At 27.1% G+C, this 57,671-nt stretch carries 39 protein-coding genes (1 of these 39 only partly in view); 32 read left to right on the top strand and 7 right to left on the bottom strand.

Annotated features, from left to right (window positions below):
* The 3 genes from BN8917_RS14660 to BN8917_RS11245 form a co-directional block, all read left to right on the top strand.
* On the top strand, positions 1-2,606 hold the end of the coding sequence (locus tag BN8917_RS14660) for an NPCBM/NEW2 domain-containing protein (protein WP_066874456.1). Its footprint begins 3,385 nt before the window's first position; 2,606 of the gene's 5,991 nt are visible here — the last part of the coding sequence; its start codon lies off the left edge, out of view; its stop codon occupies positions 2,604-2,606.
* 134 nt (positions 2,607-2,740) lie between these two features.
* Positions 2,741-3,703, top strand: a complete 963-nt coding sequence (locus BN8917_RS11250; RefSeq protein ID WP_066874454.1) for a tRNA dihydrouridine synthase — start codon at positions 2,741-2,743, stop codon at positions 3,701-3,703.
* A 415-nt stretch (positions 3,704-4,118) separates the two neighbouring features.
* Positions 4,119-6,611: an FAD-dependent oxidoreductase gene (locus tag BN8917_RS11245; RefSeq protein ID WP_066874452.1), complete on the top strand. Its 2,493-nt coding sequence runs from the start codon at positions 4,119-4,121 to the stop codon at positions 6,609-6,611.
* Between the two features lie 108 nt (positions 6,612-6,719).
* On the opposite strand, the gene BN8917_RS11240 is transcribed toward BN8917_RS11245, so the two are convergent.
* Positions 6,720-7,274, bottom strand: coding sequence for a TetR/AcrR family transcriptional regulator (locus BN8917_RS11240; protein ID WP_084748625.1), 555 nt, complete (start codon positions 7,272-7,274; stop codon positions 6,720-6,722).
* Positions 7,275-7,442: 168 nt separating this feature from the next.
* Between BN8917_RS11240 and BN8917_RS11235 the strand changes: the two genes are divergently transcribed.
* Positions 7,443-8,360, top strand: coding sequence for an alpha/beta hydrolase (locus tag BN8917_RS11235; protein WP_066874450.1), 918 nt, complete (start codon positions 7,443-7,445; stop codon positions 8,358-8,360).
* A 1,127-nt stretch (positions 8,361-9,487) separates the two neighbouring features.
* Here the strand turns inward: BN8917_RS11235 and BN8917_RS11220 are convergent.
* On the bottom strand, positions 9,488-9,904 hold the full coding sequence (locus BN8917_RS11220) for a hypothetical protein (protein ID WP_066874444.1): 417 nt from the start codon (positions 9,902-9,904) through the stop codon (positions 9,488-9,490).
* Between the two features lie 217 nt (positions 9,905-10,121).
* On the opposite strand from BN8917_RS11220, the gene BN8917_RS11215 reads away from it, so the two are divergent.
* The 14 genes from BN8917_RS11215 (at position 10,122) to BN8917_RS11150 (ending at position 28,233) form a co-directional block, all read left to right on the top strand.
* Positions 10,122-11,093, top strand: a complete 972-nt coding sequence (locus tag BN8917_RS11215) for a phosphotransferase family protein (RefSeq protein ID WP_066874443.1) — start codon at positions 10,122-10,124, stop codon at positions 11,091-11,093.
* 271 nt (positions 11,094-11,364) lie between these two features.
* A complete protein-coding gene (locus tag BN8917_RS11210; RefSeq protein WP_066874441.1) occupies positions 11,365-12,216 on the top strand; it encodes an HAD family hydrolase in 852 nt (283 codons plus the stop codon).
* Positions 12,217-12,255: 39 nt separating this feature from the next.
* Positions 12,256-13,281, top strand: coding sequence for a sugar kinase (locus tag BN8917_RS11205; RefSeq protein ID WP_066874439.1), 1,026 nt, complete (start codon positions 12,256-12,258; stop codon positions 13,279-13,281).
* 58 nt (positions 13,282-13,339) lie between these two features.
* Positions 13,340-15,094: a glycoside hydrolase family 3 protein gene (locus BN8917_RS11200; protein WP_066874437.1), complete on the top strand. Its 1,755-nt coding sequence runs from the start codon at positions 13,340-13,342 to the stop codon at positions 15,092-15,094.
* A 44-nt stretch (positions 15,095-15,138) separates the two neighbouring features.
* Positions 15,139-16,941: a beta-glucuronidase gene (gene uidA / locus BN8917_RS11195; protein WP_066874435.1), complete on the top strand. Its 1,803-nt coding sequence runs from the start codon at positions 15,139-15,141 to the stop codon at positions 16,939-16,941.
* 353 nt (positions 16,942-17,294) lie between these two features.
* The gene (locus tag BN8917_RS11190) at positions 17,295-17,987 is read left to right on the top strand and encodes a GntR family transcriptional regulator (RefSeq protein WP_066874433.1); all 693 of its coding nucleotides are present in this window, start codon (positions 17,295-17,297) and stop codon (positions 17,985-17,987) included.
* Between the two features lie 161 nt (positions 17,988-18,148).
* Complete coding sequence (locus tag BN8917_RS11185) at positions 18,149-19,000, top strand: SDR family oxidoreductase (RefSeq protein ID WP_066874431.1); 852 nt, start codon at positions 18,149-18,151, stop codon at positions 18,998-19,000.
* Positions 19,001-19,010: 10 nt separating this feature from the next.
* Positions 19,011-19,619 (top strand): bifunctional 4-hydroxy-2-oxoglutarate aldolase/2-dehydro-3-deoxy-phosphogluconate aldolase, encoded by a 609-nt coding sequence (gene eda / locus BN8917_RS11180; protein ID WP_066874429.1) that lies wholly within the window; start codon positions 19,011-19,013, stop codon positions 19,617-19,619.
* A gap of 14 nt (positions 19,620-19,633) precedes the next feature.
* Positions 19,634-20,683 (top strand): mannonate dehydratase, encoded by a 1,050-nt coding sequence (gene uxuA, locus BN8917_RS11175; protein ID WP_066874424.1) that lies wholly within the window; start codon positions 19,634-19,636, stop codon positions 20,681-20,683.
* Between the two features lie 26 nt (positions 20,684-20,709).
* On the top strand, positions 20,710-22,113 hold the full coding sequence (uxaC, locus tag BN8917_RS11170; RefSeq protein WP_066874422.1) for a glucuronate isomerase: 1,404 nt from the start codon (positions 20,710-20,712) through the stop codon (positions 22,111-22,113).
* A gap of 3 nt (positions 22,114-22,116) precedes the next feature.
* Positions 22,117-23,517 carry an MFS transporter gene (locus BN8917_RS11165; protein ID WP_066874421.1) on the top strand — a complete coding sequence of 467 codons (1,401 nt, stop codon included), beginning with the start codon at positions 22,117-22,119 and terminating at the stop codon, positions 23,515-23,517.
* Positions 23,518-23,774: 257 nt separating this feature from the next.
* Positions 23,775-25,859, top strand: a complete 2,085-nt coding sequence (locus tag BN8917_RS11160) for an ATP-binding protein (protein WP_066874418.1) — start codon at positions 23,775-23,777, stop codon at positions 25,857-25,859.
* 4 nt (positions 25,860-25,863) lie between these two features.
* Complete coding sequence (locus BN8917_RS11155; RefSeq protein WP_084748623.1) at positions 25,864-27,042, top strand: hypothetical protein; 1,179 nt, start codon at positions 25,864-25,866, stop codon at positions 27,040-27,042.
* 255 nt (positions 27,043-27,297) lie between these two features.
* Positions 27,298-28,233 (top strand): hypothetical protein, encoded by a 936-nt coding sequence (locus BN8917_RS11150; RefSeq protein ID WP_066874417.1) that lies wholly within the window; start codon positions 27,298-27,300, stop codon positions 28,231-28,233.
* 33 nt (positions 28,234-28,266) lie between these two features.
* Here BN8917_RS11150 and BN8917_RS11145 read toward each other — a convergent pair whose 3' ends face one another.
* Positions 28,267-28,848 carry a TetR/AcrR family transcriptional regulator gene (locus tag BN8917_RS11145; RefSeq protein ID WP_066874415.1) on the bottom strand — a complete coding sequence of 194 codons (582 nt, stop codon included), beginning with the start codon at positions 28,846-28,848 and terminating at the stop codon, positions 28,267-28,269.
* 151 nt (positions 28,849-28,999) lie between these two features.
* Here BN8917_RS11145 and BN8917_RS11140 point away from each other — a divergent pair, with 151 nt between their 5' ends.
* The 4 genes from BN8917_RS11140 to BN8917_RS11125 all read left to right on the top strand — a co-directional run bounded on the left by BN8917_RS11140 (position 29,000) and on the right by BN8917_RS11125 (position 36,326).
* Positions 29,000-31,078: an efflux RND transporter permease subunit gene (locus tag BN8917_RS11140; RefSeq protein ID WP_066874413.1), complete on the top strand. Its 2,079-nt coding sequence runs from the start codon at positions 29,000-29,002 to the stop codon at positions 31,076-31,078.
* Positions 31,071-32,945: a hypothetical protein gene (locus BN8917_RS11135; RefSeq protein WP_066874411.1), complete on the top strand. Its 1,875-nt coding sequence runs from the start codon at positions 31,071-31,073 to the stop codon at positions 32,943-32,945. Before BN8917_RS11140 ends, BN8917_RS11135 begins: the two co-directional genes overlap by 8 nt.
* A 109-nt stretch (positions 32,946-33,054) precedes the next feature.
* Positions 33,055-34,506, top strand: a complete 1,452-nt coding sequence (locus tag BN8917_RS11130) for a catalase (RefSeq protein WP_066874410.1) — start codon at positions 33,055-33,057, stop codon at positions 34,504-34,506.
* A 176-nt stretch (positions 34,507-34,682) separates the two neighbouring features.
* Positions 34,683-36,326, top strand: a complete 1,644-nt coding sequence (locus tag BN8917_RS11125; RefSeq protein WP_066874408.1) for a potassium/proton antiporter — start codon at positions 34,683-34,685, stop codon at positions 36,324-36,326.
* Between the two features lie 65 nt (positions 36,327-36,391).
* Here BN8917_RS11125 and BN8917_RS14520 read toward each other — a convergent pair whose 3' ends face one another.
* The 3 genes from BN8917_RS14520 to BN8917_RS11115 all read right to left on the bottom strand — a co-directional run bounded on the left by BN8917_RS14520 (position 36,392) and on the right by BN8917_RS11115 (position 37,948).
* On the bottom strand, positions 36,392-36,568 hold the full coding sequence (locus BN8917_RS14520; protein ID WP_187117194.1) for a glycine zipper domain-containing protein: 177 nt from the start codon (positions 36,566-36,568) through the stop codon (positions 36,392-36,394).
* A 198-nt stretch (positions 36,569-36,766) separates the two neighbouring features.
* Positions 36,767-37,333, bottom strand: a complete 567-nt coding sequence (locus BN8917_RS11120) for a hypothetical protein (protein ID WP_066874406.1) — start codon at positions 37,331-37,333, stop codon at positions 36,767-36,769.
* 210 nt (positions 37,334-37,543) lie between these two features.
* Entirely contained in the window at positions 37,544-37,948 is a 405-nt protein-coding gene (locus BN8917_RS11115) for a hypothetical protein (RefSeq protein WP_066874404.1), read from the bottom strand.
* A 164-nt stretch (positions 37,949-38,112) separates the two neighbouring features.
* On the opposite strand from BN8917_RS11115, the gene BN8917_RS14090 reads away from it, so the two are divergent.
* Positions 38,113-38,964, top strand: coding sequence for a L,D-transpeptidase family protein (locus BN8917_RS14090; RefSeq protein ID WP_084748621.1), 852 nt, complete (start codon positions 38,113-38,115; stop codon positions 38,962-38,964).
* A gap of 328 nt (positions 38,965-39,292) precedes the next feature.
* Here BN8917_RS14090 and BN8917_RS11105 read toward each other — a convergent pair whose 3' ends face one another.
* Positions 39,293-41,683, bottom strand: a complete 2,391-nt coding sequence (locus BN8917_RS11105; protein ID WP_066874402.1) for an ABC transporter ATP-binding protein/permease — start codon at positions 41,681-41,683, stop codon at positions 39,293-39,295.
* 153 nt (positions 41,684-41,836) lie between these two features.
* Between BN8917_RS11105 and BN8917_RS11100 the strand changes: the two genes are divergently transcribed.
* From BN8917_RS11100 to BN8917_RS11060, 9 genes are all read left to right on the top strand, one after another.
* On the top strand, positions 41,837-42,511 hold the full coding sequence (locus BN8917_RS11100) for a response regulator transcription factor (RefSeq protein WP_066874400.1): 675 nt from the start codon (positions 41,837-41,839) through the stop codon (positions 42,509-42,511).
* Positions 42,508-43,818 carry a sensor histidine kinase gene (locus BN8917_RS11095; protein WP_084748619.1) on the top strand — a complete coding sequence of 437 codons (1,311 nt, stop codon included), beginning with the start codon at positions 42,508-42,510 and terminating at the stop codon, positions 43,816-43,818. The genes BN8917_RS11100 and BN8917_RS11095 overlap by 4 nt, the downstream gene beginning before the upstream one ends.
* An 84-nt stretch (positions 43,819-43,902) precedes the next feature.
* Complete coding sequence (locus tag BN8917_RS11090; protein ID WP_066874398.1) at positions 43,903-44,106, top strand: heavy-metal-associated domain-containing protein; 204 nt, start codon at positions 43,903-43,905, stop codon at positions 44,104-44,106.
* A gap of 188 nt (positions 44,107-44,294) precedes the next feature.
* Complete coding sequence (locus tag BN8917_RS11085) at positions 44,295-45,341, top strand: putative 2-aminoethylphosphonate ABC transporter substrate-binding protein (protein ID WP_066874396.1); 1,047 nt, start codon at positions 44,295-44,297, stop codon at positions 45,339-45,341.
* A gap of 15 nt (positions 45,342-45,356) precedes the next feature.
* On the top strand, positions 45,357-46,352 hold the full coding sequence (locus BN8917_RS11080; RefSeq protein WP_066874394.1) for an ABC transporter ATP-binding protein: 996 nt from the start codon (positions 45,357-45,359) through the stop codon (positions 46,350-46,352).
* A 3-nt stretch (positions 46,353-46,355) separates the two neighbouring features.
* Positions 46,356-48,065: a putative 2-aminoethylphosphonate ABC transporter permease subunit gene (locus BN8917_RS11075; protein ID WP_084748617.1), complete on the top strand. Its 1,710-nt coding sequence runs from the start codon at positions 46,356-46,358 to the stop codon at positions 48,063-48,065.
* Positions 48,066-48,092: 27 nt separating this feature from the next.
* Positions 48,093-48,887, top strand: a complete 795-nt coding sequence (phnX, locus tag BN8917_RS14515; RefSeq protein WP_066874392.1) for a phosphonoacetaldehyde hydrolase — start codon at positions 48,093-48,095, stop codon at positions 48,885-48,887.
* 12 nt (positions 48,888-48,899) lie between these two features.
* Complete coding sequence (gene phnW, locus BN8917_RS14510; protein WP_200754469.1) at positions 48,900-50,027, top strand: 2-aminoethylphosphonate--pyruvate transaminase; 1,128 nt, start codon at positions 48,900-48,902, stop codon at positions 50,025-50,027.
* Positions 50,028-50,299: 272 nt separating this feature from the next.
* Entirely contained in the window at positions 50,300-57,643 is a 7,344-nt protein-coding gene (locus tag BN8917_RS11060) for a M60 family metallopeptidase (protein ID WP_066874390.1), read from the top strand.
* The last annotated feature ends 28 nt before the right edge of the window (positions 57,644-57,671 follow it).

Below are 57,671 nucleotides of genomic sequence, written 5' to 3'. Positions count from 1 at the left end.
AGATAGTATATTCTCTAGAAGGTAAAGAGTATGATAGATTCATAGCACAAGTTGGTGTAGATGCAGGAATACAAGCCCAGAATAATTCTAGTATAAAATTCAATATTATTGCTGATGGAGAAATTTTGACTACAACTTCAGTTTTAAAATATGCAGATGGCTTAGTACAAATAGATGTTCCAGTTTCAGGTGTTAAGGAATTAGTAATAGAAGTAGATAATGCTGAAAATGGAAATACTTCAGATCATGGAGTAATAGCTAACCCTAAATTAATTACAAGTAATGCAAAGCCTAGGATAATTACTAGTGATAAGGTTTATAAAATTGGTGAAGCTATAGACTTTAATGAAGGTATTGGTGCAATAGATGCAGAAGATGGAGATTTAACTCCTAATATTCAAATAATATCAAATTCATATGAAGAAGGTAAGCTTGGAAGATTTGAAGTTGTATATAAAGTAACTGATAGTGATAATAATAGCGTAGAAAAGAAATCTTATATTACAGTATATGAAGATTTAAATGTAATTAAATCAAAATATGGACAATTTGATAAGTTAAATGAATATAATGAGCAATTTAAGATACCAGTAGTCTCAGTAACTAATAATGGAGGAAACTATCCACATACAAAACTAGAATATACTATAGATAATAATCGCAATACTCACTGGGAAACAGGAAAACAAAATACTACTTCATTTAAAAATGAAGTTATATTTGATTTAGGAGAAATAACTGAAATAAGCAAAATGGCTTTTGCAGCTAGAAATGGTGGAAAAGGGTTTGCTAAAAAGTTTGAGATTTATACTTCAATAGAAGCTAAGGGCGATGATTTTATATTAGCTGGTATTGGTGAGTATAGTGGAAGTGTTAATGATGTTGTTGAATTTAACATAGCTAAAACAAGTGCAAAAAGAGTTAAGTTTAAATTTATAGAGGCTAATCAAGATTGGGCAAGTATAGGTGAAATGTCATTCTATAAAGAAGATGTTTTAGCAAATAAGATAAGTAAAGAATTATTTACTGATAATACTAAAACTGAAGTTAGTGAAAGATATAATACCTTAGAAAAAGTACAGGTTCTAAGAGAAGAAGTAAAAGAACATCCGGCAGCTAGTTTATTTGAGGAAGATTTAAAGATGGCTGAAAAAATTATAATGACTAAGTTCCCAACATTAAATATACCGAAGTCAGTATCAGTTAAAGTTGGAGAAGAAATAGATTTAAATGGTCAATATAGTGCAACAGATAATGAAGATGGAGATATAACTTCTAAAGTTGAAGTAAGTGGAAAAGTAAACTTTAATAAGACAGGAAAATATACTGTAACTTATAAAGTAACTGATAGTGATGGGAATGAAGTAGTTAAAACTAGAACTATATCAGTGGTTGATATGAATGACCATAAGTATTTAACAGATTATGATTGGAAATCTGCAAATTCAGGCTGGAAAACTGTAAATAAGGATAAATCAGTAAGTGATAATAAACTTGCATTAACAGATGAGAATAGGGAAGTTATTTATTATGATCGAGGAATAGGTACTCATGCCACTTCTACAATAATATATGACCTAACTGATAAAGACTATGCATATTTTAGTTCTTATGTAGGTGTGGATAGACAAATGTTTGGTTCAGTAGGAAGTATTAAATTTGAAGTATATGTAGATGGAGAAAAGAAATTTGATAGTGGGGTAATGAATTCTAGAGAGTCTCAAAAATATGTAGAAGTTGATATATCTGATGCTAAAGAATTAAAACTTGTAGTAACTGATGGTGGAAATGGAATTGGTTCAGATCATGCTACATGGGGAGATACTAAACTTTATTTTGTAAATGATATACAAGGAAATTATGAAGAACTAGAAGCATTAGTAGAAAAAGCTAAGGGTTATAAGGAAGATGTATATACTGAAGAAACATTTAATATATTTAAAGAAGCTTTAAATAAAGCTATAACTATGTTAGAAGATAAAATAAGTAGTCAAGATGATATAAATTCTATGGTTACAGAATTAAATCAAGCAATTTCTAATTTAGAAGAAAGTATAGACTTAAATCAAGTTATATCTATTAAAGATGAATATCTTAAAGATAGCATAAAGAAAGAGCTTAATTTATCAAGTGATGATATAACTATAGGTGATATGCATAAATTAATAAAGTTATCATCTCCAGATAAATGGATTTCAAGTTTAGAAGGTTTAGAATATGCTAAAAACTTAGAATCATTAGATGTTTCATATAATGAAATAAAAGATTTATCACCACTCAAGAATCTCAAAAAACTTGAGAGCTTAAATGCTAATCCTCAAATAATAACAGAGGGTATGCTTTATGCAAAAGATAATAAAATAACTTTAGATTATAAGGTATTAAATAGAAATGCTGAGAAGTTAAAAGTAAAAGATATAATTATAACAAAAAATGTAGGTAATGAATCTGTTGATTTAAGTTTAGATGAATTAATAGATGAAAATGGAGTTATTTCTTTTGATATTTCAAACCTAAATAAAGGTTTTTATAGTATATATTTAATATATGAAGACGAAAAAGATAATTTCCTAACTCAATCATTATATATGTTTGATGTAAGATAATAAATAAGAATCCCTCTTAAATTATATTATTTAATTTAAGGGGGATTTTATTTGTTTAGAATATTTAATAAAGTAGATAAGAAAAAAGAAGGCTGATATAATATTTTTTAGAATATTTATAAAGGAGTTATCAGATGAAATATTACTTAGCACCAATGGAAGGAATCACAGGATATATATATAGAAATGCTTATGAGAAGTTTTTCAATAATATTGATAAATACTTTACACCTTTTATTGTTCCAAATAACAGTAGAAGTCTTAAGACTAAAGAATTAAGAGATATTTTACCTGAAAATAATGAAGGTTTAAATATAGTACCTCAAATACTTACTAATGATTCAGAAGGATTTATTACTCTTACTAAGAAGTTACAACAATTAGGGTATAATGAGGTTAATTTAAATTTAGGTTGTCCTGCTGGAACTGTTGTTTCAAAGTTTAAAGGCTCAGGATTTTTAGCAAAAAGAGAAGAACTTGATAGGTTTTTAGATGAAATATATAAGATGGATGATATGAAAATTTCTATAAAAACTAGAATAGGAAAGGATAGTCCAGAAGAATTTTATGAATTAATAAAGATTTATAACAAATATCCTTTAGAAGAATTAATTATTCATCCTAGAACTAGACAAGATTTTTATGGGGGTAAACCTAATTTAGATGTGTTTAAAGATGCTTTATCATTAAGTACTAATCCAATATGTTATAATGGTGATATTTTTACAGTAGAGGACCATAATAAGTTAGTAGAAACTTTCCCAGAAGTAGATAAAATAATGATCGGAAGAGGTTTACTAGCTAATCCAGGATTAATGAATGAAATTAAAAATAATGTTTCTTTAGATAAAAAGGTATTAAAAGATTTTCATGATGAGATCTTAAATAATTATATAGAAGTATTTAATGAAGAAAGAAATGCAATGTTTAGAATGAAAGAGTTATGGGGATATATGATTTATATGTTCTCAGATAATAAACAATATGCTAAAAAAATAAAGAAAGCACAAAAGCTAATTGATTATAATGAAGCTGTTTCAAGCTTATTTAAAGAGCAGCAAATTATAGAAGGAGCTGGATTATTCCATAATAAATAGAGTAAAGCTATAGATGGAATAAGCTGTTATTAAATTATTTTATATAAATTATAGTAATTTTAAAAGATACAATTATATAGTGTTTCTAAGAAAAATCCACGATAAATATTGTGGATTTTTTATCTTTTTATATAGTAGTAGTCCAATAAAAAGATTAGTATTTTTAGATTATTTAATAAATAGTTTAGTGAAATATGTGTTTATGAAGAAGTTTCTAAGTAAATAGTACTTTTTTACAAAAATAGGTTGACAAATTACAAACTAAATCATATTATTTGAATATAGAGATTTATTGATAAATATAAAATATCAAAGTTAAAGATGTAATAAATGCTTTATTGAAAGATTAGAAAAACTTATAAATTAAAAAATAAAATTATTTAAATAGAGTAATAGTTAGTAGGAGGAAATTTTAATGAAAAAGGTGATTATTGTTGGAGGAGTTGCAGGAGGTGCTAGTACAGCTGCAAGACTTAGAAGATTAGATGAAAATATAGAAATAATACTTTTTGAAAAAGGTGAATATATATCATTTGCAAATTGTGGACTACCTTATTATATAGGGGAAACTATTAAAGATAGAAGTAAACTTTTAATCCAGACAAAAGAGGAAATGTCTAAAAAGTTTAATATGGATATAAGAAATTTATCAGAGGTTATTTCAATAGATAGAGAGGCTAAAGAAGTAACTGTAAAAGAAATTGAAACTGGAAAGGTATATAAAGAAACTTATGATGTATTAGTTTTATCTCCTGGAGCAAAACCAGTTATGTTCCCGATTAGTGGAATTGAAAATGCTAAGAATCTTTTTACATTAAGAAATATTCCTGATACAGATAAAATAAAAGCTCATGTTGATAATAATGATATTAAAAATGCTGTTGTTATTGGTGGAGGTTTTATTGGTATAGAAATGATTGAGAATCTTGTAGAGAGAGGAATTAATGTGACATTAGTTCAATTAGACAATCAAGTTATGCCACCAATAGATTTTGAAATGGCTACAATAGTTCATGATCATTTAAGAGAGAAAGGTGTTAATTTAATATTTGAAGATACAGTTGAGATGTTTGAAGATGAGGGTAAATTATTAACACTTAAGAGTGGTTTAAAATTAAATTCTGATTTAACTATATTTTCTATTGGTGTTAAACCAGAAAGTAAGATAGCCAAAGATGCTGGACTTGAGTTAAATCAAAGAGGAGCTATAATAGTTGATGAGTATATGAGAACGTCAGATTCTAATATCTATGCACTTGGAGATGCCGTTGAAGTTAGAGATTTTATAAATGGTGGAAAAACTATGATACCACTTGCTTGGCCAGCTAATAGACAAGGAAGACTTGTTGCAGATAATATTTGTGGAAGGGATGCAAGATATAATGGAACAATGGGAAGTAGTGTTGCAAAAGTATTTGATTTAACTGTTGCATCAACTGGAAATAGTGAAAAGTTATTAAAAAGATTAGGAATAGAGTATAAAGCTATTCATATACAGGCTAATTCACATGCTGGATATTACCCTGGTGCATTCCCAGTATATATAAAATTATTATTTAATAGTGAGGGAGATATTTTAGGGGCTCAGGGAGTAGGGCTTGATGGTGTTGAGAAAAGAATAGATGTAATTGCTACTGCAATTAAAGGTGGAATAAAAGCTTATGATTTAGCAGATTTAGAACTTTGTTATGCTCCACCATATTCTTCAGCCAAAGATCCAGTAAATATGGCAGGATATGTTGTATCAAATGTATTAGAGGGAGATGTTAAAGTAAGAGATATATTTGAGGTAGATTCACTTATAGAAAATGGAGAATTTATTCTTGATGTAAGAAATAAAATAGAATTATCAAGTGGAGTAATTAAAAGTTCTTATAATATACCATTAGGAGAACTTAGAGAAAGAATTTCAGAAATTCCTAAAGATAAAGTTATAAATATTCATTGTAAAAGTGGACTTCGTTCATATTTAGCTTATAGAATATTAGTTCAAAATGGATTTGAATGTAGAAATATTGATGGTGGATATGATTTATATAGTTTTATTAAGAGGGAACAAAAAGCTCAAAGAGATGATAGAGAAGATAGAAATGAAAATGGTATATTACAAGAGGTTGCTGTTACTAATAGAGCTAGTGAAACTTCTAGAGAAAAGATTCAAGTAGAAAATAAAGTGAGTAAAGTTATAAGTGTTGATGCTTGTGGATTACAATGTCCAGGCCCTATTAGAAGAGTATATGAAGAAATAGAAAAAATAGAAGATGGAGATATTTTAGAAGTAAAGGCTAGTGATTCAGCTTTTAAAAGAGATATAAAATCTTGGTGTGATTCAACAGGGAATGAACTTTTAGAGAGCTCATTTTCTAAAGAAGAAAAATGTTTTAATGTTAAAATAAAAAAATCTATTACTAAAGAGAAGGAAATTGCTACAGAAGAAAAAGATGGAGCAACATTAGTTGTATTTAGTGGAGAGTTGGATAAAGCAATAGCCTCATTTATAATAGCAACAGGTGCTGCTAGCATGGGGAAAAAGGTTACAATGTTCTTTACATTCTGGGGACTTAATATATTGAAAAAAGGAACAAAAGAAAATATTAAAAAAGAAGGTATGGAAAAAATGTTTGATATGATGCTCCCAAGTCATGCTGGGAAACTTCCACTTTCAAAAATGAATATGGGTGGAATGGGAGCTAAAATGATTAAGGGAATCATGGAAAAGAATAATGTTGATAGCCTTGAAACAATGATTGAAAATGCAATTAAACTTGGGGTTAAACTTGTAGCTTGTTCTATGTCTATGGACTTAATGGGAATAAAAAAGGAAGAGCTTATTGATGGAGTTGAAATAGCAGGGGTTGCAACTTATCTAGGCGATACTGAAAAAAGTGGACTTAATTTATTTATTTAATAGCCTTTGATATTCAGTAAAATATCTTGGAATTAAATAAATGTAGGGATAGAAATTGTTCTATCCCTATATCTATTTAAAGAGTAAATTTTTATTATAGTTTTATATTTAATTTGAAGAGGGAGATATATTATGTAAAAGTAGCTTACCAACTTCTTTTGCTATTTCTTCTGTACTAGAATCTAACTCATCTAATAAGAAGGATTCTATAATGCCTAAAACAGCCATAGCTAAAAATCTTATAAGTATTTCTGAATTTTTTTCAGGACTTATTTTATTTATTTTTTTACTTAATTCATTCATCATAAAATTTAGTAATTGTTTTCTAAATGATACAGTGCTTTGACTTGCAAATAATGCTGAAAAGAAATTTTTATGCTCATCAAAATACTCAAACCAAATTATTGTACCTTCTATAAAACCTTTATCTTTTTTTTGCTCACAAATTTCTTCTAGTTCTTTTAATTGATTTTTAACTATTGTATCTAGTAAATCATATTTATCTAAATAGTGTAGATAAAATGTTTTTCTACTTATATCAGCTTCTTCAGTAATTCTCTTTACTGTTATTTCATCAAAGCCATCTTTAATTAACATTGTTAGAAATGTAGATTGAATTAACTTTTGTGATTTTATAATTCTTCTATCTATTTTATTGTCCATATAAAAACTCCTTTTATTTAATATACATATTTTAAAAAGTGTGTATTAATACACAAAGATGTAGAAGTGGTAATTGAAGTAATACTATTTATATTTTAATATAAATATACACGAGAGTAATAAAACTCTCAAGTGTAAAATTAAAATTAATAAAAGGTGGTAATAAATATGAGGATTAATAAAAAGAATATAAAATTTAAAGCACGTGGATTAAATGTAGCAGCTATTTTAAATATACCTGAAGGTGCTGAAGAAAAGAAAAATGCTGCAATTGTTTGTGTTCACCCAGGAAGTAGCTGCAAGGAACAAACAGCTGGTATTTATGCTGAAAAACTTGCAGAGCTAGGATATGTAACAATTGTATTTGATGCATCATATCAAGGTGAAAGTGAAGGAGAACCAAGATATATTGAAGATCCAGCTGCAAGAGTTGAAGATATTAGATCAGCAGTAGATTATTTAACTACACTTGATTTTGTAGATGAAAATCGTATTGGTGTATTAGGAGTTTGTGCAGGTGGTGGATATGCTGCAAATGCTGCAATGACAGAAAAGAGAATTAAAGCAGTTGGTACAGTTGTTGGTGCTAATATTGGAAGAGTATATCGTGAAAGTGCTGATCCTATTCAAACATTAGAAGCAATTGGAGCTCAACGTACTGCTGAAGCTAGAGGAGCTGAAACTCTAATTACAAATTGGATTCCTAGAAATCAAGAAGAAAGAGAACAAGCTGGTATTAATGATATAGATATTATAGAAGCTGTTGATTATTACACAACTTCAAGAGGACAAAGTCCTAATTCTCCAAATAAATTAAACTTTGTTAGCTTAGGCTCAGTATTAGCTTTTGATGCTTTCAATTTAGCTGAAAGCTTATTAACTCAACCTTTACAAATTATTGTTGGTGATGTACAAGGAGCATTTGGCTCATATAGAGATGGTCATGAACTTTATAATAAGGCAGCTTCAAAGAAAAAAGATTTATTTATTATTGAAGGTGTAAGTCATTATGATTTATATGATAAAGAAGAACCAGTGAAAAAAGCTGTTGAAAAATTAGAAGCTTTCTATAAAGAAAATCTTTAAGATATATTAAAGAATTATATTTTAAAGATATATTAACTTGAAAATAATAGATAAATAAAAACATCTTATATTAATTTAAAAGTATATGATACTGTTTATTAATATAAGATATTTTTTATTTGAAAGAATATATAAAAGTATGTGAAAATGAGTAGAAATTATTTAGATTTAAGAAATCAAAAAATAAATAGTTGTATCATAGATTTTGTATTAAAACAAAAAGAATATATAAGCTAAAACTAATACCTACTAACTTAATATATATATTATAAGTATCTGACATATCATCTTCTGATATATTGTTTATTGAAAAAAAGTGATCAAACAAAAAAACGATATTAGTAAATTTTAAACATATTATACTAATTGCAGAGAACAGAATTAATTCAAAGATTAAACTAATATTAATAGAATCATTTTTAAAATTTAAATAAAGCATAAAAGCTAATAGTAGCAAATAAAGTACTAATATTATTGTTTTATAACTTATCTTTTTTATTTTATCTTTAATAAGTGTAGTAAATCTATTTTTATGTATTAGTGAATTATGAGTATATTTTTTATTTGATTTTTTGCTAATCTTCATATTTACCCCTTATATACCTTTTATTTTATATTAATATTATATATTTTTATCTAATTTATAACAATTAATATTTAGTTTAAAGATATTCTAATATATTTTATAGTTCTTTTAATTTATATTAAAAGAAATTAATTATAGAAAGTAATAAAAGAAGGATAAAAAAATTATCCTTCTTTTATTTTTTGTAGATTATTATAATCTCTTTAGATATTTTCTAAAGAGATTCATTTTATAGTTTCTTAATTTGGACATATCGTGATTATATGCATAAGCACCTATTAATGTAAAGGCAAGTGATATACCCATAAAGAAACATTCTAGGAAAGTAGGAAGTAGGTTGAAAGTAATTGAAAATAGATAAATTCCTAGAAATAATAAACCAATTAAATGATAATTATTTAATTTTCTCATTAAAATCACCTCCATAATAAGTTATTCAATTCTTTTATTTAAATTACCTTTTGATAAAGAGTAATATATGTATATTAGTATGAATAACTATTTTTTTATTAAGAAGTAAATTTAAGATTATGTTAAAATCTTATTTACTTTCTAATTTGTCTATTTTTTTAGAGAGTTTTTCAATTTGCTTTTTTAATTTTTTTATTTCTTCCTCACAATTACAATCATTTGATTCTTTAGAAGAAGTGGAACAATCATTATTATCTTTATTCTTATTTCTAATATCAAAAAAATCACCAGGACCATTTTGAAAATACTGTAGTTGAGAATTATAGGTTAGCATAGATTGACCTAGTAGTAAGAGCCAATTTCCAATTGCAGCTTGAACATTTGAAGGTAAATTTTGAGCTGATATAAGGCCAATTAATGAGCTTAGTGTTATAAATAAACTAGGATCTACATCTTGAAAGCCTCCTGGAATATCATTACATCCAAATCCATTTGTATTATTATTAAAATTTCCACAATAGGAATTAAAAAATTCTTCAAAATTCATATTACACCAATATAAATTGCTATATCTTATATTTATTCTAATAATAAAACTCTATAACCATAACTTAAAGCTCAATTAATAATTTATATAAAGATTTTATATGGACTTTTAATATATAAAGTGGAAAAAATATGATAATATATATATTACTAATTGATATCTAATTTATGCTTGCTATAATTTAAGATATTTATAGTAATAAAGGGGATATTGGTGTATGAATAAGAATTCAAAGATTTATAAAGAGTTAAGTTATAATGAGTTAAATAAGATTATAAAATCAAATTTTGGAGTAGATAAGTTTGAAGCTAGATTAATTTCTGGTGGTTTATTTAATACTACGTATCATATAAAGTTACTAGACTTGAAAAGTGAAATAATACTTAGAGTAGGGCCAAGTAATCAAGAATTACTTTTACCTTTTGAACATAATTTAATGCTTGCTGAAGAAAAGGTATATAGTATTTTGAAAAAAGAAGATATACCTTGTTCAACAATAATTAACTGTGATACAACAAGAGAAATAATTAATCGTAACTATATGATTTTAGAATATATAGTTAGTAAACCATTATCAGAAGTAGATTTATCAAATGAAATAAAATCTGATATTTATAAAAAGCTAGGTAATTATATAGCTAAAATTCATAATATAAATTCAAATAAGTTTGGAAGGGTATATGATGTTTCAAAAGGAAATGGATTTAATTTATGGAGTGAATATTTATATAATGAGATTATGGAGTCTAAACAAAATTATATAGATTATAATATTTTTTCAGAAGATGAAGTGAAATTATTTGGAGATGTTATTTTAAAGTATAAAGAGATATTAGATGCGGTTAAAACAGCACATTTAATACATGCTGATTTATGGGATGGTAATATTCTTATTCAATCAAATGAAGGAAAGCAAGAGATTGCAGCAATTATTGATGCAGATAGATCGGTATTTGGAGATATTGATTTTGAATTTGCAAATCCATGGATAGTGAATGAAGATTTTATTAAGGGTTATGGAGCAGATTTAAAAGATGATACTAATAGTGAAATACGTAGAAAAATTTACAGAATGATATATTCTATTATAGATAGTTATGTATGGAGTATAGAATATAATAATGATAAATGCGGATTAGAAAATAAAGATAATGCTATAAAACTAGCTTTAGAATTAATAGCTAAATAATAAATTGTGTTTATATAATACAGAAAGTTTTAATTGATTTTTAAGAAACTTTCTGTATTTTTTATACTTATTATTATTCTTTTTTTATTAGGTAAATATTAAAATTTATATATTTTATATTAAGAAAAAATTAAAATTGAAAAGGTATTCAAAAATAGTTGAAATATTATAACTAATATGCTAGTATACAAGTATAACGATAATAAAATTTTATATAAATTGAAATAAAAGTATATTTTTTATAAGAAAAAATATAAAAGTAGGTGAAAATATGAGTAATGCTTTAGATAAATTTACTAAAAGTAAGGAATTTCTTATTTGTATAGATTCTGATGGCTGTGCAATGGATACAATGGATATTAAACATATTAAATGTTTTGGACCTTGTATGGTAACAGAGTGGAATTTAGAAGAATGGAAAGATTCTATATTAAGTAAATGGAATGAAGTTAATCTCTATACTTTAACTAGAGGTATAAATAGATTTAAGGGTTTAGCTTTAGCGCTTATTGAAATTAATGATAAATATAAGAAGATTGATGGAGTAGATGAGTTTGTAAGATGGACTAAAGAGACAAAGGAGCTTTCTAATGAATCTTTAGAAAGTGAAATAGAAAAGACTGATAATATTTGTCTTAGAAAAGCTTTATCATGGTCAAAAGCAGTTAATGAATCAATCAATTCTTTAAGTGATGATGAAAAGTGTCCATTTGAAGGAGTAGCTGAAGGAATAAAAGAAGCGAAGAAAGTTGCTGATGTAGCAATAGTATCTTCTGCAAATGAACAAGCTGTTTTAGATGAGTGGAAATTACATGGACTTTTAGATAATGTTGATGTGGTACTAACTCAGAATATTGGATCAAAGGCATATTGTATAAGTAAGCTTATTGAAAAAGGGTATAATAGAGAAAATGTTTTAATGGTTGGAGATGCAGTAGGTGATTATGAATCTGCTAAATCTAATGAAGTTTTATATTATCCTATATTAGTTAAAAAAGAAAAAGAATCATGGGAAAGATTCACTAGTGAAGCATTAAATAAGTTTATTAATAATACATACAAGGAGGAATATCAAAATCAGCTTATAAATGAGTTTGAATTAAATTTATCTAAGGATAAATAAATGTTAGTGTTTATATTTAAATAAGGGGGTGGAGTTAGAGTGAAAAAGTTAGAATTTAAAAATAAAAAAATATTAGGCTTTGGAGAAATAATGTTAAGACTGACTCCTCCTAATAATCAAAAGATACTTCAAGCAAATTCTTTTGATGCAGTTTATTCAGGAGGAGAAGCAAATGTAATAGCTAGCCTTGCTATGTTTGGACATGATACTAAGTTTGTTACAAAACTCCCTAATAATTATTTAGGGCAAAAAGTTATAAATAAATTTAGAGGATATAATGTTGATGTAAACGATATTATATTAGGCGAGGGAAGACTTGGTGTATACTATTCAGAAATAGGCCATGGACTAAGAAGTACAGAAGTTATATATGATAGAAAATATTCAGCTATATCTATGGCTTCAAAGGAAGAGTTTAATCTTGATAAGATGTTAGAAGATGTAGGTATAATTCATTTATCAGGTATAACTCCAGCTCTTAGTAAAGAGTTATATAATTTTATAATTGAACTAGTTAAAATTTGCAAAAATAAAGGTATACTAGTATGCTATGATTCAAATTATAGAGAAAAGTTATGGTCAATAGATGAGGCGGGGAAATTATTTAAAGAAATCTTACCTTATATAGATATAGCCTTTTTAGGCTACTTAGATATGGTTAATATATTAAAGTTTGAGGATAAGAACTTAGAATTTGAAGAAAATTTAGAAGATCTTTATAGAAGATTATTTAAAAAGTATCCAAACTTAAAATATGCAGCATGCACTAAGAGGATAGTAAATTCAATAAATAACAATTCATTAAAAGGTTATTTATTCAATGGTGAAAGAGTTTTAAAGTCTAATGAGTATACTTTTGATATTTTAGATAGAGTTGGTGGAGGAGATGCTTTTACAGCAGGTATACTTCATGGAATCTTAAAAGAAATGAATGAAGAAAGAATTGTTGAATTTGGAATATGTGCAAGTTCATTAAAACATTCAATAATAGGTGATATTAACATTATTGATGAGGATACAGTAAATTCATTAATAGATAGTGGATTATGTAATATAAAAAGATAAATCTGAAAAATTATTAAAATAGTGGACAAGTATAAAAAGTGAAAAGAGGATGATTAGGATGAGAGAAGTAGATTTAAAAGCAAAACCATTTTATTTATCAGACGAAGATATAAAATGGGTAGAAGATACTATAAAGGGAATGACAATTGAAGAAAAGATAGGGCAGTTATTTGTAATAATGGACAAAACTCCAGATGGGGGTAAAACAGCTGTAGAAACTATAAAAAAATATCAACCAGGTGCAGCGAGATATATGGGTGGAAAAGCTGAAGATGTATATGAACAAATAAAACAATATAAAGAAGCATCTAAATTACCATTATTAGTTGCTTGTAACTGTGAATCTGGTGGAGATGGTGCTGCTAAAGGTGGAACATATATAGCAACTCAAGCAGCAGCAGGAGCAGTAATAGATGATAAAGTAGCTTATAATGTTGGATATGTTTCAGGAAAAGAATCAGCTGCAATAGGCTGTAACTGGGCATTTGGACCTGTTTCAGATATATTTTTAAACTGGAGAAATACTGTAATAAATACAAGATCATATGGAAATGATCCAGAAAGAGTATTAGAATATTCAAAAGCATATATCAGAGGACTTGAACAAAGTAAAATGGTAGCTTGTACTAAGCATTTTCCGGGAGATGGAATTGAAGAAAGAGATCAACATTTAGTTATGGGAGTAAATGACCAAACTTGTGAAGAGTGGGATAATACTTTTGGAAAAGTTTATAGTGGATTAATAGAAGATGGTCTTAAGAGTATAATGATTGGTCATATAGCTTTACCTTCATATTCAAGAAAATTTGTTCCAGGAATGACTGATGCAGAAATAAAACCAGCAACATTAGCTCCAGAATTATTACAAAACTTATTAAGAGAGCAATTAGGCTTTAATGGTTTAATATTAACAGATGCATCTCATATGATAGGTTTAACAAGTGCTATGCCAAGAAAAGAGCAAGTTCCAAGAGCTATAGCAGCTGGTTGTGATATGTTCTTATTCTTCCATCATCCAGAAGAAGATTTTAAATATATGATAGATGGGTATAAAAAAGGAATAATTACAGAAGAAAGACTTGAAAGTGCGTTAAAGAGAATTTTAGGATTAAAGGCATCTATGGGCTTACACAAAGATCAAGAAAATGGAGAGCTTATGCCACCTAAAGAAGATTTAAGTATATTAGGCTGTGAAGAACATACTAATTTAGCTGTTGATGCTGCTAAGAGAAGTATAACTTTAGTTAAAGATACTGAAAATAATCTTCCTTTAACACCAGATACTCATAAGAGATTAAAAGTATATTATGTAACTAATCCTCAACCTCTTGATATGGTGTTTGGGAATAATTCTACAAAAACTAGTATTAAAGAAGAACTTGAAGCAGCTGGATTTGAAGTAGACATTCACGAATCATATCATGATTTATCAGCTAAGAATGGACACAATATCAAAGATATAATGAATTCAATGTTTAGTGAAAGTGTAGAACAGCTTACAAGTAATTATGATGCAGTTATGATGTTTGTAGAAATGAAGGGATATTGTCAAGAAAACGTTGTTAGAGTTCAATGGTCAATAGGTCATGGTAGTGAAATACCTTGGTATGTTAAAGAAATTCCAACAATATGTGTATCATTAAGTCAAACTACGAATCTGTTTGATTTACCTATGATGAAGACATTTATAAATGCATATGGATCAAGCAGAACGGTAATAAGAGAGACTATAAAGAAAATAAAAGGTGAAGAAAAGTTTGAAGGAGAATACAATGAAACTGTATTCTGCGGAAGATGGGACGCAAGATTATAATAGTTGATAAATAAAAATTAAAATAGATTTTAGGGGGAAGTATTATGTTATATCCAATAATGACAGAGTCAAGAAATGTTGTAGATTTAAGCGGAATATGGAAGTTTAAATTAGATAAAGGAAATGGATTTATTGACAAATGGTATGAATCAAAGTTAAAAGAGACAATGGAAATGCCAGTTCCATCATCATATAATGATTTAGCTGAAACTGAAGAAGTAAGAGATCATGTTGGCTGGGTTTGGTATGAAAGAAGTTTTAGTGTTCATAAGAGTTTATTAAATGAGAGAGTAGTTTTAAGATTTGGCTCAGCTACTCATGAAGCAAAAGTATATGTAAATGGTAAGTTTTTAATTGAGCATAAAGGTGGATTTACTCCTTTTGAAGCAGAGATAAATGAATTATTAGTATCAGGAGAAAATAGAGTAACTATTGCTGTAAATAATATAGTTGATGAAACTACTTTACCAGTTGGACTTTTAAAAGAAAATGAGGTTAATGGTAAGAAAATAGTAAAGAATCTTGTTAATTTTGATTTCTTTAATTATGCAGGAATTCATAGACCAGTTAAAATTTATACAACACCAAAAACTTATGTAGATGATGTAATAATTGTAAGTGATTTTGAAGGTGAAAATGGGTATGTAGATTATGAAGTAAAAGTAGTAGGAGATGCTGATGTTAATGTATCAGTAATTGATGAAGAGGATAATGTTGTAGCAACAGCTAAAGGAGAAAAAGGAAAGCTTACTATAAATGATGTTAAATTATGGGAGCCTATGAATGCATATCTATATAAATTAAAAATAGATTTAATTAAAGATGATGCTTTAGTTGATACTTATACAGAAGAGTTTGGAGTAAGAACAGTAGAAGTTAAAGATGGTAAGTTCTTAATTAATAATAAACCTTTCTATTTCAAGGGATTCGGAAAGCATGAGGATTCATACATTAACGGAAGAGGTATGAATGAAGCTGTTAATGTAAAAGACTTTAGTTTAATGAAATGGATTGGTGCAAATTCATTTAGAACATCACATTATCCATATTCAGAAGAAATAATGAGACTTGCAGATAGAGAAGGTATAGTTATAATAGACGAAACTCCTGCAGTTGGCTTACATTTAAACTTTATGGCTACAGGTGGCCTATTTGGAGGTGGAGTAAAAAGAGATACTTGGAGAGAAATTGGTACAAAACAAGCTCATGAGCAAGTTTTAAGAGAATTAGTTGCAAGAGATAAAAATCATCCATCAGTAGTAATGTGGTCAGTTGCTAATGAACCAGATTCAGATGCAGAAGGAGCAAAAGAATACTTTGAGCCATTAATAAAGTTAACAAAGGAATTAGATCTTCAAAAAAGACCTGTTACAGTTGTAACTTATTTAATGTCTACTCCAGATAGATGTAAAGTTGGAGATATTGTTGATGTATTATGTCTTAATAGATATTATGGATGGTATGTTGCAGGTGGAGATTTAGAAGAAGCTAAAAGAATGCTTGCAGATGAATTAAGAGGCTGGGAACAAAGATGTCCTAATAAACCTATAATGTTTACAGAGTATGGAGCAGATACTGTTGCTGGAATGCATGATACTGTACCTGTTATGTTTACTGAAGAATATCAAATTGAATATTATAAGGCAAACCATGAAGTTGTAGATAAGTGTAAAAACTTTGTGGGGGAACAAGTATGGAATTTTGCTGATTTTGCTACAAGTCAAGGTATTATAAGAGTTCAAGGTAATAAGAAAGGTATATTTACAAGAGATAGAAAGCCTAAGATGATAGCTCATTCTTTACGTGAAAGATGGACTAATATACCTGAGTTTGGATATAAGAAATAAGTTAGTATAATTTAAATATTAAAATAAGTGATTTTAGATATTACTAGTCAGATTGCAGTAGAGAAAATGGGTATTTTTATTGATAAAATACCCATTTTATTAATATATGTAAAAAATATTTATTATTAAGAATAAACTGTCGAATTTAATCTATAAAGAATATAGATATATAAACGATTATTAATTATGTTTAATAGATTTTATAAATAAATATTACATAATAAACTATTAATGTAATAAAAAGTATAATTTATTAGGAGTTTATATTTTTTTTATGGTATAATAGTAAATTATACTAGAATACTAAAGTGGTATATTATATAATTATAGATTGTTTGTAGGAGGTGATTTAGGTGATACTTTATGAAAAGATGGATAAGGAAACAGGTAAGGATTATGTGTATAGGGTATTAAAGGATAATATTATGTGCTTAGAGCTAAAACCAGGAGAATTGTTAAGTGAATCTGATTTAGCTAAAAAATTACAAGTTTCAAGAACTCCTATAAGAGAGGTTCTTATAAAGCTTAAAGGTGAAAAGCTAATTGAAGTTAAGCCCCAAGCTGGTACATATGTATCATTAATAGATTGGAAAATAATAAAAGAAGCTATTTTTATGAGATATAATTTAGAAAGAGAAGCATTAAAAGAGGCTTGTGATAGTTTTTCAGAAGAAGCTTTAATGGATATGGAGAAGTGCATATTTGCCCAAAAGCTTATCGCTAATAAAGCTAATAATGTATTAGAGTTTCATAATTTAGATAAGGAATTTCATGAATTGCTTTTTAAAGGTATTGAAAAAAATAATATTTGGGAAGCTATTTGTAATATAAGTACTCATTATAATAGAATGAGATTATTAGCAGAAATGAACTTAAAGAAAGAATTTATAGTAGATCAACATGAAACGTATTTACATATAATAAAAGACAAAAGAAAAGATATTATTGATGAGGTAGTATCTAAGCACATAAAATCTCCAGTTGAAAAATGGGATAAATTAATAGAAGAAAATAGCGATGTTGCTAGTTATATAATAAATAAATAAATAATAGATTACAGAACACTTGAAGTCACTAATTTATAAGGTGATTTTAAGTGTTCTTTATTTATTAATAAATTTTATGAAAATGTATACAAAAAAACTATTGTAATTCTTATATTAATATGCTAGTATACAAGTATAGCAGTAACAAGGGGGAAGATAATATGAAATTACCATTTAATATTGATTTAAAAGATAAGGTTTGTGTTGTAACAGGTGGGACAGGAATTCTTTGTGGAGCTATGGCTGATGCACTAGCGGAGTGTGGAGCAAAGGTTGCAATTTTAGCACTAGGTCAAGAAGCTTGTGATAATAAAGCAAAAATGATAAATGAAAAAGGTGGACAAGCAATAGGAATTGATTCTAATGTTTTAGATAAAGAAAGTTTAAAGAAAGCTCATGAAATTATACTTGAGAAATTTGGTCCAGTAGATATTTTAATAAATGGAGCTGGAGGGAATCATCCAAAAGGAACTACTACTAAAGAATATTTAGATCCAGAAGATTTAGAAAATGAAGAATTAACAACATTCTTTGATTTAGATCCGAAAGGAGTAGAATTTGTATTTAATCTAAACTTCTTAGGAACATTACTTCCATCACAAGAGTTTAGTAAAGATATGATTGGTAGAGAGGGTACAACAATAATAAACATATCATCAATGAATGCATTTACACCTCTTACAAAAATACCAGCATATTCAGGTGCAAAAGCAGCAGTAAGTAATTTTACTCAATGGCTTGCAGTTCATATGTCAAAAGTTGGAGTTAGAGTGAATGCAATAGCACCAGGATTTTTCGTAACAGATCAAAATAGAAAATTATTATTTAATGAAGATGGAACACCAACTCCAAGAACAGAAAAGATTCTTAATAGTACACCTATGAAGAGATTTGGTGAAGCTGATGAATTAATAGGAACATTATTATATCTAGTATCTGAAGAAGCATCAGGATTTGTAAATGGAGTAGTTATTCCAGTAGATGGAGCATTTTCAGCTTATTCAGGAGTATAGGGGGATAAAAATGATTTTAAATGAATTAAAGGCAAATGGAATTGTAGCAGTAATTAGAGGAAAAAATCATGAAGAAGCTAGAGGCTATATGGAAGCTTGTCTAAGAGGTGGAGTTAAATCATTAGAGCTTACTTATACAATTCCAAATGTAGTTGAACTTATAAGAGAGTATAGTTCAAATGAAGAAGCTTTAATTGGAGTTGGAAGCGTTTTAAATGGAAAAATGGCTTCTGATGCTATTGAAGCAGGTGCAAAATATGTTGTAAGCCCAGGTTATAGTGAAGAAGTAAATACAGTGTGTAAGGCTATGAATACTTTATATTTACCAGGTTGTATGACTGTTGCAGAAATAATGAGAGCTATGGATGCTGGAAATAAAATGATTAAGTTATTCCCAGGAGATTTATTTGGAGCTAAATTTGTAAAATCTATAAAAGCACCTATTCCACATGTTGAAGTAATGCCAACAGGTGGAGTATCGGTAGATAATGTTGAAGAATGGTTTGAAAATGGAGTAGCTTGCGTTGGAGTTGGAAGCTCACTAATTAAGGGTTCACTTCAAGATATAGAAAATACAGCAAAAGAATTTGTTAGTAAAATTGAAAAGATTAAAAGATAAGAGGTAAAAATATTATGAAGATGACGTTTAGGTGGTATGGGCAAGATGACCCAGTAAAAATTGAGTATATAAAACAAATTCCAGGAATGAAAGGTATAGTAACAGCTATTTATGATATTCCAGTTGGAGAAGTATGGCCATTAGAAAGAATTTTAGAGTTAAAGAAAGAAATTGAAAGTCATGGATTAGAATTATCAGTAATTGAAAGTGTACCAGTTCATGAAGATATAAAACTTGGCTTACCTACAAGAGATAAGTATATAGATAATTATATACAAACTATTAGAAATTTAGCTGAGGCTGGAATAGATACAATTTGTTATAATTTTATGCCAGTATTTGATTGGACAAGATCTGATTTAAATTATGAATTAGAAGATGGTTCAACATGCTTAATATATGATGAAGAACAAGTTAAAAAGATGGATCCTGCTTTAGGTGAATTAGAATTACCAGGTTGGGACACTTCATACGGTGAAGGTGGACTTAAGGCTTTATTAGAAAAATATAAGGATATAGATGAAGAAACTTTATGGAATAACCTAAATTACTTTATTCAAAGAATTATGAAAGTAGCTGATGAGGTTAGAATGAAAATGGCTATACATCCGGATGATCCACCTTGGGGAATATTTGGACTTCCAAGAATAATAACTAACTTTGAGAATTTAAAGAGATTTATAGATTTATATGATAGTCCATATCATGGAGTAACTTTATGTACAGGTTCTTTAGGATGTACAAAAGTTAATGATATTGTAGATATGGTCAATTATTTTGGTAAAGAAAGAAATCGAATACATTTTGCACATCTTAGAAATGTAAAAATTACAGGGGATAGTAGTTTTAATGAAGTGGCTCATTTATCAGAAGCAGGTTCTTTAGATTTTTATGAAATAGTAAAGGCATATTGTGATTATAATTTTGATGGTCCATATAGACCAGATCACGGCAGAATGATTTGGGGAGAAACAGGAAGACCAGGTTATGGATTATATGATAGAGCTTTAGGAGCAGTTTATATAAATGGGTTAGTAGAGGCAATTAATAAAGGAAAAAAATAAGAAATAAGACATAAGGGGATTTAAAGATGAAGAAATTTATGGATAAAGACTTTTTACTAGAAACAGAGGTAGCAAAGGTTTTATATCATAATTATGCTTCAAAGGTGCCAGTGTTTGATTATCACTGTCACCTAGTTCCAATGGAAATAGCTACAGATCATAAGTTTGAAAATATTACTGAAATGTGGCTATACCATGACCACTATAAGTGGAGAGCTATGAGAAGTTATGGTATAGATGAAAAATATATAACTGGCGATGCTAGTGATTATGAAAAATTTTATCAATTTGCAAAGATGATGCCATATTTAATTGGAAATCCAATTTATCATTGGTCACATTTAGAGCTTAAAAGATTCTTTGGTGTAGAAGAAATTTTAAGTGAAAAAACAGCAGATATGATATGGGAAAAATGTAATAAGGTAATAAAAGAAGATAATTTAACAGCAAGAAAACTTATTGAAATGGCTAATGTAGTATACATTGGAACTACTGATGATCCTATAGATGATTTAAGATTTCATAAGCAAATAAAAGATGATGAAAGCTTTAAATGTGAGGTTGCACCATCTTTTAGACCAGAAAAAGCTATGAAAATTAAAAATGAAGGTTTTGTAGAATATATAAAATTATTATCTAAGGTTAGTAATTTAGAAATCAAATCTTTTTCAGATTTAGAAAAAGCATTAGAGAGTAGATTAGACTATTTCTATGAAAATGGATGTATGATTACAGACCATAGTTTAGAAAGAGTAAAGTTTAATACGGCATCTTATGAAGACGTTAACAATATATTTGTTAAAGCATTAAATGGTGAAGAGATTAGTGAAGAAGATGCATCAATATATTCTACAATGATATTAATTTCTTTAGGAAAAATGTATTCAAAGAGGAATATGGTAATGCAACTTCATATAGGGGCTTTAAGAAATAATAATAGTAGAATGTTTAATAGAGTTGGAGCAGATGCAGGTTTTGATAGTATAGATGATGGTGAAATAGCATATTCACTTTCAAGAATACTTGATGCTTTAGATATAGAAGATAAGCTACCTAAGACAATTATCTATTGTTTAAATCCTAAAGATAATGAAGTGATTGGTACTATGATTGGAAATTTCCAAGGCGGAAATATTGCGGGAAAAATACAATTTGGATCAGGCTGGTGGTTTAATGACCAAAAGGATGGAATGGAAAGACAGATGATGGCATTATCTCAACTTGGTCTTATTAGCCAATTTGTAGGAATGGTAACTGATTCAAGAAGCTTTTTATCTTATACAAGACATGAGTATTTTAGAAGGATATTATGTAATTACTTTGGACAGTTAGTCGAAAGTGGTCAATATCCATATGATGAGAATATATTAGGTGAGATTATAGAGAATATTTGTTATAAAAATTCTGAAAAGTATTTTGAGAGGGGTTAACTTATGGATATCTTAAATATTATTGATAGAAAAGAAAGTAAAACTAAAGAGTTTAACATGGGAGATAAAATAGGATATGCTTTAGGGGATTTAGGATGTGGAGCATTCTTCTTATTTGTTAGTAGTTATTTAATGTTATTTTATACTGATGTATTAGGAATAAGTGCAGCAGCAGTAGGTACTTTATTTATAGTAGCAAGAGTATGGGATGCTGTAAATGATCCTATTATGGGGGTTATTGTTGATAAAAATACTCATACAGAGCATGGTAAATTTAGACCTTATATAGTTAAATATGGGATACCTATGACAATAGTTGGAGTTTTAACATTTACAGCTATTCCAGGACTTCCAGATAATATGAAATTACCATATGCTTATGTAACATACATTGCTTTTGGTATGTTATATACAGCAGTTAACATACCATATGGATCATTAGCTTCAGTTATGACATCAGATTCAAATGAAAGAACAGCACTTTCAACATTTAGAAATTTAGGCACTATTTTTGCAAACTTATTAGTAATGTTACTTGTTCCTAAAATAATATTTACAAATGAACAAGTAACTGCAGCAGGATTTATTAAATGTGCGATAATATTTGCAATAATATCTTCTATAAGTTATATGTTAACGTTTAGATTAACAACAGAAAGAGTTGTTCATAAATCAAATAATACTAATGGTAAAAAAGCTGGGATGCTTTCTACATTAAAGACATTAGCAAAAAATAGGGCTTTTGTAGGAATAACATTAGCATCATTTACTATGATTGCAGCAATGTTTATAGGAAGTTCATTAAATGCATATTTATTTAAAGAATATTTCAATAATGCAAAGCTTGTTTCATTAGCAGGTTTAGCTACAATAATACCTATGTTTTTAGTAATACCTTTTGTTGGTAAAATAGTATCAGTATTTGGGAAAAAAGAAGCAGCAGCTGGTGGAACAGCATTTTCAATGATAATTTACTTTATACTATTTATATCACCAATAAAGAATCCTTATGTATATATCGGATTAACTATGTTAGCTGGACTTGGAACAGGTCTTGTAAATACATTAATCTGGGCTTTAGTTGGAGATGCTATTGACTATCAAGAATATTTAAGTGGAGAAAGAAATGAAGGAACAGTTTATTCTTCTTACTCATTATGTAGAAAATTAGCTCAAGCTATTTCAGGTGGAGTTGGAGGATTTGCTCTATCATTCTTAGGATATCAATCAGGAGCTGCTGTTCAAGCAGAATCAGTTGGCGTTGGAATTAAAAATATAATTTGTGGAGCAAACTTTATTGGATTAGCACTTACATTTTTAGCATTCCTTTTTGTATATAATCTTTCTAAAAAGAGACTTACAGAAGTAAATGAAGAATTAGCAAAAGCTAGAGTAGCTGTTTAATAAAATACAATAATATTAATTTAAAAATAAGTTAAGCGTATTATCAAACAATAGATTTGATAATGCGCTTTTTTATGAGTTGATATTATAATCTATGTAAATAAAATTATTAATATTAAAAGCAGAGTAAATAATTTAGTCTATTTATATAATAAATACTATAAAAAGTTTGAATGTAGAAATAAGAGATATTATGGATTAATATGGTGTTATATTAAAATAAAATTATATAATTCAAAAGTGATGGGGGAAGAAAAATGGAACTTATATATATGTATTTAGATAAATGTAATTCATTAAATAATATGAATATAAATTTTGGAGGAAAGTACAAGTTAAATTACTTAAAAGACGAAAAAATACTTAATATTAGTAAAGATGAGAAGTATATAGAAGATTTCTTTAATGTTACAGAGGAGAATAATATTATTAATGTTACTGGAATTATAGGAGAAAATGGTTCAGGTAAAAGTACTATTTTAGAGAATATAGGAGGAATTATATTTAATAATAGAATTTTGAAAGCTAAAGATAAAGATATTTTTTCTCATGAAATAATTTTAGCTTTTATTATAGATGGTGAGTTAATGATCTTTTGTCATAATAGTTTTATTAAAGATGTAAATGATGTTATATATTCTGATGATTTAAAAGTTAAAGTTATTATATACGGAGGAAGTAATAATAATATAGTTAGTAATGAAGAATATGATTTTGTTAGAGAGAGTGATTTAATAAAAAAATTTAATTGTATTTATTTTTCTAATATTTATGATAATAAATTTCCTAAAATAATAACAGATAAATATAGAAATTATTATGATATATCAATAAATGGAATGCTTGAAGTAACAGGAAAGAAAGAAACTACTCTATATGGTATGGATACACCAAGAAAAAGAAATGAAGATGAAGCTATAGCTAATAATAAATATGGAATAAATATTTTTAAAGCATTAAAGTTAAAACAAATATCAGATCAAATACAATTAGTATTGAATAATAAAATACATGATGAAGATATAATTTTACCACAAATAATAAATTTATCTTGTGAGTTTATACATGGACAACCTAATGAATATACTTATTTAAGATTCTATAATGATAACTTGGAGAAAAGTAAAACAGAAGAAAAAATATATAAATTACTTGATAGCTTAAGTAATAAGGATAGTGATTATGATATTAATTTATCTAAGAAGATTTTTTTAATTGCAATTTTAGATAATTATTTTGTAGAGATGCAAAGGCCAATAGAGAATTTTAAGGAATTCAAAAAATATAAAAACTTTGTTACAGATAAATATGATTTAAAAGAGCTATTGGAGTATTATTTTAAGGTATGGGAAGAGTATATTAATTTATCTAAAAAAGAAACAGAAGATGTTAATAGAATAATAGATAGATATAGATATGTACATAAAAAATATATTAGTTTAATAGATAGAATAATAAAAATTATAGAAGATAGTAAAAATAAAAAAAATATAAAAGGAGGTATGTTTTGTAAGAAAAATAGAATTGGGGTGAGTACATTTTATGAAAAGTATACGACGATAGATATAAATATAAAAGAGAATAGTGAAATATTATTAGAAATTATAGATATTTTAAAAAATCTTAATACAGATCAAAATATATTGAGCTTTAGATGGAGGAATATATCATCAGGCGAATATGCTATGATGGAAATATACTCAAGGATATATAATGTTATAGTAAAAAATATATCAGAACAAGAAACAATTATTTTACTTATTGATGAGGGAGAAATATATCTTCATCCAGAATGGCAGAGAGTATATTTATATAAACTTTTTAAATTTTTAAATAAGGAATTAAAACAATATAAAATACAAATAGTTTTTACATCAAATACTCCTTTAATTATAACTGATATTCCGCGTAATAATTTAATTATGTTAGAAAAAAATATAAGTAAGGAAATAAGTAGAAGTTTATTAAGTTCAGATATTAGTCAAACGTTTGCTTCTAATATTAATAGTTTACTGACTAGATCATTTTTTATGAAATCTACAATTGGAGAATTTTCTAAATTTAAAATTAATAATGTATTAGAATTTTTAATGAAAGAAGATTATAAGGGAGATATAGATAGAAATAAAGCATTAATTATTATAAATTCTATAGGAGAACCAATAATAAGAAAAAAGTTACTTGAATTATATAAAAAGAAATATAAAGAAGATGTTTTAATTGGTATTGAGAGAGAAATAGAGATGTTAATAGAGGATAAAGGAAATAAAGATAAATTAGAAAAAGCTAGAGGAAAATTAATTAATATGCTGAATGAAATAGAAAGTGAATTAGAGGAGTAAAAAGATGATAAAAATAGATACTTCTAAAATAAGTGAGTGGGATGATATAAAACAAAAACATATAAACTTTATTCAAAAGGTAATAGATGATAATAGGGAGTTAATGAATGAGTTGCCTAATAAGGTTAGAGAATATATAGAGAAGAATAAGAGAAATATTTTTATTGGAGAAAGACAGGTAATGCTTAAATCTGCTAATGAATTAAGGAGTATTATATTTGGTAATATAAATGAACTTGAGTTAAATATATTAGATAAATTTTATTATAGTGAAAAAAGAAAAAAAGATAATATAATTAATGAAATAAAGAATACTTTTACGGATTCAAAATATGATGAAGTAAAAAAAAGATTTATTAATAACATAAATGAAGTATATGAAGAACATAAAGATATTAAACAAGAAAAGCGAAAAGAATTTATAAATAATTATTACAGTAATTATATGGAGGGATTAGATACTAATAAATTATTAAATGAATTATTTAAATATGATAAGTTAAGTACAGGTACAAATAAGTGGGATAGACATCAATTACTTAGTAGTATGGGAATAGGTGTTTGTCCCTACTGCAATAGAAATTACATAAGTAATTATAAAGAGAATAATAAAAATAAGACTACTGCAGATTTAGATCATTTTTATCCTAAGAGTATTTATCCTATTTTAGCATTATCATTATATAATTTTATTCCTAGTTGTCAAATATGTAATTCAAGATTTAAATTAAACGTAGATGTTTATTTAACAGAACATATTTATCCTTATGAGGAAAGCTTTGATGGCTATGAATATAAATTTAGAACATATCCTAATGAGATGGATATAGGGTATTTAAAAGGAGAGAGTAATAAATTTGATTTAAAGATAGAGTCTAGCAATGTAGGAAGGGATAATAAAAAGGTTGAAAATTCAAAAAGTACATTTAGATTAGAAGAATTATATAATAATCATAAAGATTATGTTCAAGAAATAATAAAAAAAGTTAATTTGTATAATGATGATAGAATTAATACTATAAGAAATGAATTTGAATCTTTATTTGATTCTAAAAAAGAAGTATTTCAATTAATTTTTTCAAATTATATAGAAGAGGATGATTTACTTAAAAAGCCATTATCTAAATTAACCAAAGATATATGTAATGAATTTGGAATTAATATAGAAAATATAGAAGAGTAAGAATGTATGATTAAATTTTAAATAATAAGTATTAAAAAGAACTAGATATGTTAATTAATATATGTAGTTCTTTATTTTTTTATATTTTTAAGTAGTTATTTCTTATAAAATTAAAGTTTATAAATATAAGAATTTAAATTAATAAGTTAGGGCAAATTATTTATGTGTATTGAATTTAATTTTAAATTTTAATTATTTAAAATAGCAAAAATTATAGAGCGTAAAGTTATATCAACTTTGAAAGGAGAGAGTATTATGAATATATATCAAGAAATATGGAATTGTGATATGAGAAATACAGGTGTAAAGCCTTTAATTAAGGGAATTAGTGAGGATAGGAAAGATAAGACAAAAGGTTTTGTAGTAGTAGATTTAGAGCTAGAACCACAAAAGGTAAAGGGTACAGATAAAGTTGAGATTAAAGTTTTTAAGGGGAATTATATACCTGAAATAGAAAGTAATAAAAATCCTAATGGATATGAATTATTTAAAACTATATTAGATAATTATAATGCAAATCCACCTGTATCAGATGAAGATACTATAAAAGCAATAGATAATTTATTAAATTATGTAATTGATACTGAAGTTATGGAGATTACAAAGCAATATCTTGATAAAAGAGCAGGTGAATCTTGTACTAGAGAAGATTGGTGGAAGATATTAGAGAATATATGGTTTAAGAATTTTAATAATAAAACAGATTGTTCAGGTTTTGAAAATATATTTATAGGAGAACAAGGAGCAGGTAAAAATTTAGGAGGACATCATTTTTGGTATCACTATGTTATAAATGATGGACCATTTGATAGATATAGTGTAGGAGATACTGTATATTCACTAAAAGACATAGAAGTACAAAGAACAGAAAGTTCAAATTTAGCTGAAGTTATAAAAATAAATTATAAATATGATTCAAAAGACTGCGAAAATCCAAATGATTTAGAATTAAATAAAAACTTTGGAGCATTCTTTGTTGGAACAAGTGTAGAAGGCTTAATGGCTATTATAACAACTGCTGTAATAGATACTGTAATTAATGGAGTTGAAGATATGAATCCAGTTTTAAATAATAAAACATATGGATTAAAGACTATAATTTTTAGTGATAGTAAACCAGATACTGATAATTTATTAGAACATTTAAAGACTATTCACTTAAAAACTTGCTATCCTATACTTCAGGAATAAATATAAAAAGAGTACCTAAAATGGTACTCTTTTTTAAATATCATCTTCTAGTATGGATATACCTTGAAGAACCATTTTTTCTACCATCATAGCCATTTTATATGGTGATTCTTTCATATCATCTTTAACCCATCTTATAAATATACCTATACAACCTGATATAACAAAAGAGTAGTAGTATTCAAGTAATTTTTCATCTTTTATATTATAAATAGTCCCCCAATCTCTTATACATTTCTTCTTTACAAGTGATTTTAATTTTTTAGTAAATCTAACATCTTCTTTTTCACCTAGCAGTATAGAACACATAGCACTATTATTATATAAAAATTCAAATGCAGATAGAAATATAGGTAATGGTTCGTCCTTTAAATCAACTAGACTATATTTATTTAGTGCAGTATCAAATTCTTGGAACATCTGATCTTCAATATCTGAAAGTAAATCATATATATCTTTGTAGTGTAGATAAAAAGTTCCCCTATTTAGATTTGATAATTCACAGATTTCTTTTATAGATATATCACTAAAATCTTTTTTCATCATTAGAGTAATTAAAGAATCTTTAAGTAAATTTTTTGTGCGAGTAGTGCAACGTTCATAATTTTTTTTCATTTTTACCTCCAAATTTAAACAGATATATTAAGCTGTGTTTATTTTTGAACATATGTAGGATTAATTGGTTATTGATTACATTTATTGTAATTATTATAATAAACTCAAGTTGATAATTCAACACGTGTTGAGTGAAAGGAGGAGAAATAAAATGGAGAAAATAGTAGATGGGATTCTTAAATATAAAAAAACAATCCTTATAAGTTTTTTACTGTTAGCATTTATAAGTATATTTACATCAGCTATGGTTAAGGTAAATTATAATATGATGGATTATCTACCAGAAGAGGCTCCATCAACTAAAGCTTTGGATGTTATGGGGGAGGAGTATGATAAGGATCCACCTAATATAAGGCTTTTATTAGAAGATGTATCAGTAGTTAAGGCTTTAGAATATAAAGAGAAAATTAAAGATATTGATGGAATTACTGACATTCAGTGGTTAGATGATGTGATAAATATTAAAGAGCCAATAGAACTTGCAGATAAAGAAACTGTTGATTCTTGGTATAAGAATAAAGATGCTTTAATTAATATAACTGTTGATGTAGAAAAACAAGATAAGGCTATTGATGAGATTAAGAACATAGTAAAAGATAAGGGGAGATTATCAGGGGATGCTGTAAATACTAGTTTTGCAGAGCAATCAACAGGAACAGAGTTAAGTAAAATTATGATTATTGTAATACCGATTATATTAGCTATTTTACTTTTAACTACATCATCTTGGTTTGAACCAGTATTATTTCTATTTACTATTGGGATAGCAATTGTAATTAATTCAGGTACAAATATATTTTTTGGAGAGATTTCATTTGTTACAAAGGCAGCAGGAAGTATATTACAGTTGGCAGTTTCTATGGATTATTCTATTTTCTTACTTCATAGATTTTCGGAATTTAGAAATGAAGGCTTAGATGTAAAAGAAGCTATGAAACAAGCTGTACTAAAATCTGTATCTTCTATTTTATCTAGTGGAATGACAACAGTAGTTGGATTTGCTGCATTAATTGTTATGAGATTTAGAATAGGGCCAGATATGGGAGTAGTAATGGTTAAGGCTATATGCTTTAGTCTTATAAGTGTTTTAGTATTATTACCAGTGTTAGCTTTATATTCTTATAAATTAATAGACAAAACTCATCATAAAAACTTTATACCAGGTTTTACAAAGTTTGCAAAGCTATCATATAAAATAAGAAGGCCAATACTAATAATATTTGTAATTTTATTAGTGCCATGTTATTTAGCACAAGGTAGTAATAATTTTAATTATGGTTCTTCAAAGATTTTTGCTGATGATTCTACAACAGTAGGTGCAGATACAATAGTAGTTGAAAAGAAGTTTGGAAAATCAAATCCATTTGTATTAATGGTTCCTAAAGGTGATTTAGTTAAAGAAGAAAAGTTAAATAATGAGTTGTTAGAAGATGGGAAAATAACTTCGGTATTATCATATGTAGATGCAGTGGGAATAGAAATACCTACTGGTTATGTACCAGAGGGGACTTTATCACAATTAATTTCTGATAATTATAGTAGGTTTGTAATTATGGCAGATGTTGATGCAGAAGGGGAAGAAACATTTAAATTAGTTGAAGAGATAAGAAATATTGCAAAGAAGTATTATGGTGATGAGTATCATTTTACTGGTGGAAGTGTAAATGCTCTTGATATGAAGGATACTGTAACACAAGATAATTATTTAGTTAATGCAATTTCAATAATTGCGATTATAATAATCCTTTTAATAACATTTAAATCTATATCATTACCTATAATTCTTGTAATGGTTATAGAATTTTCAATTTGGTCTAACTTAAGTTTTAGTTATTTTTCAGGAAATAATCTATTTTATATAGCCTATCTTATTATAGGTTCTATACAACTTGGAGCAACTATTGATTATGCAATTTTATTTACAAATAGATATTTAGAAGTTAGAGAAGCTATGAATAAAAAAGATGCTATAGAGTCTACCATTTCAACAACAGCAGTATCTATTTTGACATCTGGATCTATTCTTGCAGTATCAGGAATAATACTAGGTCAAATATCTACCAATGGTGTTATAGCTCAACTTGGAACTCTTATAGGAAGAGGGGCAATTTTATCATTAATTTTAGTATTATTTGTTTTACCTGCGCTCTTAGTTACTTTTGATAATTTTATATTAAAGACTACTAAAAATATTAATGTAAAAAAAGGGGATGTTAGTGTACATGAATAAAACATTAAAAACAATTTTACCTATTTCTATGTCTATTACAGTTTTACTTTCAAGTTCTATAATCTCAAATGCAGCAGAAGTTAATAAATATAATAAAGATGAAAATGTATATATAAATTTACAAGATAATGGAGAGGTCAAAAATATTTATGTAGTTAATGAGTTTGAGACAGGCTCAGCAATGAATATAACTGATTATGGAAAGTATTCATCTATAAAAAATTTAAGTACAGGTGAAAAAATAAAAGTTGATGGGAAAAAACTTAGTTTTAAAAGTGATAAAAAGGGGAAATTTTATTATCAAGGAGATTTAGAAAGTAAGCAAATCCCTTGGAATATTAAATTTACTTATTACTTAAATGGAGAAAAGGTAGAACCAGATTCTCTTTTAGGTAAGAATGGTAAATTAAAAATAGAAGCATCAATCAAGGATAATAAAGATGTTGATGATAAGTTTTTTGATAATTATATTTTACAGATGGTAATAACTTTTGATAGTGAAAAATGCAAAAATATTAAGTCAGAAGGTGCAATGACTGCAAATGTAGGTAGTAATAAGCAATTAACTTATAATATTTTAGCAGGAAGTGAAAAGGAGTTTAGTGTAGAAACTGATATAACTAATTTTGAATTAGACCCTATAACAATTAATGCAGTTCCTATGAAAATGTCTATTGATGGTATAGATACTTCAGAAATAGGAGATAAGCTTAGTGAATTAACTGATGGTATAGATAAAATTAGTAATGGTTCTTCTGGATTATTTAATGGAAGTGGAGATTTATTAAAAGGAAGTAAAGCTCTGTTAGATGGGAGTGGTACTTTAAAAAGTGGAGCTGAAAAATTACAAGAGGGTTCAAAAACATTAAGAGGAGCTATGAAAACATTAAATGAAGCATCAGATAAATTAAATGGTGGTTCTAAGGAAATGTTAAAAGCTTTAGGTACAGTAAATTCAGGTCTTGATAATTTGGATACTTTAATTACTAGTATTAATACTTTAGCTTCTGGTAGCAGTGATTATGCTAGTGCTATGGATAATTTAGTGAAATCTACAGCTCAAATGGATCAAAGCATAAAAGGAGGATTAAGTAATTTTGGTGGAACTTTAAGTTCTATAACAGGGAACGGAAGTTATATAGAAGCTTATAATTTAGCGAAGAATAGTTTAGAGGGAGAAAATGCAGCACTTGCTAATGCTTACATCAGTTTATTTGATAGTATAAATGGTGCTACAAGTGCGTATTCTTCAAATATTACTTCTGAAAATAGTCAAATAAATCAGGCACTTAATTCACAATATAGTGCTATACAAGGATTAAGTAGTACTTATAGTCAAAAGATTAATCCAGCTATTTCACAATTCTCAGGATTTTTAAGTAGTTTATCGGAATTAAAAAATGGACTAGATTTAATAAGTAAAAATTATAGTACTTTAGATAAGAGTGTTGAAAATTATACAAGTGCTTATGGAAGTATACTCAATGGATATGAAGATGTATATAAAGGAATTAGTGAACTTTCACAAGGTGTTGTAACTATAAATAATGGAGCAAATATTTTATATAATGGAACATCAGCATTAAATGATGGGGCAGCTAAATTAAAGAATGGAACAGATGAAATGAAAAATAGAACTAGTGGAATGGATGGAGAAGTAGAGGAAACAGTAAATAATACATTAGATAAATTTAAAAATGAAGATTTTAAGGCAGATTCATTTGTAGCTAAAGAAAATGGAGAAATAAATGAGGTACAATTTGTTATGAAAACTAAGGGAATAACTAAAAAAGAAGAAAAGAAAGTAGAGAAGAAGCAAGAAGAAAAAGTAGGCTTCTTTGATAAGATAAAAAACTTATTTAAATAAAAGGAATATAAGATATTATTTTTAGGCTTATTATAAATACTTTTTAAAGAATATATAGCTTTTAATTTTTATAATATTATAATAAATAATATTATTATAGGAGCTTTCAATGAATAGAGAGGAAGAATGTAAAAATAGATACATGACTACAAATGAGGGAGAACCAATATATAATGATACTGATGTTTTAACAGTTGGAGAGGATGGACCGATTTTATTAAAGGATCAGCAATTTATAGATAAAATAGCTCATATAACAAGAGAAAGAATACCACCTAGAGTAGTACATGCAAAAGGTTCAGGTGCCTTTGGATATTTTAAATTATACAATAATATGGAGAAGTATACTAAAGCAGATGTTTTTACTAATCTTAAGGAGACTACACCTATAGCAGTTAGATTTTCTCTTGTTACAGGAGAGGTAGGTTCTCCAGAGACATCAAGAGATGGAAGAGGATTTGCAATTAAATTTTATACACGAGAAGGTAATTATGATATTGTTGGTTTAGATTTTCCTGTATTTTTTATTAAAGATGCAATAAGATTTCCTGATATGGTTCATGCATTTAAAAACTATCCAGCTAATAATCTTGCTGATATAAATACATTTTGGGATTTTATTGCTCAGCAACCAGAGGCAATGCATGTAATTTTACATCTTTTTAGTGATAGAGGGACTAGAAAAAGCTATATTAAGATGCCGGGTTTTGGGATTAACACATATCAATGGGTTAATAAAGCAGGTAATAAATATTATATAAAGTATCATTGGTATCCACTTGCTGGTGATGAAACTATTAGTGCTAAAGAAGCGACAAGGCTCGCAGGAGAAAATCCAGATGTTGCAACTAGAGAACTATATGGTACTTTAGATAAAGGAGAAGAGGTTCATTATGATTTATATGTTCAAATAATGGATCCATTAATGGCAAATGTACTTCCTTATAATCCATTAGATCCAACAAAGATGTGGTCAGAAGAAGATTTTCCGTTAGAACTTGTTGGGAGATTAACTTTAACTGATTCTCCAAAGAATTTTTTCTCACAAGTAGAGCAATTAGCATTTAGTCCAGCTAATTTAGTACCAGGAATAGAAGTATCTAATGATAAATTATTACAAGGTAGATTGTTTGCATATCATGATGCTCAAAGATATAGAATAGGAACTAATTTTCAGCAATTAGATATAAATAAACCAATAAGAAAAGTTATAAATAATGAAAGAGATGGACAAATGCAAACTGAATTACTAGAAGGACTTGCATATAGTCCTAATATACTTCAAGATAATCAACCAAGAGTTCATCCAGATAGATTTCCTAAGACAAAAGAATATGTTAGAGGTTATGAAGTTAGAAAATCTATAAATACTAATGGGGAAGATGATTTTGTACAAGCAGGTAGATTCTTTAACTCTCTTCCTTGTGAAGAAAGACAAACTATAATTGAAAACTTATCAGATAGTCTTTCAACTGTTGATAGAAGAGTATCTTCTGTTATTTTAAAATACCTAGATAATGTAGATGAAACTTTAGGAAGAGAAGTAAGAGCAAGAATATAAATATATTTAATAAAACTATATAAGTTTTTTCTTATATAGTTTTATTTTTATATATAAATAAAAAATATAAATAAAAAATTAAATTTTTAAATTCTCGAATCTAAAATTAAAAAATTACTTATAATAAAAGTATATAAAATATATATTTTCTGTATTAAAAAGAAAGGGGGAATTTTTTGATAAAGTTAATGATTATTTGTGCACTAGTATTATTAGTGTGTATAACTTCTAGTAAAATATTATATAAGTTTGGTGTGCCTATACTCTTGATTTTTATGATACTTGGAATGCTATCAGGTTCTGATGGGGTTGTTGGTATATATTTTGATGATTATGAATTAGCAAGGCAGTTATGTTCTACTGGTCTAATTTTTATAATGTTTTATGGAGGTTTCGGTACTAACTGGAAGATGGCAAAACCAGCAGCAGTACCATCAGTATTACTTTCAACTTTAGGGGTTGTTATAACAGCAGGCTTAACTGGTCTATTTTGCTTTATGGTGTTTAAGACTACTTTACTTGAAGGATTACTTATAGGTTCAATAGTTGCATCTACTGATGCTGCATCAGTTTTTGCTATATTACGTTCTCAAAAATTAAATTTAAAAGGTTCAATTGCTTCAATATTAGAAATTGAGAGTGGAAGTAATGACCCTTGTGCATATATGTTAACTGTAATAATACTAGGATTAATAGGAAGCCAAGGATATGATACTATAATTCCTATGTTATTAAGTCAGGTAATAGTGGGAATTGTATCAGCTGTTTTATTAGCTAAAGGTACAATTTATTTATTAAGGCGTGTGAATTTTGAGATAGAAGGATTTTATCCAATATTTATTACTGCAATAGCTGTATTATCATATGCTTTAAGTGAATCCTTAGGGGGAAATGGTTATTTAAGTGTTTATATTGCAGGAATTATTATAGGAAATAGTAAAATACCACATAAGAAAAGTATATTTCAATTCTTTGATGGTATTTCATGGATAATGCAGATAATGTTATTTTTCTTATTAGGATTATTAGCATTTCCATCAAGAATACCTTTAGTTATGGGAAAAGGTGTTATCATATCTATATTTATGATTTTTATAGCTAGACCAATAGCAATCTTTAGTATATTAACTTGGTTTAAGGTACCTGTAAAACAGCAGATTTTTATATCATGGGTAGGTCTTAGAGGTGCTGCATCAATAGTTTTTGCAATATATGCAGTGACTTATGGAGTTCCTATACAAAATGATGTATTTCATATAATATTCTTTGTAGCATTATTTTCTGTTGCAGTACAGGGTACACTTATACCTAAGATAGCTAAAAAGCTAGACTTAATAGATGATAAATCATCAGTATTAAAGACATTTAATGATTATGAAGAAGAAAATAGTACAAAGCTTATGGAAGTAACAGTTGATAAGGGCAGTAGTATGGCTAATAAAACTATAATGGATGCTAATATACCCGAAGATATTCTTATAGTAATGATAAAGCGTAAGGGTGATGTATTGGTTCCAAATGGATCTACTGTTATACTTGCTGGAGATAGACTTGTTGTTACAGGAAATAATTTTGATAAACTTAATCAATATAAAGAAGAAAAGAGTACAAAACTTATGGAGTTTACTGTAGATAAAGAAAGTCCATTAGTAAATAAATCTCTAACGGATCTTGATATACTAAATGGAGTTCTTATAGTAATGATAAAACGTCAAAATAATGTAATAATTCCAAATGGATCAACTATTTTACTACCGGAGGATATATTGGTTGTAACTGGTAATGACTTTGGAGAATTGGATAATTTGATTATGGCTTAAGTTTAAATATATATCTTTATTTAGAAAGGCTGTGCATATACAGCCTTTTTTTATTGCACCAATAGTTATTCTTTAGTATCAGTATTATTTTTTTTACTTATACTGGTATCAATTAATAGGCCAATTAAAAGCCCTAGACTTATCCCTAAAGCAATATTATCAAATATTATACCAAAGCTTACTCCAAAACACATTCCTAGAGCAAGATAAGTACCTTGAGTATCATTTTTAGTACTTCCCATAAATTTCACCCCTAATTTAGTAATATTTATTCTTATATTATAGTTATTTAATTTAATGATTTTTTAAGCTATTTATTTTATAGTTATAGTAATTTAAAATATATCTTAATTAAATTAATACGATTAGATAAGGTTAAAAAGTGAATAGGTATACTTGTCCGGTTACTACAAAATGCATATTTTAGACTGCTTGTTTGTTTAAAGTATTTGCTTATTATTTATATCATAGTATTTAATATCAACTTTCATTTCCTTTTTTTCAGAATCAGGTAATTCTTCTTTAATGATAGTTAATGATGGTTTTTCTAATTCTAACTTTTTTGAATATTTATATTTATTATTAATAATTATTTCTACATAAGAGACATTTTCACCATTAGATATTACAGCATATCCATAGTTACTATTTTTTAAATCTTGTTGATTTTTATAGCTTATTCTATAGGTAGAGGCTCCAAGATTAATATTATCTGTATCTGCTATCGCTGCTTCATTCATAATATAATTTCCTAATTTATTTTTTTCATAAACGGCGACTCCATTAGAAGTATCAGTAGAAAATCCAACTATTTTCGTGTTCTCAATAGATATAGTATCAATTAATGATAGCTTGTCTTTATTTATTGTATTAAGTAAATTTGATTTTCCTAAAGAATTCAATATCTGAGTTTGATTATTACCATAAGTATCATTATTTGAATAATTTATATAAAAAAATAATGATAAAATGAGACAGCTAAGCCCTAGTATTCTTTTCATATGCATATCTACACATCCTTTAAAATGAATAAAATTATAATACTGTAATTATTTGTTATATTATTATACATAATTATATTTTTAATTTCTAGTAAAATTAAAAAACTCTCGGAAACTAATATAAGTTTTCGGGAGTTTTTTAAAATGCCAATATCTATAAAGTTATAAATAAGATTACAACATATTTTAGTTAAAATTTTGTACTGTGTATTTAAGCTAACCTTCAAGGCATAATATTTCAGAGAATGCTTCAAATCTCATAGCGTTAGCAATAATACTTAATAAATAGGCATTGGCGATTTTAACATATGGAGATAAGCAGAAATGTTCTTCAGTGCAGTTGTTACTGAGGGCTCTTGCTTTTAATCTTTGATTTGCTACTGACCATAATATTATATAGCCTATTAATACTAGTAATTGCCCAAAGAGTGTAACAGCTGCTGGAGATTGACAACTTTCTTCGCCTTCTAAGATTTCCATTATTTCAATATCAGCTCCACGGAAAAATTGAGTATAACCTATTGAAATAAGAAAAGAGCCAAGTTTTTCTTGTTCAGCTATGCTTAAATCCAATTGTTCGATAAATTCTTCAACTTGTTCTTCAAATTCTTTCCTTTTCATTAGTACCTCGATAATAGAACTCTACAATATAATATGATTAATAAAAATATTTGTACATAAACATTTTTATATATAAAGAATTTTATTTCTATAAATCTTATAAAGTACATATAAGATTTAAATTCATAAAATATATCTAAAGAATAAAGTAAGGGAAGATAATGATGAGTTTGCTAAAAAGATTCTTTAGAATAGGGAAGGATATAATATATAAATATGCACTTAGTGATTTGAACTTAATGTCTGAAAAATCTTTAACATCAAATATAGTTGAGACAATACCAACAGATTCTAAGTTTGAAGTTATAGATGAAGAGGAAGAGTGGATTAAGGCTATATATAAAGGAAAAATTGGATATATAGATAAAAAATTTGTTTCAAGAAGTAAATATGCATGGAGTAATTTAAATCTTAGACAAGATAAAAATACAGTTTCTAAGGTAATAGATGTAATTCCTAAGAAATCTAGAGTTGAGGTTTTAGAAGTTGAGGGAGATTGGAGCAAGGTAATATATGATGATAAAAAGGGTTATGTTTTTAATTATTTTTTATCTGATGATGGAAATGACCCAGGAAAGCTGGATTATAGCAATTTCTATACTGATATAAATAAATTTATTTTTAATAATAATATAAAAAGTCCTACTGATTATTTGATGATTACAGATTTAAAAAATAAATATACTTATGTTTTTAAGAAAAATAAGGGTAAATTTATTCAATTATATAAGTGGAGATGCACTGTTGGGAAGCCATCAACTCCAACTATAAAAGGAACATTTTATATAAATGGAAGAAAACCATCCTTTGGGACAAATCTATATATGGCTAAATATGCTACAAGAATTAAAGGAGGTTATTATTATCATTCTATATTATATAATTCAACTGGAAAGTATGTAATAGATTCAAGACTAGGACAAGCTTTAAGTCATGGATGTGTAAGATTACAAACAGTTAATGCAAAATGGGTATATGAAAATATACCAGATAAAACAACTGTAATAATTTATTAAAAGGAAGAGAGTTTATGATTTTACAATTGAAGAAGAAAATTTTAATTTAGAAATATATTTTAGGGAATTTAGTAAAAAAGAAAAGAATTTAGTATTTATTAAATGGGAATATAGCATTATATTTGGAAAAATGCAAATAATACTAGTTATAAGTGGAAGTATATTATATTAAATTTCGTACCTATATTAATATTTATATTAGTGATCAGTAATATAATTTTACTTATAGAAAAAAATAAATAGGAAAAGGCTATCTCATAATAATGATTTGTGAGATAGCCTAATTTTATATAAAAATTATAGGGAAACTAAATTAACTTTAAATATATTACTCTGTACGTAATGATTCTACTGGATTTTTCTTTGCAGCCATTTTTGCTGGAAGTGCTCCACCAAGTAAAGTTAGAGAGACACTTATTATTAGAAGCATTATAGCATGCAGTGGATTAAGTTTTGCTACACCTTCAAGGTCTGTTAGATTTTTAAGAACATTATTTATTGGGAAAGTTAATAAATAAGATATTGTTATTCCAAGTAAACCAGAGCAAGAACCTATAATAAATGTTTCAGCTGTAAATACACGAGTAACATCTTTCTTTCTTGCACCTAAAGCTCTTAACACACCAATTTCTTTTGTTCTTTCTAGAACAGAAATATATGTTATTATTCCAATCATTATAAGTGATACAACTAATGATATTGCAGCAAAGGCAATTAAAACAAGAGTAATTGAATCCATTATTCCACCAGATAAATCTGTGAATGTAGCAGCAAGGTCTGTATATAATATTGAATCATCAATCTCTTTATCATCATTCCACTTATTTAAGTACTCTAATATATTATCCTTAGTACTAAAATCTTTAGGATAAAGAGTAATTGCAAATGGAGTAGAACTAGCTCCAAGTGTAGATAAAATCTGATCTTTAGTAGCATCAGAAGCACCAAAGCCTGTACCATTCATTGCTGACATTGCAGCCATAGGATTAGTTGGCATAGTATTTACAGGAGTTGCATCTGTAAATGCTTTTCCAGTTAATACATTATAATCAGCATCTTCTTGAGTTTTAACTATTTCAGATTTTTTTGCATCATCAATAAAATATTGTGATAATTTATCTGAATATGAAAGTCCAGCAGGTAAAATTTCAAGTTTTGTATCTTCAGTAGAACGTATTATACCAGCAATTTTAAGGGTAATAGCAGTATCGCTATTATAAATATCCATAAGATTATCAGGATTTCCATTTACCATAAAGATATTTCCATTCTTCTTATAATAGTCATTATTTAAAATTAACTTAAATTCTTTATTTATAATATCATCAAATTTTATATTTTTTACATCTGCATCAAATCCTAAAGCTTTTAACATAGAAGTATCAAGTCTATTATAACTATCTACAATAAGTACAAGATCTGTTTTACTCTTAGGGTATGAACCAGCTAATAAATCGTAATTACTTTTAAGATATCCACTATCATCTGAACCTAAGCCACTTGGATATGCTGAAAAATTAATTAAAGAAGTATCTATTGGAGTAGCAACTTTACCATCAGATTTTAGAAGATTCATATTAACAAGTCTTGTATATGATGTTCCAGAAAGTAGATCAGGATTAATATCTTCAATATAATCTATATATTCATCAGTAAACTTATTTGTATGTTCCATACTATTTTCACTAGAATCATAAGGATAAATATGTTTTACTTTTGGATATTGCTTATCATTTTTGGTTATTCCCATTAATTCTTTATGCTGTTCTCTCATTGCTTCCATATCAATTTCAGCAGCTTTTTGATTAATCATTATTGGGAATCCTGATAATGTATCATTTTCAAATTCATCAATTTGTTTATCAAAACCATTTGATAGTGATAAAACAAGGGCAATACCAATTATACCTATACTTGAAGCAAAAGCTGTAAGTGCTGTTCTCCATTTCTTTGTAGCTATATTTTTACCAGATAGTTTTAAAGCTGTAAAAAAGCTCATACTTGTCTTTTTAAGTTTATAAGTAGAATCAGTTTTTTCAGTAGAGAATGGATTACTATCAGATTTTATTTCACCATCTCTAAATTCTACAATCCTATCAGCATACTCATTAGCAAGTTCTGGGTTATGAGTTACCATAACAACAAGTTTGTCCTTTGATATTTCTTTAATAAGCTCCATTATTTGTACACTTGTATGAGTATCTAAAGCACCAGTAGGCTCATCAGCCAAAATTATATCAGGATCATTAGCTAAAGCACGAGCTATAGCAACTCTTTGCATTTGACCACCAGATAATTGATTTGGTTTTTTATGAATATGATTTTTTAATCCAACTTTTTCTAAAGCCTCAATTGCTTTTTTATGTTTTTCTTTAGCTGAAACTCCACTAAGAGTCATTCCCATTTCAACATTATCTATTATGCTTAAATGAGAAATTAAATTATAACTTTGAAAAATGAATCCAACACTATTATTTCTATAAGCATCCCAATCAGAATCTTTAAAGTTTTTTGTTGATTTACCATTAATGATTAAATCACCTTTATCATATTGATCAAGACCACCTATAACATTTAAACATGTTGTTTTTCCAGAACCGCTTGGTCCAAGGATTGCAACAAATTCTGATTTCCTAAATTTCAGGCTTACTTTATTAAGTGCAATTTGAGTAAATTCGCCTGTTGTATAACTTTTAAATATTTCTTTTAACTCTAACATCATTATGCTCCTTTACTATTAACTTTTATCAGTGTAGGATTATAATATGAACCTAATATGAATTAATATACAAAAATACAATTTTATAGATAATATTAATATTTACGTAATATAATGATGTTATTATTTGAAACAGACATAGGGGGGAGAGTATTGTTTAATATACTTGTTGTAGAAGATGATAAAAATTTAAGAAAACTTATGTCTGCAACTTTAAAGCAAAATGGATATAAGGCATTAGTTGCAGAAGATGGTGAGAAGGCACTTGAAATTATGGATAAGGAGCAAATTGATTTAGTAATATCTGATATAATGATGCCAAATTTAGATGGTTATGATTTAACAAAATCTCTTAGGGATTCAGGTTATACTATGCCTATACTTATAGTTACAGCAAAAGAAATGTTTGAAGATAAGAAAAAGGGTTTTAATGTTGGTGCTGATGACTATATGGTAAAACCTATTGATATAAATGAAATGATTTTAAGAGTTGGAGCACTTTTAAGAAGAGCTAAGATTTCTAATGAACATAGATTAGAGATAGGGGATATTATTTTAGATTATGATTCTATATCTGTAAGTAGAGAAGGAGAAAATGTAACACTTCCTAAAAAGGAATTTTATTTATTATTTAAATTATTATCATATCCTAATGTTATATTTACTAGAAGACAATTATTAGATGAAATATGGGGAATGGATAATGAAGTAGATGAACGTACTGTTGATGTACATATTAAAAGACTTAGAGAAAGATATGAGAATTGTAGTGAATTTGAGATTATTACAGTGCGTGGACTTGGATATAAGGCAGCTAAAAAAGTATGATGAAAAATTTAAGAATTAAATTTATAGTAGCTTTTTTATGTATTATGCTTATTTCTGGATTTTGTTCGCTTATAATATCTACAATAATTTTTAGTCCTAGTATAGAAAAGGAGTCAAGAAATTCTCAAAAGAAGATAGTGGATACTATTATTGAACTTAAAGATAAAACAGAGTTTACTTTAAATAAAATTATAGATTTAAGTAATAAAGATGGATATGATGTTGAAATTGTAAGCAATCTATTTGAAGATATAAATATTGACTATAATATTCCTAATAAGGAATTTATACAAATTAAAAAAAGTAGTATTCCTATTGTAGATACTATACTTAAGATAGATGATAATTATGTGAAGATATCAAATTCATTTAATGATAGAGCTAAACATTATCGTGCTATTTTGGGAGGAGGCATAGCCTTAATTATATCTATTATAATAGCTACAATAATATCTGGTATAATTTCAAAAAAAGTATTAAAGCCAATAAGGGAGTTAAATAAGGCTACCTATGAAGTTGCAAAAGGAAATTTTAATATTAAAGTAGATATTCCAAGAGATCATGAGTTTGGACTTCTTACAAGAAACTTTAATAAGATGGTTAAAGAGCTTAATGGAATAGAGACTTTAAGAAGTGATTTTGTTAGTAATGTTTCTCATGAGATAAAAACACCACTTGCATCTATACAAGGCTTTGCAAAATTAGTTCAAGATAGTAGTTTTAGTGATGATGAGAGAAGTGAATTTGCTGAAATTATTATTAATGAATCAGCAAGGCTTTCAAAATTAAGTTCTAATATATTAAAACTTTCAAAGCTTGAAAATCAGGATATAATTACTGAAAAAACTCAATTCTCTTTAGATGAGCAAATAAGATGTGCAATTTTAATTATGGAAGCAGAGTGGAATGAGAAAAATATTGAATTAGATATAGAGCTTGAAAAGGTAAATATCATAGAAAATGAAGATTTATTACAGCAGGTATGGTTAAACCTAATAGGAAATGCTATAAAGTTTACAAGTGATGGTGGAAAAATTAAAATTAAGCTTATGAATTTTGAAGATGAAATTCTTATTAAAATTTCAGATAATGGAATTGGAATGAGTGAAGAAACTAAAAAACATATCTTTGAAAAATTTTATCAAGGTGATAAAGCTCATTTAAGTAATGGAAATGGACTTGGACTTGCACTTGTAAAAAGAATAATTGAACTTTGTAATGGAAGAATTAAAGTTGATAGTAAATTAGGTGAAGGAACAACTTTTACTATTAGACTTAATAAAAGTGTTAATCTTATAGAAATTTAAATTTAAAAATAAAAATTGGAATCTATAGATTCTAATTTTTTTGGACATACTATATCTGTATCAATTTTGAAAGGAGATATAGTTATGGAGAGAATACATTATAATGTAGATGGAATAGCTAATGAAACTATGAAAACTCAACTAAAAAATTCTTTAGAAAAAGTTGATGGAGTAAATAAGGTTTGTGTAGATATGGGAAGAGGAACTGTTGAGGTTATTTATAATAAGCCAGCAACAGAAAGTTGTATAAGAGACTGTATAGAGAATACAGGTCATAAAATTGGATAAGTATTATAAAGTTTATGAAAGATATGCTAACACCTATAGTGTTAGTATATCTTTTTTTATTGTTAAGGTTTTTTAATATAAGTCTTATTAAATAGAAGTTTAATTAACATTACCTTAATTTGGAATTAATATAGCTAAACTACAATAATATTGTGCTAGTTAAGTTAGAAATTTTAAGGGAGGGTGTTATGAGTAAGATTTTTAAGGCTTTGATAATTATTGTTATATCAGCAGTTATTTTAAATGGATGTATTTCTACAAAGCCAAAATATGTTCAAGGAAATGATAAGAGTTTGACTATATATACTGCATTAGAAGAAGAACAAGTTAATGAGTATATAAAAGACTTTAGAGAAATGTACCCAGATATTAAAGTTAATATAATTATGGATTCACATGGTGTTATTAGTGCAAAGTTAATTTCAGAAAAGGATAATCCACAAGCTGATGTAGTTTGGGGACTTTCATCAATAAATATGATAGATCTTAATAGTAGAAACTTATTAAAGCCTTACATAGCTAAAAGTTTTAATGAAGTTAATAAGAAGTTTGTTGATAAGGGAGATAGTCCAAATTGGACAGGTTTAACTGTAACAGAAACAGCTTTTGTAGTTAATTATAAAGAGCTTGAAAAATTAAATATAGAAATTCCAAAAAGTTTTGATGATTTAATAAAGCCACAGTATAAGGGACTTATAACAATGCCGAATCCAGCTTCATCAGGAACAGGTTATTTTACAGTTTCAGCTATATTACAGCTTATGGGTGAAGAAAAGGGCTGGGAGTATTTAAAAAAATTAGATGAAAATATGGGAATATATACTCATTCAGGTTCAAAACCTGCAAAACTTGCTGCATCAGGAGAATATCCAATAGGAATTTCCTTTGGTTACAGAGCTATAAAGCAAATAAATAATGGTGATCCTGTTAAAGCTATTTTTCCAAGTGAAGGCTCAGGTTGGGATTTAGAAAGTATAGCATTAGTAAATAAAAATAATATAAAGGAAGAAAGTAAACTTTTTATGGAATGGGCTTTAAGTAAAGATACAATGAAACTTTACTCAAAAAATGCAGCAATAATATCTATTGATATTAATGCTGAGGTACCTAAAGGATATTCAAAAGAACCTTTAAAACAATTAATAGATAATGATTTAGAATGGGCATCTAAAAATAGATCAGATATTCTTAAAAGATGGGAAAAAGATTATGCTTCAAAAACAGAGAGTAAATAAAAGGGGGATTTAATTATGAGTTATTTATCTATAAAAAATCTTAATAAAAGTTTTGGCGATAGGCAAATTTTAAAGAATATAAATTTAGATATAAATAAAGGTGAATTTTTATGTTTACTTGGGCCTAGTGGATGTGGAAAAACTACACTTTTAAGAATAATAGCAGGGCTTGAGGATTTAGATGAAGGTGCAGTTTTCCTATCAGGAGATAATATAACAAGTTTATCACCCGATAAGAGGAATTTTGGTATAGTTTTTCAATCATACGCTTTATTCCCTAATATGACTGCTTATAAAAATATTACTTTTGCTTTAAAGAAAAAGAAATCAAGTAAAAAAGAAATAGAGAATAAAGCTTTTGAAGTTTTAGATATAGTTGGCTTAAGAAATGAGGCACATAAATATCCAAGAGAACTATCAGGAGGACAGCAGCAAAGAATAGCTATAGCAAGAGCCATAGCTTTAGAGCCAAAGTTTTTACTTTTAGATGAACCCATGTCAGCATTAGATGCAAAAGTAAGATCGAAACTTAGAGATGATATTAAAAAGCTTCAAAAGAGATTAAATATAACAACTATTATGGTAACACATGATCAAGAAGAGGCAATAACTATGGCTGATAGAATAGCTGTATTAAATGAGGGACAAATAATGCAAATAGGAAGTCCACAAGAAATTTATCAAAAACCAGCTAATTTATTTACTGCTCAATTTATAGGGGAGACTAACTGTATTAATATTGATAAAGATGTTTATACAATAAGACCTGAGTATGTTGAGCTTTCAAGAAATTTGAAATCTGGGGAAAAAGGAATTGTCAGCTCAATTGAATTTAGAGGAAGTACAATAAGAGCTTATATAAAACCTGAAAATATTTTATATGGCGAAAGTATAAGTAGTGATATTTCAATGAAAGAGTGGCTAAGTCTTGGATTAAATGAAGGTGAAGAAATAAGCTTTGATTTTAATAATAATTTTTATATTAAATGTGAAATTTCAAAGGGAGCTTAAATTATGATTAATTCAAGGATAATTACAGAAAAACAAACTTTGAATATTGATTTTAAAAAAATATCATTAATAATTATATGTTTAGTCTTATCTATATTTTTGATTATTCCGTTAGCGTATCTATGTGTTCAAGCTTTTATGGATAGTAAGGGTAATTTTATAGGCCTTGCTAATTTTTATGAATATTTGAATTCACCAGCCTTAGTAAAATCAATAGGAAATACTATTTTTGTTGCAATAAGCTCAACAGTAATAGCAACAATATTAGCGTTAGCATATAGTTATGGACTTAGAAGAGCTAATATCAAGCTAAAATGGCTATTCAGAGCTATTGCAATGTTGCCACTTTTTGCACCAACTATGATGCATGGTATAGGGCTTGTTTATTTATTTGGAAATAAAGGAATAGTAACTCAGTATTTAAGAATTGATATAGGTCTTTATGGAGCAATAGGAATAATACTTGCACAGATTATTTATGTATTTCCTCAGATATTTTTAATTTTAGATGTAGCACTTAGCTCAACAGATTATAGATTATATGAAGCTAGTAAAACTATGGGAGTAAGTAAAATAAGAGAGTTTTTTTATATAACTATTCCAAGTATTAAATATGCACTTATAAGCGCATTCTTTGTAGCATTTACTTTATGTTTTACAGACTTTGGAGCACCAAAAGTTGTCGGTGGAAATTTTAATGTGTTAGCAATAGATGTTTATAAACAAATAGTGGGACAACAAAATATGCCTATGGGTGCAACAGTAGGAATAGTATTACTTATTCCAGCTATAGTATCATTTATAATTACACAAAGAGTTCAGAAAAAACAAACTTCATATATAAATGCGAAATCCCTTCCTTATATTATAAAGGAAAATAAAAAAAGAGATTTTATATTAGCTACAATAATTACTTTAATAGCTACAGGAATTTTATTAGTAATATTATCAGTATTTATAGCATCATTAGTTAAACTTTGGCCTTATGATTTAAAGTTAACATTTGAACATTATTCAATGAAAAATAGCTTAGATGGATTAAAACCATTTTTTACTTCAATATTAGTTTCATTTTTAACAGCTGGAATAGGTACAGTATTTGTTTTTTTAGAAGCTTATTTAACAGAGAATATAAAAGGATCTAAGTTTTTAAAAGGATTTTCACATTTCTTAAGTATCTTACCTATGGCATTACCAGGATTAGTGCTTGGAATATCTTATGTACTATTCTTTAATACAGCAGAGTTTAATTTAAATAATAAAATTTATGTATTAAATTATTTTAATGTCCTATATGGGACAATATTTTTAATGGTGTTTTGCAATATAGTTCATTTTTATTCAGTAACATTTATAACTGCAACAACAGCTATTAAGAAGATAGATAAGGAACTTAATATGGTGGCAGAGTCTCTTGGAGTAAAAGGTTTTTCTGCGATAAAGAATATAACCTTACCACTTTCTATATCAGCAGTTTTAGAAAATTTTATGTATCTATTTGTAAATTCAATGGTTACAGTATCGGCACTTATATTTATTTATACAGCAGATTTAAAACTTGCAGCAATATCAATAGTTCAGTTAGATGATAAAGGTAATATAGCAGAGGCAGCAGCCCTTGCAGTTTTAATAGTAGCAACCAATATAATAGTTAAGCTTATTTATGAAATAGTTAAAAAGAGTTTAATAAAAAGAGGTAAGCTTAGCTTTTAAATAAATTATTTAATGGAGGAGAGTTTTATGAATATTAAAGGGGTTATATTTGATTGGGCAGGTACAACAATAGATTATGGATGTTTTTCACCAGTTGGAGCATTTATAGAAGCTTTTAAAAGTAAAGGTATAGAAATAACTATTGATGAGGCTAGAGAGCCAATGGGGATGTTAAAAATAGATCATATTAGAGCAATTTTAAATATGCCTAGAGTTAAAAAGCTTTTTAAGGAGAAATATAATAGAGAAGCAACACAGGAAGATGTAAATCAGTTATATGATAGATTTGAGAAAGTTTTATTCTCAAGTTTAAGTGACTATGTAAAATTAAATCCATATGTTTTAGAAGTAGTAGATGAATTAAGAGCTAGAGAAATAAAAATAGGAACAACAACAGGATATACTAAAGAAATGATGGATATTATTTTACCTATAGCTAATAAAGAAGGCTATAAGCCTGATTTTACAATAGCTTCAGATGAGGTTGAGAAAGCTAGACCATACCCATATATGATAAATGAAAATGCTAAAGTTTTAGGAATTGATAATATGAAAGCTTTAGTGAAGGTTGGAGATACAGTAGTTGATATAAAGGAAGGAAAAAATGCAGGAGTATTTACAGTAGGTGTTATTTTAGGTAGCTCAGAGCTTGGACTTACTTATGATGAAGTAAATAATATGAATAAGCAAGAGTTAAAAATAAAAATGAATTTAGTGAGAGAAAAATTATTAAATGCTGGAGCAGACTATGTTATTGATGATATGAGTGAACTTATAGAGGTAATAGAAAAAATAAATTTAAGTTTATATGTAATGAATTAGGGGGAGAAGATTATGAGAAATTTAGTGCCAGATAATGAATATGTATTATTAACACCAGGTCCATTATCAACAAGCAAAAGGGTCAGAGCTGCTTTATTAAAGGATTGGTGTACTTGGGATAATGAGTATAACTCAATGGTTCAAGAAATAAGAAAAAATCTAATATCTCTTGCAAATTGTTCAGAAGAGAATTATACATCAATATTGATGCAAGGAAGTGGAAGCTTTTCAGTTGAATCAGTTATAGGGAGTACGATAGGAAAAGATGATAAATTACTTGTTTTAATTAATGGTGCTTATGGAAAAAGAATAAAAGAGATGGCAGATGTTTTAAATATAAAAAATACTTCTATAATTTGTAGAGAAGGAGAACCTTTAAATTGTAATTTACTTGAGTATGAGCTTTCTTATGATAAAGATATAACTCATGTAGCCTTAGTTCATTGTGAAACAACAACAGGAATATTAAATCCAGTTGAGAATTTAAGTAGAATAGTAAAGAAATATGATAAAACTTTAATAGTAGATGCAATGAGTTCTTTTGGGGGAATTAATATAGAAATAGAAAAGTTAGGAATAGATTATTTGATATCATCAGCAAATAAATGTGTTCAAGGAGTTCCAGGTTTCGGATTTGTTATAGCCAAGAAAGAATCTTTAGAAAAAATAAAAGGACAAGCTAGATCATTAAGTTTAGATTTATACTCTCAATGGGAAACAATGGAGAAAGATAATGGAAAGTGGAGATTTACTTCACCAACTCATACAGTTCATGCTTTTTATGAAGCTATGGAGGAATTAAAAGAAGAGGGCGGAATAGAAAAAAGGTATCAAAGATATAATTCTATGCAAAAATATTTAGTTAGTGAAATGAAGAAACTAGGATTTAATCCATATGTAGATAGTAAATATCATTCACCAATAATAACAACATTTTGCTATCCTCAAAATTTAAAGTTTGATTTTAAAGAGTTTTATAGTTTTTTAAAAACAAAGGGATTCGTAATTTATCCAGGCAAACTATCTGATGCAGATACATTTAGAATAGGTAACATAGGAGATATTACAATAAGAGATATGGAAAAATTAATTTGTAGTATAGATAAATATTGTAAGCTAAATACTAAAACTTATATTTAATAAGAATAAATAAAATTTAAATTTAGATTAATTGAAAAAATAAGATAAAGTTAAAGTAGATATCTTATAATAAAGTTATTTTCCCTATATATAATATAAAAAAACTATCTTAAAGAGAAATTTTATTTTACTTTAAGATAGTTTCTTTTATATTAAGATTTACTATTGATGGATAATTATTTGTAATAAAAAATAAACCTTTTATACTTTCTATTATTTATAATGTTTGGTATAAATTTAATGTTACAAATAATGATTGGAGAAGAAGAGTTATGAATAATAAAAAGATATTATCAATAATTACTTTAGCAGGAGTTATAGGTATGAATACACAGTCTATAGCTGAAAATACTACACAAAGCAACAATATAACTTTATTAGCTAATAGAAGTATTAGTAGTAATATTCAAGAAGAAGTAGATTCTAATGTACATAATATTCAAGATAATGTTATAACTATAAACAATGTTTGGAGACAAAATATTGGATCTTTAAAGTTTAATCCTTTAACAAATAAAATAGAATTTATTAAGGGATGGGCAGAGAGTAATCCATATTTATCAGTATCTAGTGAAGCATTTTCTATAAGTTTATATAAAAGTAATGGAGAATTAATAAAATCAGTTCAAGTAAATGGTGGTGGAGAACACCCAGAAGATAAACTTTATAATGCATTTAATAATTTAGATTATTCTTATGGGGATATTTTAACTATAGATTATAAAACATCAAGTAGGTTGAGTATATCTAACTTTAATAATGAAAAGAATTATCAAGTAAATAAACCTATATCAATGGAGATAACAAAAAGTGGTTTAAAAGAACTTTTTAATAAATTAATTGTAAATCCTATTTATTTTGATTTAGGAAGTAATAAGATAAATGTATCAGGAAAAGCTACACCTAATTCAGCAGTGAATATATGGGTTAATAATAAAGATTATATAACTACAGCTAATTCTAAAGGTCAATATAATTTAGAGATAACTGTTACTGGAAAAATCACTCCAGATACAGTAGTTAAAGTTTTTAATGAAGGAAATGATAGTGTACAAAAAAATGTAGAGCTAAATCCAAGTAATTATAAATTAAATTATACTAGTATCTCTTTAAATGGATATTGGGGAGGAAATCCATATTTAGTATCAAAAATTAGTTTTAATCAATATACAAAGAAATTAGATGTTGAAAATAGAGGAAATGTTTATTTCTCATGGAGTTCTGGCTCTCCTGCATATACAATAACTTTACTTAATAAAAGTGGTAAGATAATAAAATCAGAGAAATATAATGGTTCAGGAAGTAGTCAAAATGTATATAATGATTTTAATGGATTAAGCTTTGAGTATGGTGATTCTATACAAATTACATCATATGGGCTTGATATGTCTATAAACAATCCGAATGGAAAGATAGATAATATTCCTGGAAGTGGTACTAAAACAGTAAGTTATGAAATAACACAAAATGGTCTAAAAGAACTTTCTAATAATTTAACTGTAAATCCTATTTATTTTGATTTAGGAAATAATAAGATAAATGTATCAGGAAAAGCTACACCTAATTCAGCAGTGAATATCTGGGTTGATAATAAAGATTATGTAACTACATCTAATTCTAATGGAGAATATAATTTAGATATAAATACTAGTAAAAATATAACTACAGATACAGTAGTTACAGTCTTTAATGAAGGAAATGAGGAAGTACAAAAAAATGTAGAGCTAAACCCAAATAAATATAAATTAAATTATAATAATATATCTTTATATGGAAATTGGGGAGGAATATATTTAGTATCAAAAATTAATTTTGATCAAGAAAATAAGAAAATAGAAATAATTAATGATGGAACAAAATATTTTTGTGGAGATACTTCTTCTATAGTTTATACAGTAACCTTATATAATAAAAATGGTGATGTAATTAAGTCTGAAACTTATAAGGGTGGAGATACTAATAATAATTTATATAAAGATTTTAATGGATTAAGCTTTAATTATGGTGATTATATAAAGATAAAATCAAATGGATTAAATATGTCTGTGGCTAATTTTGATGGACAAGCAGAATATAAGTTAAATGGTAGTGATAATCCAACTATACTTTATGAGATAACAAATAGTGGATTGAAAGATTTTAATATTCCTAAAGTAAATATTATAGGTAAGACTATTAGTTTAAGTAGTTATCCTAATAGCGAAGTTAATATAATTATTGATGGAAAGAAATATACTTATAAAACTGATAATAAAGGTAATCTTAATGTAGAGGTCGCAGTTAATATTAATTATAATACTCCTGTTAATATATCAGTAATAAATGAACAAGGAATTACGACAATTCCAACTAATTATTATTTAAATGGTAGTAATATAGCCAAAGAATTTACTTTTAATATGCATAGAGAAGCAAGTATAAACCCAAATGATCCTGTTGCTAAAAAAGGAGATTGTATGCCATTAACTTCTTTTGAACCACTTGGAGTACAAATGCTTTCAAAGGGGAAAATAAAGATAGATATAAAAGGAAATGTAACTGGATATGCAACACTTCGAGTGAATGATGGATTAAGAGAAAATATTAATCAGAAAATACCAGTAAATACCCCTACAATTATAGATTTACCAAAAGGGGGAGGATTAATATTAAATACATCTAATATAATGTTAAAGGGTGGTAGTATTGATACACCATTTAATTTTAAAGTAGATTTAGATACTATGAATACTCCTTATAGAGAAATACCTGTATTTGATAATAGAACTGATGTGAAAATGTGCAGTTATGCCACTAATAATAGTCAAACTTTTTATAATGAAATAAATAGTGGAGATAATCAAAATTATGGGGCTGTTATAATTGGTAATCATATAAGAATGTACATGCCTAAAGCGAGCTTTTTAGGAAAAGATTTTAATGCACAACAAACAGTTAAAACTTATAATGACACATTTATATCTGACAATGAATTAAATGGGCTTACACCAGATGCGAAGGATCAATTAAATAGATTCCATACTAATTTCTTCTATGTAACAGCTCAATATCCACCTATAGGTAATTCAGGTGCTTGGCTTACCGATGGAAATGGGACATGGACTGTTCCTGGATTATTCCCAGGATGTTTAACTGAACCAGGATGGGTATTATTCCATGAAGTTGGACATATTTTTGATCCAGGTTGGGCAGATAGTTATATGGGATGTGAAGTATATTCTAATATGTATACTATGGATACACAGCTTAAATTACAAGGAAAAACTACATGGGCTTGGAATGGTATGGGTAGAGTAAATTATGAAAATCAAGCACTTCTTCCATTATATGAAGATTATTTTAGTGGAAAACACTCACCATATTCTTTTGTTGATGGATCAAGAAATGGTCTAGATTATTTCTATTTATTACAACATTATTATCCAGATTATATGCAAAAAGTAGCTACATTATATAGAGAAGAATTATATAATAAAACACTACCTTTTGATGGAAAAGAATTTTTACCTTATGCCATGGCAAAAATTTATCATGTAAATATTTTACCTTCCTTAGAAATTTGGGGAGAAAATTTAACAAATCAAAAATTAATTAAATATATAATAGACAATAGTAATAAGAGTATAGGTTTCTTAGTTTATGACAATGATTCATTTGATAAATATAAAGGAATATCATTAAAACCAACTATGTTATTACCAAAGCAAGAAGGTAATGATATAGTATTAACAGGGATAGCTAATCCAAATTCTGTGATTAGAGCTGAGTATAATGGAAAGACATATAAGGTTACTTGTGGAAGTGATTCTAAGTTTACTATTAAAATACCTATATCTTGTAAGGGTGAAATAAGAGTTACAGCACAAACACCAGGTAAAGCTATAAGCCCAGTTACTATTATTAATTCTAATTTAAGTGAATATTTAAATAAAAAGACTTTATCTATTGATGGATATGCTGGAGCAATAGCTACATTATCATTAAATACAGAGAATAATACCCTTAATTTTTATTCAACAGGTCAAACACCTACTGGATATTCAGCAGATAAGTGGTATAAATATTTAACTATATCAATTTTAAATTCAGATAGAGAAGTTTTAAAATCAGTTACAGTACAATCAAGAGAATCATTAAATGAATATCAGAAGTTATTTAATGGAATGAAATATAAGAATGGGGATATAATTCAAGTTACTGTTCCTAATAGTGTATATGGTGCGAGATTAATATTAAATAATTTAAATAATATAAATGAAAATGTAAATTCCTTTGAATATAATAATCAACATGTTTATAACATACTTATAAATGATGATAAATTAGTTGTATTTAATCCACCAACTATGAATAGTGTAGTAAATGAATCAGATGAAATAAGTGGGAAGGGAGTGCCTGGGTCAACAGTTGTTATAAATATAGATAATCAAAATTATTCTACAATTGTTAACTCAAAAGGAGAGTATACTGTTAAGTTACCAAGTAAATTAAAGTTTGGAGAAACAGTAACTGCTTATACTGAATTTGGAGATTATAAATCATTACCTTGTTCTGAAAAGGTACAAGGAATATCAGGAAATAAAATTATTTTAAATAATGTTTGGAACCAATCACTTGGTACTCTAGGATTTAATGCAAATATAAACACAATTGAGGTACAACAGGGTAATGCAATAGTTAATCCATATCTTAATGGTGAAGCATTTAGTATAGGATTATATAATAAAGATGGTAATTTAATTAAAAACCTAACTCTTGATGGAAGTGAATGGCCTGAAAGTGCTTTAAGTAATGCATTTAATAATTTACCTTATCAATATGGAGATAAGATATTTCTAGATTATAAAACAAGTTCTAAGATTAGTATTACTAATTTAATTAAGAATGGAAAATTAAATTCTTCTTATAAAGTAGATAAGCCTAGTGTATTTGAAATAGAGCCTCAAGGTTTAGTGTATTTAGGAGATAGTATTAAAGATATAACACCTATTAAAGGAAATGTTGATATAAGTACAGTTTATGCAAATGGTAAAGCAGTTGAAGGTACTAAGTATAATTATATAGAAACAGGTGATGTGAATACTACAATTAAAAATGAAAGTATTCCAAGTTTAGAAAATTATCATATTGATTATGTAACAGTTAATGGAGTTAAAACGCCTTTAGATAAATTACCTAAGGATTATTCAAAGGGAACAACTGATATTGTTTATCATATGGCAGAAAATGCTGAGTATAAGCTTAATATTGAGGTTAAGACTGAGAGTGAACAAGTTTTAAGTACTATTCCTACAGTAGCACATTTTGTAGGTGATAAGATTTCAGTAGCTGATAATAATTGGGATAAGAAAGAATATAAATTAGATTATATTCTTGTAGATGGAGTAAAAACACCAGCTAATAAATTACCACAAGTTATGCCGGATAAGAACCTTAACATAACTTATATCGTGTCACCTATAGCTAAATCAACAATAACAGTTGAAGCTGTGGTTGATGGAAAAGTTTTAGGTAAGCCTGTTGTAACAACAAATTATCAAGGTGAAGCTTATAAAGAAGTTACTCCAACTTGGAATAAGAATGATTATGAGCTTAAAGATATAACAGTTAATGGAGTTAAAACTTCAGAGGTAGATTTTCCAAAGGTATTCGGAGAGAAGGATACTACAATAGTTTATAATTTATCACCAAAAATGATGAATGTTGGTGAAAGAGTAGTAAATCAAAATGGTGATGTTTTATATCATAATGAATATAAGCTACCATTTAATACTTCAATAGTTAATATAGAAGATAAAATTCCTTCAAATTATAAACTAGAAAATATAACAGTATCTAATCCAAATAATAAAGACTTAATATTAATTGCTAATAAGAATACAAATACTTATACAAATAGTAATGATGTTAAAGTAGCATTTAATGGTGAAGTAGTAAGCTATAATGTAGTTCCTATAAATGGAGAAATAACTTATGAAACACAAATAGGAAACGAAGCACCTACTAATGTTGTAAAAGAAGTTGGACAAGTTGATACTAAATCAAAAGAATATAAATTAAATATTCCTGCAGGATATGAAGTTGAATCAATAACAGTAAACGGAAAGAAAGTAGATTCAGTAAATGATTTAGATTATAAGAACAAAAAACAAGTTGTTGTTTATCATTTAGCTAAGGTATCAAGTGATAAATCTAAAGAAAATAATAAAATAGTAGACAGAAATGATAGAACAACAATAAATCATAGTAGTATTAAACAAGGTGATAATAAATCAGCGGTTAAGGCTGAAGGAAATCATAAGATAGAAAATAAACCAGTGATTAATCATAACAATCAAAATAAGTCAAGCGTTGATAAGAATGATAGCAAGTCAGCTATTAAACCTGATGAAAATCATGAATCAGGAAATACTGAAAATAAACCAGTAGTAAATCATAATAATCAAAATAAACCTAATACTGATACACATGAAGGAAGTAAAGTGAGTCCTATTAAGAAAGAACATGGTGAAGTGGTAATTAAAGTTATTGATCAAAGTGGAAAAACTATTGAAGAAGCTACTCATACTGGAGTAGTAGGACTTAAATTTAATCCTATAGTGATTCCAAGCAAAGATAAGTTAGTTAATATAACTGTAAATGGAAAGACTGTTTCAGAAAATGATGTTAAGAATGAAATAGTAAGCAATCCTGATACAGATAATACAACTATTATAATTTATAATGTAAATGTACCTGAAAAGAAAAATAATAATCAAGGAAGTAGTGTAAGTCCTAGTGATAATAAAAATATAAATAAGACTACAAATAATAAAGAAGATTCTACAAATACACATAATAATGATGTAAAACCAATAGTAAATCATAAAGAAAATAATCCTTCAAATAGTAATAAGAAAAAGATTACTGAAGATGGAAAAGTTAAAGTAGAAGTAATTACTAGTGAAGGTAAAGTATTATTAGATAGTAACTACAATGAACCAGTAGGAAGTAAAATAAGTAATATAATAATACCTAAAGGTTATAAGTTACAATCAGTATCTGCTACTGTAAATGGTAATAAGGTACAAGAAGTTCCTACTAAAGTTGAAAAAGGTGAAACTACTATTATTTATAATGTAATATCCGATCAACCAGTAGTAAATCATAATGAAGGAAGTACTGATAAACATAGCGATGCAAAACCAGTAGTAAATCATAATGAAGGAAATACTGATAAACATAGCGATGCAAAACCAGCAGTAAATCATAATGAAGGAAATACTGATAAACATGGCGATGCAAAACCAGTAGTAAATCATAATGAAGGAAATACTGATAAACATGGCGATGTAAAACCAGTAGTAAATCACAATGAAGGAAATACTGAGAATCATAATGATGCTAAACCAGTAGTAAATCAAGATGGAAATGCTATTGATAATGGAAATATAAATTCAGGAGTAAGTCATAGTAATAGCAATTCAGAAACTGTTAATAAAGGAAGTAATGGAGAAACTGTTAATAAAACAGGATTACCAGACACTGGATTAAACAACACAGAAGATGGATTTGGTATATTAGCTGGAATAATGGCGGCTATAGCAGCTCTAAGAATTTTCAGAAGAAAAAAATAATTAATAGATTGTTTTAAATAAAAAAGAA

The organism is Clostridium mediterraneense (assembly GCF_900091705.1).
In the GTDB taxonomy this organism is placed as follows: domain Bacteria; phylum Bacillota; class Clostridia; order Clostridiales; family Clostridiaceae; genus Sarcina; species Sarcina mediterraneense.
Note: the sequence above shows the minus strand (reverse complement) of the source record. Positions and strands in the feature narration are given on the sequence as shown.

Coding starts and splice junctions, on each gene's coding strand:
- BN8917_RS11060 (WP_066874390.1), top strand. CDS start 50,300: ATGAATAATAAAAAGATATTATCAATAATTACTTTAGCAGGAGTTATA.
- BN8917_RS11155 (WP_084748623.1), top strand. CDS start 25,864: ATGATAAAAATAGATACTTCTAAAATAAGTGAGTGGGATGATATAAAA.
- BN8917_RS14090 (WP_084748621.1), top strand. CDS start 38,113: ATGAGTTTGCTAAAAAGATTCTTTAGAATAGGGAAGGATATAATATAT.
- BN8917_RS11085 (WP_066874396.1), top strand. CDS start 44,295: ATGAGTAAGATTTTTAAGGCTTTGATAATTATTGTTATATCAGCAGTT.
- BN8917_RS14520 (WP_187117194.1), bottom strand. CDS start 36,568: ATGGGAAGTACTAAAAATGATACTCAAGGTACTTATCTTGCTCTAGGA.
- BN8917_RS11140 (WP_066874413.1), top strand. CDS start 29,000: ATGGAGAAAATAGTAGATGGGATTCTTAAATATAAAAAAACAATCCTT.
- BN8917_RS11145 (WP_066874415.1), bottom strand. CDS start 28,848: ATGAAAAAAAATTATGAACGTTGCACTACTCGCACAAAAAATTTACTT.
- BN8917_RS11235 (WP_066874450.1), top strand. CDS start 7,443: ATGAGGATTAATAAAAAGAATATAAAATTTAAAGCACGTGGATTAAAT.
- BN8917_RS11215 (WP_066874443.1), top strand. CDS start 10,122: ATGAATAAGAATTCAAAGATTTATAAAGAGTTAAGTTATAATGAGTTA.
- BN8917_RS11090 (WP_066874398.1), top strand. CDS start 43,903: ATGGAGAGAATACATTATAATGTAGATGGAATAGCTAATGAAACTATG.
- BN8917_RS11130 (WP_066874410.1), top strand. CDS start 33,055: ATGAATAGAGAGGAAGAATGTAAAAATAGATACATGACTACAAATGAG.
- uxaC (WP_066874422.1), top strand. CDS start 20,710: ATGAAGAAATTTATGGATAAAGACTTTTTACTAGAAACAGAGGTAGCA.
- BN8917_RS11105 (WP_066874402.1), bottom strand. CDS start 41,683: ATGTTAGAGTTAAAAGAAATATTTAAAAGTTATACAACAGGCGAATTT.
- BN8917_RS11115 (WP_066874404.1), bottom strand. CDS start 37,948: ATGAAAAGGAAAGAATTTGAAGAACAAGTTGAAGAATTTATCGAACAA.
- BN8917_RS11095 (WP_084748619.1), top strand. CDS start 42,508: ATGATGAAAAATTTAAGAATTAAATTTATAGTAGCTTTTTTATGTATT.
- BN8917_RS11245 (WP_066874452.1), top strand. CDS start 4,119: ATGAAAAAGGTGATTATTGTTGGAGGAGTTGCAGGAGGTGCTAGTACA.
- BN8917_RS11240 (WP_084748625.1), bottom strand. CDS start 7,274: ATGGACAATAAAATAGATAGAAGAATTATAAAATCACAAAAGTTAATT.
- BN8917_RS11160 (WP_066874418.1), top strand. CDS start 23,775: ATGGAACTTATATATATGTATTTAGATAAATGTAATTCATTAAATAAT.
- BN8917_RS11200 (WP_066874437.1), top strand. CDS start 13,340: ATGAGAGAAGTAGATTTAAAAGCAAAACCATTTTATTTATCAGACGAA.
- uxuA (WP_066874424.1), top strand. CDS start 19,634: ATGAAGATGACGTTTAGGTGGTATGGGCAAGATGACCCAGTAAAAATT.
- uidA (WP_066874435.1), top strand. CDS start 15,139: ATGTTATATCCAATAATGACAGAGTCAAGAAATGTTGTAGATTTAAGC.
- eda (WP_066874429.1), top strand. CDS start 19,011: ATGATTTTAAATGAATTAAAGGCAAATGGAATTGTAGCAGTAATTAGA.
- BN8917_RS11210 (WP_066874441.1), top strand. CDS start 11,365: ATGAGTAATGCTTTAGATAAATTTACTAAAAGTAAGGAATTTCTTATT.
- BN8917_RS11220 (WP_066874444.1), bottom strand. CDS start 9,904: ATGAATTTTGAAGAATTTTTTAATTCCTATTGTGGAAATTTTAATAAT.
- BN8917_RS11150 (WP_066874417.1), top strand. CDS start 27,298: ATGAATATATATCAAGAAATATGGAATTGTGATATGAGAAATACAGGT.
- BN8917_RS11135 (WP_066874411.1), top strand. CDS start 31,071: ATGAATAAAACATTAAAAACAATTTTACCTATTTCTATGTCTATTACA.
- phnX (WP_066874392.1), top strand. CDS start 48,093: ATGAATATTAAAGGGGTTATATTTGATTGGGCAGGTACAACAATAGAT.
- BN8917_RS11250 (WP_066874454.1), top strand. CDS start 2,741: ATGAAATATTACTTAGCACCAATGGAAGGAATCACAGGATATATATAT.
- BN8917_RS11120 (WP_066874406.1), bottom strand. CDS start 37,333: ATGCATATGAAAAGAATACTAGGGCTTAGCTGTCTCATTTTATCATTA.
- BN8917_RS11165 (WP_066874421.1), top strand. CDS start 22,117: ATGGATATCTTAAATATTATTGATAGAAAAGAAAGTAAAACTAAAGAG.
- BN8917_RS11075 (WP_084748617.1), top strand. CDS start 46,356: ATGATTAATTCAAGGATAATTACAGAAAAACAAACTTTGAATATTGAT.
- phnW (WP_200754469.1), top strand. CDS start 48,900: ATGAGAAATTTAGTGCCAGATAATGAATATGTATTATTAACACCAGGT.
- BN8917_RS11080 (WP_066874394.1), top strand. CDS start 45,357: ATGAGTTATTTATCTATAAAAAATCTTAATAAAAGTTTTGGCGATAGG.
- BN8917_RS11185 (WP_066874431.1), top strand. CDS start 18,149: ATGAAATTACCATTTAATATTGATTTAAAAGATAAGGTTTGTGTTGTA.